Origin of the sequence: Butyrivibrio sp. LC3010 (assembly GCF_000424385.1) — a bacterium.
Classification (GTDB): Bacteria; Bacillota; Clostridia; order Lachnospirales; family Lachnospiraceae; genus Butyrivibrio.
Genome location: NZ_AUJU01000002.1, coordinates 173,014 through 230,684, shown reverse-complemented (window position 1 = coordinate 230,684; position 57,671 = coordinate 173,014). Strand labels below are relative to the sequence as shown.

The 57,671-nt window shown below is 37.8% G+C and carries 45 protein-coding genes, 1 other RNA gene and 2 pseudogenes (2 of these 48 only partly in view); 46 read left to right on the top strand and 2 right to left on the bottom strand.

The window, feature by feature from the left end; all coding sequences use genetic code 11:
- The 25 genes and pseudogenes from G622_RS0102850 to G622_RS26975 form a co-directional block, all read left to right on the top strand.
- Positions 1-448: the 3' portion of an HlyD family efflux transporter periplasmic adaptor subunit gene (locus tag G622_RS0102850; protein WP_026509414.1), read on the top strand. 1,406 nt of this gene lie to the left of the window's left edge; the window shows 448 of its 1,854 coding nt (coding positions 1,407-1,854); its start codon lies beyond the left edge, outside the window; its stop codon occupies positions 446-448.
- On the top strand, positions 445-1,662 hold the full coding sequence (locus G622_RS0102845) for an ABC transporter permease (protein WP_026509413.1): 1,218 nt from the start codon (positions 445-447) through the stop codon (positions 1,660-1,662). The genes G622_RS0102850 and G622_RS0102845 overlap by 4 nt, the downstream gene beginning before the upstream one ends.
- 32 nt (positions 1,663-1,694) lie before the next feature.
- A complete protein-coding gene (locus G622_RS0102840; protein WP_026509412.1) occupies positions 1,695-4,352 on the top strand; it encodes an extracellular solute-binding protein in 2,658 nt (885 codons plus the stop codon).
- 45 nt (positions 4,353-4,397) lie between these two features.
- Entirely contained in the window at positions 4,398-4,847 is a 450-nt protein-coding gene (locus tag G622_RS0102835; RefSeq protein ID WP_026509411.1) for an NfeD family protein, read from the top strand.
- A gap of 12 nt (positions 4,848-4,859) precedes the next feature.
- Positions 4,860-5,771 carry an SPFH domain-containing protein gene (locus G622_RS0102830; protein WP_026509410.1) on the top strand — a complete coding sequence of 304 codons (912 nt, stop codon included), beginning with the start codon at positions 4,860-4,862 and terminating at the stop codon, positions 5,769-5,771.
- A gap of 332 nt (positions 5,772-6,103) precedes the next feature.
- The gene (rho, locus tag G622_RS0102825) at positions 6,104-7,729 is read left to right on the top strand and encodes a transcription termination factor Rho (RefSeq protein WP_026509409.1); all 1,626 of its coding nucleotides are present in this window, start codon (positions 6,104-6,106) and stop codon (positions 7,727-7,729) included.
- A 417-nt stretch (positions 7,730-8,146) separates the two neighbouring features.
- Entirely contained in the window at positions 8,147-9,241 is a 1,095-nt protein-coding gene (gene trpS / locus G622_RS0102820; protein WP_026509408.1) for a tryptophan--tRNA ligase, read from the top strand.
- 14 nt (positions 9,242-9,255) lie between these two features.
- Entirely contained in the window at positions 9,256-10,701 is a 1,446-nt protein-coding gene (glgA, locus tag G622_RS0102815; RefSeq protein WP_026509407.1) for a glycogen synthase GlgA, read from the top strand.
- A gap of 4 nt (positions 10,702-10,705) precedes the next feature.
- Positions 10,706-12,355 carry a putative polysaccharide biosynthesis protein gene (locus tag G622_RS0102810; protein ID WP_026509406.1) on the top strand — a complete coding sequence of 550 codons (1,650 nt, stop codon included), beginning with the start codon at positions 10,706-10,708 and terminating at the stop codon, positions 12,353-12,355.
- 87 nt (positions 12,356-12,442) lie between these two features.
- The gene (locus G622_RS0102805; protein WP_026509405.1) at positions 12,443-12,655 is read left to right on the top strand and encodes a hypothetical protein; all 213 of its coding nucleotides are present in this window, start codon (positions 12,443-12,445) and stop codon (positions 12,653-12,655) included.
- Positions 12,656-12,699: 44 nt separating this feature from the next.
- On the top strand, positions 12,700-12,981 hold the full coding sequence (locus G622_RS0102800) for a class IIb bacteriocin, lactobin A/cerein 7B family (RefSeq protein ID WP_026509404.1): 282 nt from the start codon (positions 12,700-12,702) through the stop codon (positions 12,979-12,981).
- A 13-nt stretch (positions 12,982-12,994) separates the two neighbouring features.
- A complete protein-coding gene (locus G622_RS0102795) occupies positions 12,995-13,411 on the top strand; it encodes a hypothetical protein (protein ID WP_026509403.1) in 417 nt (138 codons plus the stop codon).
- Positions 13,412-13,413: 2 nt separating this feature from the next.
- A complete protein-coding gene (locus tag G622_RS0102790) occupies positions 13,414-15,597 on the top strand; it encodes an NHLP family bacteriocin export ABC transporter peptidase/permease/ATPase subunit (RefSeq protein WP_044956969.1) in 2,184 nt (727 codons plus the stop codon).
- 6 nt (positions 15,598-15,603) lie between these two features.
- On the top strand, positions 15,604-17,778 hold the full coding sequence (locus tag G622_RS0102785) for an ATP-binding cassette domain-containing protein (RefSeq protein WP_026509401.1): 2,175 nt from the start codon (positions 15,604-15,606) through the stop codon (positions 17,776-17,778).
- 103 nt (positions 17,779-17,881) lie between these two features.
- Positions 17,882-19,654 (top strand): SpoIIE family protein phosphatase, encoded by a 1,773-nt coding sequence (locus tag G622_RS24245; protein ID WP_049945653.1) that lies wholly within the window; start codon positions 17,882-17,884, stop codon positions 19,652-19,654.
- Between the two features lie 123 nt (positions 19,655-19,777).
- Complete coding sequence (locus G622_RS0102775; protein ID WP_026509400.1) at positions 19,778-20,146, top strand: hypothetical protein; 369 nt, start codon at positions 19,778-19,780, stop codon at positions 20,144-20,146.
- A gap of 30 nt (positions 20,147-20,176) precedes the next feature.
- On the top strand, positions 20,177-21,415 hold the full coding sequence (locus G622_RS0102770) for a sensor histidine kinase (protein ID WP_026509399.1): 1,239 nt from the start codon (positions 20,177-20,179) through the stop codon (positions 21,413-21,415).
- A 4-nt stretch (positions 21,416-21,419) separates the two neighbouring features.
- Entirely contained in the window at positions 21,420-22,214 is a 795-nt protein-coding gene (locus tag G622_RS21450; RefSeq protein WP_044956967.1) for a response regulator, read from the top strand.
- A 103-nt stretch (positions 22,215-22,317) separates the two neighbouring features.
- On the top strand, positions 22,318-23,004 hold the full coding sequence (locus G622_RS0102760; RefSeq protein WP_026509398.1) for a hypothetical protein: 687 nt from the start codon (positions 22,318-22,320) through the stop codon (positions 23,002-23,004).
- A gap of 166 nt (positions 23,005-23,170) precedes the next feature.
- Positions 23,171-23,776 carry an Hpt domain-containing protein gene (locus G622_RS0102755; protein WP_026509397.1) on the top strand — a complete coding sequence of 202 codons (606 nt, stop codon included), beginning with the start codon at positions 23,171-23,173 and terminating at the stop codon, positions 23,774-23,776.
- 321 nt (positions 23,777-24,097) lie between these two features.
- Complete coding sequence (locus tag G622_RS25665) at positions 24,098-24,271, top strand: hypothetical protein (protein ID WP_155831404.1); 174 nt, start codon at positions 24,098-24,100, stop codon at positions 24,269-24,271.
- A 212-nt stretch (positions 24,272-24,483) separates the two neighbouring features.
- Positions 24,484-25,431 (top strand): hypothetical protein, encoded by a 948-nt coding sequence (locus G622_RS0102745; protein ID WP_026509396.1) that lies wholly within the window; start codon positions 24,484-24,486, stop codon positions 25,429-25,431.
- A gap of 693 nt (positions 25,432-26,124) precedes the next feature.
- Positions 26,125-26,799 carry a hypothetical protein gene (locus G622_RS0102740; RefSeq protein ID WP_026509395.1) on the top strand — a complete coding sequence of 225 codons (675 nt, stop codon included), beginning with the start codon at positions 26,125-26,127 and terminating at the stop codon, positions 26,797-26,799.
- 229 nt (positions 26,800-27,028) lie between these two features.
- The gene (locus G622_RS0102735) at positions 27,029-29,155 is read left to right on the top strand and encodes a hypothetical protein (RefSeq protein ID WP_026509394.1); all 2,127 of its coding nucleotides are present in this window, start codon (positions 27,029-27,031) and stop codon (positions 29,153-29,155) included.
- 390 nt (positions 29,156-29,545) lie between these two features.
- Positions 29,546-29,732 (top strand): annotated as a pseudogene (locus G622_RS26975) (hypothetical protein); the annotation flags it as partial.
- A gap of 139 nt (positions 29,733-29,871) precedes the next feature.
- Here the strand turns inward: G622_RS26975 and G622_RS0102730 are convergent.
- A complete protein-coding gene (locus G622_RS0102730; protein WP_026509393.1) occupies positions 29,872-30,789 on the bottom strand; it encodes a glycerophosphodiester phosphodiesterase family protein in 918 nt (305 codons plus the stop codon).
- Positions 30,790-30,884: 95 nt separating this feature from the next.
- Here G622_RS0102730 and G622_RS21445 point away from each other — a divergent pair, with 95 nt between their 5' ends.
- From G622_RS21445 to G622_RS0102645, 17 genes and pseudogenes are all read left to right on the top strand, one after another.
- Positions 30,885-33,119 carry a sulfatase-like hydrolase/transferase gene (locus G622_RS21445; protein WP_049945652.1) on the top strand — a complete coding sequence of 745 codons (2,235 nt, stop codon included), beginning with the start codon at positions 30,885-30,887 and terminating at the stop codon, positions 33,117-33,119.
- 21 nt (positions 33,120-33,140) lie between these two features.
- Positions 33,141-34,934 carry an Rqc2 family fibronectin-binding protein gene (locus tag G622_RS0102720; RefSeq protein WP_026509392.1) on the top strand — a complete coding sequence of 598 codons (1,794 nt, stop codon included), beginning with the start codon at positions 33,141-33,143 and terminating at the stop codon, positions 34,932-34,934.
- 138 nt (positions 34,935-35,072) lie between these two features.
- Positions 35,073-35,960 (top strand): YicC/YloC family endoribonuclease, encoded by an 888-nt coding sequence (locus G622_RS0102715; RefSeq protein WP_026509391.1) that lies wholly within the window; start codon positions 35,073-35,075, stop codon positions 35,958-35,960.
- Between the two features lie 17 nt (positions 35,961-35,977).
- On the top strand, positions 35,978-36,601 hold the full coding sequence (gene gmk / locus G622_RS0102710; protein ID WP_026509390.1) for a guanylate kinase: 624 nt from the start codon (positions 35,978-35,980) through the stop codon (positions 36,599-36,601).
- A 25-nt stretch (positions 36,602-36,626) separates the two neighbouring features.
- Positions 36,627-36,908, top strand: coding sequence for a DNA-directed RNA polymerase subunit omega (gene rpoZ / locus G622_RS21440; protein WP_044912704.1), 282 nt, complete (start codon positions 36,627-36,629; stop codon positions 36,906-36,908).
- A gap of 17 nt (positions 36,909-36,925) precedes the next feature.
- A complete protein-coding gene (gene rimO, locus G622_RS0102700; protein ID WP_026509389.1) occupies positions 36,926-38,338 on the top strand; it encodes a 30S ribosomal protein S12 methylthiotransferase RimO in 1,413 nt (470 codons plus the stop codon).
- Complete coding sequence (gene pgsA, locus G622_RS0102695; protein ID WP_026509388.1) at positions 38,322-38,858, top strand: CDP-diacylglycerol--glycerol-3-phosphate 3-phosphatidyltransferase; 537 nt, start codon at positions 38,322-38,324, stop codon at positions 38,856-38,858. The genes rimO and pgsA overlap by 17 nt, the downstream gene beginning before the upstream one ends.
- A gap of 309 nt (positions 38,859-39,167) precedes the next feature.
- Complete coding sequence (locus G622_RS21435) at positions 39,168-40,889, top strand: DEAD/DEAH box helicase (protein WP_081675151.1); 1,722 nt, start codon at positions 39,168-39,170, stop codon at positions 40,887-40,889.
- A gap of 245 nt (positions 40,890-41,134) precedes the next feature.
- Positions 41,135-42,097, top strand: coding sequence for a hypothetical protein (locus G622_RS0102680; RefSeq protein WP_026509387.1), 963 nt, complete (start codon positions 41,135-41,137; stop codon positions 42,095-42,097).
- Between the two features lie 140 nt (positions 42,098-42,237).
- On the top strand, positions 42,238-43,785 hold the full coding sequence (gene gpmI / locus G622_RS0102675; protein WP_026509386.1) for a 2,3-bisphosphoglycerate-independent phosphoglycerate mutase: 1,548 nt from the start codon (positions 42,238-42,240) through the stop codon (positions 43,783-43,785).
- 259 nt (positions 43,786-44,044) lie between these two features.
- Positions 44,045-44,287, top strand: a complete 243-nt coding sequence (secG, locus tag G622_RS0102670) for a preprotein translocase subunit SecG (RefSeq protein WP_026509385.1) — start codon at positions 44,045-44,047, stop codon at positions 44,285-44,287.
- Between the two features lie 60 nt (positions 44,288-44,347).
- A pseudogene (gene rnr, locus G622_RS21430) lies at positions 44,348-46,870 on the top strand (ribonuclease R); the annotation flags it as partial.
- 74 nt (positions 46,871-46,944) lie between these two features.
- The gene (smpB, locus tag G622_RS0102660) at positions 46,945-47,409 is read left to right on the top strand and encodes an SsrA-binding protein SmpB (protein ID WP_026509383.1); all 465 of its coding nucleotides are present in this window, start codon (positions 46,945-46,947) and stop codon (positions 47,407-47,409) included.
- A gap of 107 nt (positions 47,410-47,516) precedes the next feature.
- Positions 47,517-47,865, top strand: a transfer-messenger RNA (tmRNA) gene (gene ssrA, locus G622_RS25135).
- Between the two features lie 115 nt (positions 47,866-47,980).
- Positions 47,981-48,802 (top strand): hypothetical protein, encoded by an 822-nt coding sequence (locus G622_RS0102655; RefSeq protein WP_026509382.1) that lies wholly within the window; start codon positions 47,981-47,983, stop codon positions 48,800-48,802.
- Between the two features lie 18 nt (positions 48,803-48,820).
- Positions 48,821-49,633 carry a glutamate 5-kinase gene (proB, locus tag G622_RS0102650; RefSeq protein ID WP_026509381.1) on the top strand — a complete coding sequence of 271 codons (813 nt, stop codon included), beginning with the start codon at positions 48,821-48,823 and terminating at the stop codon, positions 49,631-49,633.
- Positions 49,634-49,635: 2 nt separating this feature from the next.
- A complete protein-coding gene (locus G622_RS0102645) occupies positions 49,636-50,199 on the top strand; it encodes a GNAT family N-acetyltransferase (RefSeq protein WP_044956963.1) in 564 nt (187 codons plus the stop codon).
- A gap of 129 nt (positions 50,200-50,328) precedes the next feature.
- Here G622_RS0102645 and G622_RS0102640 read toward each other — a convergent pair whose 3' ends face one another.
- The gene (locus G622_RS0102640) at positions 50,329-50,907 is read right to left on the bottom strand and encodes a hypothetical protein (RefSeq protein WP_026509379.1); all 579 of its coding nucleotides are present in this window, start codon (positions 50,905-50,907) and stop codon (positions 50,329-50,331) included.
- A 150-nt stretch (positions 50,908-51,057) separates the two neighbouring features.
- On the opposite strand from G622_RS0102640, the gene G622_RS0102635 reads away from it, so the two are divergent.
- The 4 genes in view from G622_RS0102635 to G622_RS0102620 are tightly spaced (at most 17 nt apart) and all read left to right on the top strand, a layout consistent with a single transcriptional unit that may run on beyond the window.
- Entirely contained in the window at positions 51,058-53,940 is a 2,883-nt protein-coding gene (locus G622_RS0102635) for an FtsK/SpoIIIE family DNA translocase (protein ID WP_026509378.1), read from the top strand.
- Positions 53,941-53,954: 14 nt separating this feature from the next.
- Complete coding sequence (locus G622_RS0102630; RefSeq protein ID WP_026509377.1) at positions 53,955-55,631, top strand: formate--tetrahydrofolate ligase; 1,677 nt, start codon at positions 53,955-53,957, stop codon at positions 55,629-55,631.
- A gap of 17 nt (positions 55,632-55,648) precedes the next feature.
- A complete protein-coding gene (gene folD, locus G622_RS0102625) occupies positions 55,649-56,494 on the top strand; it encodes a bifunctional methylenetetrahydrofolate dehydrogenase/methenyltetrahydrofolate cyclohydrolase FolD (protein ID WP_026509376.1) in 846 nt (281 codons plus the stop codon).
- A 4-nt stretch (positions 56,495-56,498) separates the two neighbouring features.
- Positions 56,499-57,671 carry the 5' portion of a chitobiase/beta-hexosaminidase C-terminal domain-containing protein gene (locus G622_RS0102620; RefSeq protein WP_026509375.1) on the top strand. The gene runs 282 nt beyond the window's last position, so 1,173 of the gene's 1,455 nt are visible here — the first part of the coding sequence; it begins with the start codon at positions 56,499-56,501; the stop codon falls past the right edge of the window.

Genomic DNA, 57,671 nt, shown 5'->3' with positions numbered 1-57,671 from the left:
GGCTAAGAGACTTAAGGTTGGTGATATCGCTGAGCCTCAGAACGCATGGTACTATACAGACTTTAAGGCAACACTTAAATCAATTACCGCTGACCAGCAGAATCCTAATACCAAGAAAGTACTTACATTCTCAATTGAGAGTCCTGAAGTACAGAACGGACAGTCTGTAAGTCTGCAGATCGGTCAGAAATCTGATACATATGATCTGACTTTGCCTGCAGGTGCAATAAGACAGGATAATAACGGAAAATATATTTTGATAGTAAAGTCTAAGTCAAGTCCTCTTGGTAACAGATATATTGCATCAAAAGTTGATGTAGAGGTTCTGGGATCTGACGATACGACTGCTGCAGTAAGTGGAAGTCTTGAGGGAGATGAATATGTGATCACTACGAGTACAACTCTTATTAATCCGGGTGATCAGGTAAGATTGGCTAACGATCAATGAGAAAAATAGGCACGAATATTCTTAACTTTATAAAAAATCTGAAATTGAGACAGATCATATATCTCCTGGTTATGGTCGTTTTGGGACTGATTATATTTGGTATAGATGTCTACCATGATCGTACTGTTGACAAACAGTATGATCAGCTGGAAGGCAGAAGATGGTCTGATGATACGAGATGCGGACAGGTAAGCATGTTCTTTTCTGAGAACGAAGGTGTTAACGTAGATAAGATCAATGAATATGTTTACAATATCAACAAAGGTCTTATAGCAGATGGTCTGCAGGAAGCTGATGCAAGTACTCAGGCAGGTAATGCGGTCTGGGATTACTGCTTTAGTTCAGTAGGCAGTGTTGATACCGTAAAGGATCTTAAGACAGTCACAGCTGTAGCTATAGGAGTAGGTGGGAATTATTTCCAGTTTCACCCTATGAGACTTGTAAGCGGAAACTATTTCCCTGCTGATACTGTCATGAAAGACTATGTAATATTGGATGAGGATCTTGCATGGCAGCTGTTTGGTTCCGATAATATTGTCGGAATGGATATACTTATTGGTGGCGTTCCGCATTATATTGCCGGTGTTGTAAAAAGAGACAGCGGGAAGTATGTGAAGGCTGCCGGCATGGTTTACCCCACTATATTCATGTCATTTGAATCACTTGCTACATATGGGAAGATCGATGCATCAGTTCTCTCAACTAATGGAACATTGGGTGTATCTTCAGTAGCAAAGAAGAGTGATGATGAAAATGGTAATGGTACATCGGATGTAGATACAAATGCTAAGGGTGTTATCTGTATGGAAGTTGTAATGCCCAACATGGTAAACAATTATGCCAAAAATTTTGTTATCGACAAATTGAGTTTAAATACTACACAGGTTGATGTAGTTGATAATTCTGCAAGATTTGATAATAGAAATCTATTTAATTTAATTGGTAAATTCAATACAAGAGGGATGCAGATTAAGCCGGTTATATATCCATACTGGGAGAATAATGCAAGAGCGTATGAAAATATTTTTGCGGTTCTCCTTTTGATCCAGATAGTCTGTGCTGTCATAATCTTTATTATGATAGCGATAATAGTTGTTCAGGCTTACAGACACAGAAAGTGGACGGTAGGGCAGCTTGTTCAGAAGCTGGCTGATTGGAAATATGATCTTGAATCTAACATGAAATATCATAACCAGAAATGGAAATATTTTTGATTATGTTTGCTATATAATAAGGAGGGTAATTAATGAAAAAATTCTATCTTAAGAGGATTCTCAGCATTTCGCTAGCGACTGTTATGACTTTAAATCTTGCAGCTTGCGGATGCGGTAAGAAAAATACTGATAATGCTGTGTCCGATGAAGAAGCTAAGCACGACGCAACTGCGTATGTTTTTAAGGAGTCACCCATTGACCTTGGAGAAGGTGTTGACCTTTCCAGTATCAATTCCATGGGCAGCTTTGGCGACAAAGTTTATGCTGTTGCCAATAATGTTGGTGATGACGGTAACAATGTTACTACCATGTATACCTTTGATAAGGATGGCAGTAATGTGGCAACTGTAAATATAGATACTACCGCTGATTGTTCTGTAACAAATTCTGCGGTTGCATCAGACGGCTCTATTTATACTATTGAAACAAAGTATGCCGGAATGATTGATGGCGGCATTAGTGATGTTAGTATTGAGGATCTGCTTGGTGGAGGTGAAGACAGCTTTGAGGTAATAGAAGAGCCTGCTTCTGAGGATAATGTTACAGATGATATTGATCAGTATTCTGCAGAAGAAAGTGAAGATGCTGCAGAAGCAGATAGTGTGGAAGCAACTGACAATTCAGATGAAGATAACAGCGCTGATGCTGAAAGCAGCGAAGCTGATGAGGATACTGAAAAAGATACTTTTGAAGATAATTTAAATCAGATATCTGAAGCACAGTCTGATTCACTTAGTGGGACTTCTGAAGCAGCAGAAACTACTGAGACAGTTGATGGTATTTCATCTGATACTGAGAATATGATAATTTCAGATGATCCTGCTCAGGCTAATGCAGATACAGATGTTTATTATCTTGTTAAGCACGATGCTTCCGGTGCAGAGATTTGGAAACAGGAGCTTGAGACTAAGACTGATTCTTACTATTATGTCAGTGGCTTTTTACTTGTTGATGACAGTACAATTCTTATTTCTGACACATTAGGAGTTCATAAATACAATACAGCTGACGGAACCAAGACATCAGATTTTGATCTTGCTGATTATGCCGACAGCGATTATGGCATTTCAGTAATGATATATAAAACCGGTAAAGGCGAAGTAGTGGGAATGATTCCCGGAAACGAGCAGTCTTTTTACAGACTTAATCTCGATGAAGGAACACTTTCACCTGTAGAGGGGGCAGATAATCCTTTCTATGAGTTAGTGTTTTATCCCGGAGCAGGAGATTATGATCTTTTTGGAGTAAGTACAGAAGGTGTTTACACATATAATCTTGGGGATCAGAATGCTACAATGATTCTTAATTTCGTGGATTCTGACATTAACACCTATGGTCTTTCACAGATGGTAGCTTTGTCAGATACACAGATTGCTGCACTTATTCCTTCAGATGATGCAGGATACACGCTTTCAATTCTTACAAAAGTAGATCCTAAGTCTGTAAGCGAAAGACAGCAGATTACTCTTGGCTGTAACTATATTGATTATGATGTTCGTTCTCAGATAATCAAATTCAATAAAACAAATGATAATTATCGTATTGTCATAAGTGATTATTCAAAATTTGATTCTGAAAGCGATTATTCCGGCGGAGCAAACAGATTAAATACGGATATTGTTTCAGGTAATACACCGGATATTCTTGTTCTTGATTCAGATATGCCTGTTGACAGTTACATCTCTAAGGGATTATTTGAAGATCTTTCTGATTATTTTAACAATGATGAAGAGCTTAGTAAGCTTAAGTTCATGGATCATGTAATGGAGACCTTCAAGACTGATGGTAAGATGTACAAGTTGATCCCAAGTTACTCAATTGAAACAGTTGCAGCTTATACAAAGGATGTAGGAGATAAAAATACCTGGACAATTGATGAGCTTGAAAAGATTATTAAGGACAAAAATATACAGTACAAGAACGTATTTGGTAATCTTTCAAGAGAAGATGTTTTTGAGATGGCACTTAGCCTTTCAGGTTCTCAGTATATAGACTGGTCAACTCTTACCTGCAACTATGATTCCGATGCATTTATACATCTTCTTGAATTTGTAAATGAATTCCCTGAGGAACTTGAAGAGGAAGACATTTACAATGATGTATCAGCATATTGGAGAGAAGGAAATTCAATAGCTGAAAGATTATATCTGTATGGATTGTCTGACTATAACTATGAAGCTAAGGGAACATTCGGAGACAAGATTTCACTGGTTGGCTTCCCTTCAGATAATGGAAGCGGTTCAGCTCTTTATCCTAACCTTCAGCTGACAATGAGTTCATCTTCCAAGGTTAAGGATGGCTGTTGGGAATTTATGAGATATTTCCTTACAGATGAATATCAGAAAACCATTGATGGTGCTCTTCCTGTAAGCATGACAAAGATGGATGAAATGATTGCTGCAGCTAAGAAGAAGCCTACTTATATTGATGAGAACGGTAAAGAAGTAGAGTACGAGGATACTACATATATCGGCGAGACTGAGATAATCATTTCACCTATGACAGATGAAGAAGTTAATGGAGTTTTAGATTTTATTAACAGTGTAGATCAGGTTGGTGTTGCTAACGAAGAAGTAGTTAATATCATCTACGAAGAAGCTGCTGCATTCTTTAGCGGACAGAAGACTGCTGCAGAGGTTGCCGATATCATCCAGAGCCGTGTGCAGATTTATGTTAATGAAATAAGCTGATTCAGGTAACCGTTATTTGCCGGATTCAAAATGGAGGTGACTGGTATGTATGATTTGCTATTAGTTTCGCCTATGATGTTTTGGTTGATACTGACAATAGTTTTGGCTGTGTTTGAGCTCTTTACTATGGGTCTATCCACAATATGGTTTGCGCTGGGTGCTCTTGCCGCTTTTTTAGCGGCAATAATAGGAGCAAGCCTGCCTTTGCAGATTGTAATTTTTATATTGGTTTCAGTACTTATGCTCTTATTGGTGAGGCCTCTGTCTGTCAAGCTCTTAAAGGGTAAAATAGTAAAAACCAATATAGATGCTCTTATTGGTAGAAAAGTAACTGTTAGTAAAGAAGTAGATAATATTAAAGAGACAGGCGGTGCAGTTCTGGATGGCACAACCTGGAATGTGAGAAGTAGCGATGATGACAGTATTATTCCTGTGGGAGAAACTGTTGTTATAGTAAAAGTTGAGGGGAATAAGCTTATAGTAGAAAAAGCTTAAAGGAGGGACGCTATGCCATTTTTTGTTATTATCGTTTTGATTCTGGTTCTGATTGCTGCAAACATTAAGATTGTGCCGCAGGCTCACTCATTTATTGTTGAGAGACTTGGTGCATACAAGGAAACATGGGATGTAGGGCTTCATTTTATGATTCCGTTTCTTGACAGAGTTGCAAGGAAAGTTGACTTAAAGGAGCAGTATTGCGATTTTCCGCCTCAGCCTGTTATTACGCAGGATAACGTAACCATGCAGATTGATTCCATTGTGTTCTTTAGAATTTCAGATCCTAAGGCTTATACATATGGAGTTCGCAATCCTATTGGTGCTATTGAGAATCTGACTGCCACAACACTTCGTAATGTCATTGGTTCTATGACACTTGATGAAACACTTACAAGTCGTGACCAGATAAATGCACAGATGCAGGATGCGCTTGATATTGCTACAGATCCATGGGGTATAAAGATTACCAGAGTTGAACTTAAAAATATCAATCCTCCTGAACAGATACGTGATGCCATGGAAAAGCAGATGAAGGCAGAGCGTGAAAAGAGAGAAAAAATTCTTTTCGCAGAAGGTGAGAAGCAGTCAGCAATCACTGTTGCAGAAGGTGAAAAGCAGAGTAAGATATTACAGGCTGAAGCTGATAAGCAGGCTACAATTCTTAAGGCTGAGGCTGAAAAAGAGCGCCGTATCCGTGAGGCAGAAGGTCAGGCTGAGGCTATCAGAAGCGTTCAGAAGGCTAATGCAGATGGTATTACAATGCTTAAGGAAGCCGGAGCTGATGAGTCAGTTCTTACAATCAAGAGTCTTGAAGCTTTCGAAAAAGCCGCAAACGGGCAGGCTACAAAAATCATTGTTCCCAGCAGTATAGCAGGGGTTGCCGGTCTGGCAGAGTCTATTAAAGAAGTCGTAAGTAAATAATTTAAATCAGATATATTTACTTGCTCTGAATCATCATTATTAAATCAGAAATATTTTAAAGGTATGGGAAACTGAGTGTTTCCCATACTTTTACATAAAAAAAGTTTTCATACTATAAAAACTTCCCTCATTATTATTTAATAAAATCTTAAAAATATTACTATTGATATTTTTTATTCATTGATGTAATGTGTACATTGTCGAAGATATTTTCATCTTTGAGCAATAGCTTATCGACAATCAGGCTTAATATTTAAGTTATCGATTACATTTTTTCCAAATGATTAATTATTATTTTGATTATATGTGAAATTTTAGAAAGGAATTTTATTTTGAGAGAAAAACTTGAAACACTTACACTGGCTTCACTTCGTGACCTCGCAAAGCAGAATGGCATTAAGAGCGTTACTACAATGAAAAAGTCAGAGCTTATTGATGCACTTTTGGAATTGGATGAGAAACAAAAGGCGCAGCAAGAAGTTGTAAAAGCTGAAGAACCTAAGAAAGAAGTACAAAAGCAGGATAATCCTAATGCAGAGGAGCATAGAAAAGATTCTGCAAAGCGTGAAAATGGTGCAAAGAGAGAGCAGAAGAGATCTGCAGACGATAAAGAAAAATCAGCACCAAAGAAGACTTCAAAGAAAAAAATAATTGTAGCAGATAATACTCAGAATTCACAGAATACGCATGCTAATCAGGCTTCTGCAAATAATCAGAATACTAATAGCAATCAGAATGCCCAGCCACAGGCTGAAGCAAAACCTGCACAGGAAGCAGCGCCTGAGCCATACGCCAAGAAAGAAATACCTGCGGAAGATTCTGAAATTGCAAACGGAATTGATGCTCACGGTATACTTGAAGTAATGCAGGATGGTTTTGGCTTTATCAGATGTGAAAATTATCTTCCCGGTGAGAATGACGTATATGTAGCTCCGGGTATGATCAGAAAATATAACCTTAAGACAGGTGACATCCTTAGTGGTGTTGCAAGACAGAAAAAAGAAAATGATAAGTTCGGAGCATTGCTTCAGCTTAATTCCATAAATGGATATAAGCCGGAAGTTGCTATGGGAAGATGGAACTTCGAGAACATGACACCTATTTTCCCTAAAGAGCAGATAGTACTTGAGCATCCCGGCTGCACAATAGCAATGAGAATTATGGATATGATTTCACCTATTGGTAAGGGACAGCGTGGTATGATAGTATCACCTCCTAAGGCTGGTAAGACTACACTTCTTAAAGATGTAGCACTTTCTGTTAAGAAGAATAATCCTGATATTCATCTTATTGTTCTTCTGATTGATGAAAGACCTGAAGAAGTTACCGATATAAAGGAAAGCATCGAAGGTCCTAATGCGGAAGTTATTTATTCTACATTTGATGAACTTCCTGAACATCACAAGAGAGTTTCTGAGATGGTAATCGAGAGAGCCAAGCGTCTCGTTGAGCACAACAAAGATGTAATGATTCTCCTTGATTCAATCACACGACTCACAAGAGCATATAATATTGTTGTTCCTCCTTCAGGAAGAACGCTTTCAGGTGGTCTTGATCCTGCAGCGCTTCATATGCCAAAGAGATTCTTTGGTGCAGCCAGAAAAATGAGACAGGGTGGAAGTCTTACAATTCTCGCTACAGCACTTGTTGAGACAGGATCCAAGATGGATGATGTTATATATGAGGAATTCAAGGGAACCGGTAACATGGAAATGGTTCTCGACAGAAAGATGCAGGAGAAACGTATATTCCCTGCCATCAATATTCCTAAGTCAAGTACCAGAAGAGAGGATCTTCTCCTTAAGCCTGATGAGCTTGCTGCAGTTAATGCACTTCGCAAAGGCTTTAACGGAATGAAAGCTGACGAAGCTGTAGATCAGTGTATCAACATGTTTGCTAAAACCAGAAACAATGCTGAATTTGTTCGAATGGTGGAAAAACAGGTTGCAAGATATTAAAAAGTTAAGGACATAGCCGAAATGGTTATGTCCTTTTTATCATTTATACAAGAAAATTTGAAAATATTTTTTTACAATATAAAATAGAAATTTCGCTATGAAATAAAAAAACACGCTTTTGCGTGTATATTTTGGGAGGAGGGGTTGTCAGGTGGGGAACCCGACAACCCGGTATGAAAAAAGTTTTGTTGGGGGAGTCAGAAGTTCTAACTCCTGTTAGATTTATAATATAGATTAAATTTGTACAGAATATGGACAATTCATAAACTAAATATAAAATAATTCGAAATTAAATATAAGCACAAACGAGATTTTGTACATTACTTGATTTGTTCTTCTTATTATCTGTTAAAAAATAATGGAATTTGATATAATAAGCTAGAATAATTTTGATGTATTAAGGAGATGGAAAAAGTTATGCGAAAGGTAATACTGACCGGCGACAGACCAACTGGTAAACTTCACGTTGGACATTATGTCGGTTCACTTAGAAGGCGAGTTGAACTACAGAACTCAGGTGAGTTTGACGATATTTTTATCATGATAGCAGATGCTCAGGCTCTTACTGATAATGCTGAGAATCCTGACAAAGTACGTGAAAACGTAATCGAGGTTGCTCTTGACTATCTTGCAGTAGGTCTTGATCCTGCAAAGAGCACATTGTTTGTTCAATCACAAATCCCGGAGCTCACAGAGCTTTCATTTTATTATATGAATCTTGTTACTGTGTCAAGACTTCAGAGAAATCCTACTGTTAAGTCTGAGATTCAGATGAGGAACTTTGAGACCAGTATACCTGTTGGATTTTTCACATATCCTATAAGCCAGGCTGCTGATATCACTGCGTTTAAGGCTACTACCGTTCCTGTTGGTGAGGATCAGGAGCCTATGATTGAGCAGTGCAGAGAGATTGTACGTAAATTTAATTCTGTATACGGTGAGGCACTTGTGGAGCCCAATATTCTTCTTCCGGATAATGCAGCATGCTTAAGATTACCCGGAACGGATGGAACTGCGAAGATGAGTAAGTCATTAGGGAACTGTATTTATCTTTCAGAGTCACCGGATATGATAAAGAAAAAGGTTATGGGTATGTTTACTGATCCCAATCATTTAAGGGTTGAGGATCCCGGAGAAGTTGAGAACAATCCCGTATTTATTTATCTTGACGCATTTGCAAGAGATGAACATTTTGCTGAATTTGCACCGGATTATGCTAATCTTGATGAGATGAAGGCTCACTATAAGAGAGGCGGCCTTGGTGATGTTAAGGTTAAGAAGTTCCTTAACAATGTACTTCAGGCTGAACTTGAGCCGATAAGAAAGCGCAGAGAGGAATTCCAGAAGGATATTCCGTATGTATATGATGTTATTAAAAAGGGTTCAGAGGTAGCTGAGCAGGTTGCAGCCAAGACCCTTAGTGATGTCAAGAAGGCTATGAGAATTGACTATTTCTCTGATGAAGAGCTTATAGCTATGCAGTCTGCAAAATATAAGGTTACAGAAGATTAAACTGGAGGCACTACATGAAGAACATTCTATTTGTAGCATCAGAAGGAGTACCATTTATTAAAACAGGTGGATTGGCAGATGTTGTCGGATCACTGCCAAAGGATATCGATAAGAGATATTTTGATGTAAGGGTAATCCTTCCTAAATATACCTGCATGGCTCAGGAGATGAAGGATAAATTGGAGTATGTATCCAATTTTTATATGGATTTCCACTGGAAAAGTGAATATGTTGGAATATTCCATTCTGAGATAGACGGTGTACATTATTATTTTATCGACAATGAATACTTTTTTGGTGGTATGGCACCATATGGCGGAGATGTTATCTGGGAGATTGAGAAGTTTACATTCTTTAGTAAGGCAGCTCTTTCAATTCTTCCTGTAATTGGATTCAGACCGGATATTATTCATTGTCATGACTGGCAGACTGGTCTTATTCCTGTTTACTTAAAAGAGAGATTCCAGGGGAATGAGTTCTTCCGCGGCATCAAGTCAATAATGACTATTCATAACCTTAAGTTCCAGGGTAAGTGGGATGCTAAGGATGTACAGGATATTACAGGACTTCCTGATTATTACTTTACACCTGACAAGCTTGGATATTATAAAGATGCAAATCTTTTAAAGGGCGGCATTGTATATGCTGATGCCATAACTACTGTCAGCAGCACATATGCCGATGAGATCAAGACAGAATTTTACGGAGAAGGACTTGATGGACTTCTCAGAGCAAGGGCTCATGATTTGAGAGGTATAGTTAACGGTATTGACTATACAGATTTTAATCCTGAAACTGATAAATTCCTGGATTATCCATTTAATGCAATCAATTTCCGCAAGGAAAAATCCAAGAATAAGCGAGCACTGCAGAGAGAGTTAGGACTACCAGAAGATGATAAGACAATGATGATCGGTATCATTTCAAGACTTACAGATCAGAAGGGATTTGACCTTATTGCATATGTGCTTGACGAACTGTGTCAGGATGCCATACAGGTTGTTGTGCTTGGTACAGGTGAAGAACAGTACGAGAACATGTTCAGGCATTTTGCATGGAAATATCCTGATAAGGTTTCAGCAAACATTTATTATTCAAATCCTTTGTCACATAAGATTTATGCAGCATCTGATGCATTCCTTATGCCTTCTCTCTTTGAGCCCTGTGGTCTTTCACAGCTGATGGCTCTTAGATATGGCTCAATTCCGATCGTCAGACAGACCGGAGGACTTAAGGATACTGTTGAGCCTTATAATCAGTATGAGAGTACAGGCACCGGCTTCGGATTTTTGAATTATAATGCACATGAGATGATGAATACCGTTCGTGAAGCTGAAAGAGTTTATTATGATAATAAGCGCGAATGGAACAAGATGATAGATCGTGCAATGGCAGCTAATTTCTCATGGGAAGTTTCAGCAGCTAAATATCAGGAGATGTACGATTGGCTTAGACCATAAGGAAATGAGTAAAAAGAAAAGTATTTTAGTTCAGGGCGGTATTTTAGCTACCGCCGGTATCATATCAAAAATCATAGGCCTTTTATATCAGGCTCCCTTCACCGGAATTGTCGGTGATGAGGGAAACGGATATTACAGTACGGCTTATTATATTTATTCAATAGTACTTCTTATTTCTTCATACAGCATACCTTCTGCGATGAGTAAAATAATCTCGCAGAGACTTGCTGTACATGAATATAGAAACGCACAGCGAATTTTTCACTGTGCGCTTATTTATGTTTGTGTTGTAGGAGCTATAGGAAGTCTTGTTGCATTTTTTGGAGCACCTTTGTTTGTGGATGGATATTCCATCCCGGTACTAAAGGTTTTCTCACCATTCATATTTATTTTTGGACCGTTAGGAGTACTCAGAGGATATTTTCAGGCACAGAGGACCATGATACCAACGAGTATTTCCCAGCTGGTAGAGCAATTTTTGAATGCTTTCGTATCTGTTGGAGGGGCATTCTTTCTGGTTAACCTGGCAATCTCTAAAGGCGGAGATGCATCCACAAGGGCGATGTATGGAGCAATCGGAGGTGCCCTGGGCACAGGCTCAGGAGTGGTTATTGCTCTGATTTTTATGCTTTTTGTCTATAGGATGAACAGAGATGCCGTAAGAAGAAAGGTTATTCACGATCATCATGAAGATATGGGATATAGAGAAATATTTATTCTTATCCTTATGATTGTGACACCTTTTATTTTAAGTACATTTATTTATAATTTATCGACTACACTTAATTCGACTTTATTCTCAAAGATAATGACTTACAACAGAGGAATACCTCATAACGAAGTTGTTACAAGGTTTGGTGTATTCTCAAGAAAGGCTATGAATATCACTAATTTCCCTATAGCGATATCATCAGCAGCTGCTGCCACGATTATGCCAAGTATTTCTACATACTTTGCGCAGAAAAACTATGACAGAACTTCACAAATGATAGAGAGAGTATACAGATTGATCAATATGATTGCTATTCCTTCTGCTGTGGGATTGTTTGCTTTATCAGAGCCGATCATCATGCTTCTGTTTCCTCAAAAAGCCACTTTGCATGAGGCAGGAGTTTTAATGCAGATACTGGCAATTACGGTGGTATTTTATTCTCTTTCCACTGTAAGTAATGCTATCCTGCAGGGAATTGGAAAGGTCAATGCTCCTGTAATTAATGCAGCTATTGCATTGGTTGTTCAGACGGTGGTACTGGTAATTCTTTTGTTTTTCACGAATCTTGGCAACAAAGCTCTGGCAATCGTGACAATTCTGTACTCACTTCTTATGTGCGTACTCAATGAATATTCAATATCCAAAACTATCGAAATCAGACAGGATATTAAGAAGCTTTATATTATACCTTTTTCAGTTTCGGCAGTTATGGGAATCGTTTCTTTTGGCGTATACAGACTTATGAAGCTATTGATAGGTAGAACGTTGGAGAATGATTATTTTGTTAATCTCATTTCAGTTGCCGTAGCAATTTTCGTGGCAGTAATTGTATATGCTGTCGGAATGGTAAGGACAAAAGGAGTTACTGAAAGAGAATTACTTCAATTCCCAAAGGGCTCCAAATTGGTAAATATTTTAAAAAAGGTTCGTATTATAAAATAAATATAAATTTATCTCAATGTTGGACATTTGTTGGACAGTTTTTGATATTATCGTCTTGTAAGGAGTGATTACAAGGAGGAGATAGTGATGATTGAAGTTACTGGAGGAACACCTCTGGATGATGACAGTCTGGAGGATGTTGTTGGCGGAGCAAAGCAATTCAGATCTTTCTACAAGCAAAAGAGAGTACAGCTAATGGAAGTCAGCTGCCAGAAATGTCAAAAGATAATTAGGATAAATATTCAGGAATCAAAATGTGAATGTCCTATTTGCGGCGGTATGAATTACTTTGCAGGCTAAGTTGCTTATTTAGTTGAAGCGATTGCTTTGGAAAGGAGTATTCTATGAGTGATAAAGATTTGATGAAAGAACTCAATGATGAGGAGCTTGAGGAAATCAATGGCGGTGCAGGTATTTTTGCCAATGCCGGAGTTGGTGTCGGAGGGATCAGACTTTCAAATACAATAATGACTTCTGATACTAAAGTGGATTCTAATGATCTATTGATGAGTGGAGATACAAACCGCATTGCCGGACCTCTTAAAAACGCAGTAAAAGTTAACAATGTAAAGGTTAAAAATACGACTGGTAGCAACAATACATCCGGTGGTGGAATGTGGGTATAACCAGGGAGCGTCAATGGATGAGAATATTTTCAGGAAAAAGAGTTTGGAAAGGATATCTTCTCCTGAAGCTTTAAATGATTATCTGCATGTAACAACACCCGCCATATGGCTGATACTTATGGCGGTCGTTGTTATGCTTGCAGGTTTTTTTATTTGGGCTTCTGTAGGAAATGTAAGTACAACTGTAAAAGGTGAAGCTTATGTTACTAACGGGAAAGTAACCATGGTAATCAATAATATGCCACAGGATAATCTAAAGGCAGGTCTCAAGCTGACTATTGGCGATTTGAGTGCAACTATAGATTATGTGGACAAGGATTCCTATGGAAGAACAACAGTCGAATGTGATATGAATATTCCCGATGGGGTTTACGAAGCAGGCATAATTGTTGAACAAATTAAACCAATCTCTTTTCTTTTGAGCGACTGAAGATGAAGAAGAAAATACGAAAACCAATAAAAAACGGAGTAGCCAGGGTACCGGTAATCATGCAAATGGAAGCACTTGAATGTGGTGCAGCATGCCTTTGTATGGTTATGGCTTACTACAATATGTGGATCCCTCTTGAACAGATGAGGGTTGATTGTGGTGTTTCGAGGGATGGATCAAATGCAAAATATATCCTGACTGCTGCGCGGAAATATGGTTTTGAAGCAAAAGGATTCAGATATGAAATAGACGAAATAAAAGAAGCTGGACTATTCCCGTGTATCATCCATTGGAATTTTGATCATTTTGTTGTACTTAACGGATTCAGGAATGGTTTTGCTTACATTAATGATCCTGCAAGAGGCGAAGTGAAGATTACCATGGATGAGTTTGATAACTCATTCACCGGTGTCTGTCTAAGAATCATTCCCGGTGAGAACTTCGTTCCGGGAGGAAATAAAAAGAGCATTATTGCCTATGCTGCCAAAAGGCTTAAGGGGGCTAAAAAGGCCATTTTACTTGTTGCTTTAACAGGAATTATTTCCTACATGATAGAGGTGATTAATCCTGTGATGACAAGAGTGTTTATGGACAGACTCTTAACCGGAATAAACAGATCCTGGCTTAATCCATTTATAGCAATCATGGTAGTGCTTGCAGTTCTGCAGATTATAAGTGAATTTATATCAAAGATTTATTTTCTCAAGATTAATGGCAAACTGGCATCGATAGGCGCGACTACATATATGTGGAAGGTTTTGAGACTTCCTATAGAATTCTTCTCTCAGAGAATGGCAGGAGATATCATCATGAGAGAAGAAGTTAACGAATATATAGCAGCGACCCTGGTAGATACTGTGGCACCTCTTTTTCTAAATACAATAATGATGCTGGTGTATCTGGTTGTGATGCTAAGATTTAGTGTTGGACTTACTTTCATAGGTATTTTGACCATTGTTATTAATCTTCTGGTTGCAAGTTATATATCTCAAAAGCGAATCAATCTGACAAGAGTTCAGATGAGAGATGAAGGGAAGCTCCTGTCTGCCACTATATCCGGTATTGAAATGGCAGAGACTATAAAATCATCCGGAGCCGAGAATGGATTCTTCCAGAAATGGGCAGGATATCAGGCTTCAGTTCAGGCTCAGAATGTTAAATACAGTACTTTAGATGCATATCTCGGAGTGATTCCGCCACTTCTGGCTGACATTGCTAATTACCTGGTTCTGACCTTAGGTGTTTTCCTGACTATGAGAGGCGATTTTACAGTCGGAATGATCATTGCATTTCAAGGCTTTTTATCATTGTTTATGCAACCGGCTAATATGCTGATCACATCGGGGCAGTCAATTCTGGAAATGCGGACTGATATGGAAAGAGTCAGCGATGTTATGGAGTATCCTGAGGATGATGTTTTTAAAGAGGAAACTATAGAAGATATTGAGGATGGTACTTTTTCAAAACTAACAGGAGCTATTGAGATAAAAAATTTATCCTTTGGCTATTCGAGGCTAAAAGAGCCTTTGATAAAAGATTTTTCATTAAGTGTAAAACCCGGGCAGAGAATTGCTCTGGTTGGAAAAAGCGGCTGCGGTAAGTCTACAATAGCAGGCCTTATTTCCGGTCTGTATAAGCCTTGGAGTGGAGATATACGTTTTGATGGTAAAAGCATAAACGAAATACAGACTAGTGTTTTTAAGGGATCTGTGGCTGTAGCTGCTCAGGATATTGGGCTTTTTGAAGATACAATAGAGAACAATATAAAAATGTGGGATGAATCAATTGAAGATTTTGAGATGATACTGGCAGCAAGGGATGCCGGAATTCATGAGAAAATTATTTCCCGTCCTTCCAGTTACAGATCAAGACTTTTAGAGGGGGGTAAGGATATGTCCGGCGGTGAGAAGCAAAGGCTTGAAATAGCCAGAGTCTTAGCCAGAGATCCTTCGATAATAATTCTGGATGAAGCCACCAGTGCGCTTGATGCAAAGACCGAGTATGAAGTAGTCAAAGCTATAAAAAACAGAGGATTAACATGCATTGTTGTTGCACATAGATTGTCAACCATAAGGGATTGTGATGACATTCTGGTTATGGACAACGGAGTCGTTGTTGAACGTGGAACGCATGAAGAACTGATGAAGCTAAATGGCTTTTATAAAGATTTGGTAACTGTAGAATGAGGGCTTATGAGCTGGTTTGAAGATCAGATAAGAGAGAGAAGTAAAAGAGATCAGGAAGCTTTCGAATACTCTATGGAACGTCTTGCCGAAGCCGTTCTTGGACAAAGAGGGAGTATCGCTGATAATGAACGATATCATACATCGGAAGTTATCAGGGACATTTTGTCCTATTTTGGCTGCAAAAATACTGATGTTCCGATCAATATCGATAGTCTTGAGGAAAAGCTGGAATATGCTCTTTGGCCCAATGGCATAATGCGCAGGAATGTGGACCTTGATGAGGGATGGAGCTTTGACGGAACAGGACTTATGCTTGGCTTTTTTGAGGACGACAATTCTGCGGTTTTGCTGATTCCAAGAAATACAACGGGCTATTACTATAAGGACAGGACTACAGGGAAAAAGGTCAGAATAACCAGAAAAAATGAAAAGCTGTTTTCCAGGAAAGCTGTGGTATTTTATAAACCGCTTCCGCTTCGAAAGCTTGAACTATCTGACCTTGTGTCTTATATGAGAAAATGTGTCACCTCAGGTGATCTTATTTGTGCTGTTATGGCTTCATTTCTTGTGGTATTCCTGGGAATGCTTTTGCCTCTTTTTACAAGACTTTTGACAGGCGTTGTACTTGCATCAAATGATATGAGATTTTTGATGAGTACGGCTCTGGTTATCGGTACAACAGCCATTACAACGCATCTTATAGATGCAGTAAAAATACTCTATCTTACAAGGATAGAGTCTAAAATGTCTACGCAGGTTGAAGCTGCGGTAATGATGCGAATAATGTCTCTTCCTGCATCTTTTTTCAGAAATTTTAGTTCAGGTGAACTTGCCAAGAGAGAACAGAGTATAAACATCGTTTGTTCTCTGCTTATAAGCAATGTTTTTTCCACCATGCTGGCTGCATTTATGTCGCTTTTGTACATTTATCAGGTAAATACAATTACTCCTGTATTATTCTGGCCGGCTATAACCATTATTCTTTTAGTATTCCTGGTAATCCTTTTGGCATCCTTCTGGCAGTCAAGAATAAATAAGAAGCTTATGAAGCTTTCTGCAGAAGGAATGGGATTATCTTATGGTCTTATCACCGGAATACAGAAGATTAAGCTTGCAGGCGCCGAAAAGAGAGCATTTGCAAAATGGACAGAGCATTTTTCAAAGGAGGCTGAGTGCCGATATAATCCGCCTGTGTTTTTAAAGATCAATTCGGCTATTGTAACAGGACTCCTTCTGCTTGGAAATGCATTTTTATATGATCTTGCAGTCAGGAACAGACTTACTCAGTCTGATTTCTATGCATTTAATGTTGCATTTGGACAGGTTCTTGCAGCATTTGTTGCTCTTGCAAATATAGCAACTTCAATTGCCCAGATTGCACCTGCATTGGAGTTGGCTGAGCCAATTCTTAAGACCGAGCCTGAGGTTTATAACAATAATGAAGTTGTTGAGAGAATTTCCGGAAGTATCGAACTAAATAATGTAAGCTTCAGGTACGACTCTTCAATGCCATATATAATAAATAATCTCTCACTTAAGATCAGGGCAGGAGAATACGTGGCTATAGTTGGAGAAACAGGTTGTGGTAAAAGTACTTTAATAAGGCTTCTGCTGGGGTTTGAGAAGCCTGATAAGGGTGCTATTTACTATGATAAAAAGGCAATGAACAGCGTGGATTTAAAATCACTACGTAAAAAGATAGGTGTTGTTCTCCAAAACAGTTCTCTTATACAGGGAGATATTTACTCAAATATCACAATTTCTGCGCCCTGGCTAAGTGTAGCTGAAGCCTGGGAAGCTGCTGAAATTGCGGGAATGGCTGATACCATAAGAGAGATGCCTATGGGAATGCATACAATAATAAGTGAAGGACAGGGCGGAATATCAGGCGGACAAAAGCAGAGAATCATGATAGCAAGAGCTATAGCGCCAAAGCCCAAGATTCTGATTTTTGATGAAGCTACAAGTGCGCTTGATAATATTACACAGAAGAAGATATCAGACGCACTGGATGGACTTAATTGTACAAGAATCGTAATCGCGCACAGACTAAGTACAATAAGGAACTGTGACAGAATTCTGGTGCTCAAAGAAGGTAATATAGCCGAAGAGGGAACCTATGAGGAGCTTGTAGAAAAGAATGGGTTCTTCACTGAGCTTGTAAAGAGACAGATGGCTTAAATAATAAATTTAAATGCCGGGAATTTTTATTAAAATATTTCTGGCGTTATACGGCTTATTTGTAGCTTGCCGGTTACAAAACGAAGTATGTTGGGGGATTTCTATGACAGAACATAAATCATATAATGACAGACTGAAAATAAGTGTATTTACTGAAATTCTAATATATTTCATCTTTGGTACATTGATAATCGGTGCCGTTTCATATGTTACGATAACCAATTCATCTGCAAGGACTATTCTTGATCAGAAGGAAAAGCATGCGAGCAGCATTTTTAAAGATTTAAATGCTTATTTGGATCAGTTTGAAGGAATAGCCTATATTCTTGAGTACTGGATCGAAAACGGCGACAATATGGATGTTGAATATGAGGCTGATGATGAGACCCGTAAAAAGATGCATGAACTTTTGGCAAGAAAAAAGAATCTGTCGGTAATGGATTCGACAGAAGCTGATATTAAAGCACTAAGTCCGGAAGATCAGAAATTGTTTGCTGAGATAGTTTTCAACAGAGTTCTTATGCATACGAATCATATTAAGACTGCGTATGATATTGACTATGTGTATGTTATGGCTACGGATGACAAATTCAACAGTGGTATTTTTCTCGCCAGCGGTAATGATGGCTCAAAACCAAGGAGCAGTAAGTTTGGAGATGCATATACTCTGGGTACTACTGTTACGCTTACGGATGAACAGGTTACTTCATTAAAAGAAACATTAAAGAAAACACGTAAAGTTGCAGAATCAGAGGGCTATGCAGATTCATATGAGACTTATATAGACATACCCGGATATCATGTTTTTTTGGGAATTGCATATCAGACATCAGATGTAAAGGAAGAGATAAGGGTAGAGACAATAAGGAGTACTTTGAGATTTGTTCTTTTGCAAATGATATTTGCAGCAATCTGCCTTTTTCTCATCAGGAAAAATGTCCTAAAGCCTCTTAAAAAGGTGCAAAAAAGTGTTGAATCCTATGACAAAAATAAGGATAGCAATTACGTAGTAAATAAGCTTTCTGAAATAAGCCTTGGAAACGAAATCGGGCATCTGGCTGACAGCTTCTCAAAGATGGTACTCACAGTAGATCAGTATATTGATGAAGTACAAAAAATTACAGCCGAGAAGGAAAGGATCAGTGTAGAGCTTGGGGTAGCAACCAAAATTCAAAAGGATATGCTTCCCAGGGAATTTCCTCCATTCCCGGATAGAAATGAGTTTGATATTTTCGCAACCATGAATCCTGCAAAGGAGGTAGGAGGCGATTTTTACGATTTCTTTTTGGTGGATGATGACCATCTTGCCCTTGTGATGGCAGATGTTTCAGGCAAGGGAGTTCCTGCGGCATTGTTTATGGTCATCGCAAAAACACTTATAAAAACAAGAACACTGGCAGGTGGAACGCCTTCAGAAATTCTTTATGATGTCAATAATCAGCTCTGTGAGGGAAATGATGAGGAATTCTTTGTAACTGTGTGGCTCTCTATCATAGAGATTTCCACCGGTAAGGGTGTCGCTGCCAATGCAGGCCATGAACATCCTATACTTCGTCGTAAAAATTGTGAGTTTGAGCCTGTAATATATAAGCACTCAAGTCCTCTGGGAATGATCGAAGGTATCAAATACATTGAGCATGAGTTTAAACTCGATGCGGGAGATGCTTTGTTTGAATACACTGACGGAGTAACTGAAGCAGAGAATAAGAGGCACGAACTTTTTGGAATGGATAATACCGTTAAAGCTCTTAATAAATGCAAGGAAGATGATCCGCAGAAGCAGATAAGTACTGTACGAGAAGAGATAAATAATTTTGTAGGGGATGCAGATCAGTTTGATGATATTACTATGATGGCATTCTACTACAAAGGGTAATTTCATGGTTTTGTATGTTGGACATTTGTTGGACAGAATCAGATATAATGTGCCTATCTAAGTAATACACGTGGAAACGATTTATTTTTTTATCGTGTTGCATTAAGGAGGTACAGAATTATTGTGAAGGGGGTTATAAGTAAAATCAAACGCCTTTTTGATGATGAGATAGATGACAATGTACAGGATAATTGTTCTTTCGATGAGGGACCCATTGAAGAAATGATAAGTAGCGAAGAAGTTACAGATGATAATTTGTTTGAACAGATTGAAATTACCAATAATAATATCGAACTTCTAAGTAAACAGATAATGAAAAATTCGTATGTAAAATCTATTGAGAATAAAATTATTGAAATTGAGGAAGAAATAAAAAAGCAGGATGATGCGGATAGTATTTATCCAAAATTTGATGAAGTGAAGAAAAGCTTTATCCTGGGAAAGGAAAACCAGAAAAAGCTACGAAATAAAGTGGTGAGTTCACAGGTCTGATGATCTGTACTCATCCTGGGGATTATTGTTATGACTATTGAATCACAGAGTCTTATAGCACTGAATGTTTCTTTGGTGCTTCAACTGCTGGGACTTTTAGCGGTTGTTCTTGCAGATAGATATATAAAAAAGAAGAATAGAATGATATTGATTCAAAATGTCATTCTTATTTTTTCTGTCATAGTAGTTAGTCAGGTTGAGAGTTTTTCTCAGCATCATAATTCACTGGTGTTTTTAAGGCTTATCACCAGTATTTACTGCTATATTGCAAGACCTGTAATCATTGTATTGTTTATTCGGCTTTTGAGTGATGAAAAGAAGCCATGGATACTGATTGCAGTAAATACTGCGGTATATCTTTCAGCATTTTTCACTGATATAACATTTACAATTACAAAGGATAATGGTTTTGTAAGAGGTCCACTAGGTTACTCAAGCCATATAATTTGTGGTATATTACTTTTATGGCACATTATTTTGGCACTTTATAAATTGCGGAGTGAGAAAAAAAGAGTTAATTTCATTCCGATTGCTATTACTGCAATAATAGTTCTTGGGGTTATCGCTGATAGTAGTTTTTATATTGATGCCAGGATATCATTTCTTACAGTTGCCGTTGTTACAGGTGCGTTGTTCTATTACATCTGGCTGCATCTGCGCTTTGTCAGAGAGCATGACAGGGCAATAGAAAATGAGAAGAGAATTGAGATCATGATGTCTCAGATTCAGCCTCATTTTATGTATAATACGCTATCAACAATTCAGGCTTTATGCCTGACTGATCCAAAGAAAGCCTTCACTACTGCCGAGAAATTCGGTACTTATCTAAGGAATAACATAGGCTCTTTGGATAAAACGGATCTTGTACCTTTTGACAAGGAATTTGAGCATACAAGGGTTTATACAGAAATCGAGACCATAAGATTCCCGAATATCAAGGTTGACTATGATATCGATGATGAAGATTTCCTTCTGCCTGCTTTAACTCTTCAGCCGATTGTTGAGAATGCGATAAGACATGGTGTCAGAATCAGGAAAAACGGAAGTATCTGGATAACAACCAAGCTCGAGGATAATTATCATGTTATCAATGTGCGGGATAACGGTAAGGGATTTGACCTGGAAGACTATGAGAAGAAGGACGAAACTCATTACGGTCTTAAAACTATCCGGGAAAGACTTGAAAGTCTTTGCAATGGAAAGCTTATTATCGAAAGTGAGATAGATAAAGGAACAACAGTAATAATTAAAGTGCCCGCAGGGGGGTAAAATTGTGAAAGCTATTTGTGTTGATGATGAAAATCTGATTTTAGATCTTACAGTATCACTGCTGGATGATTTTGGGTTGTTTGAGGAAGTGAAAGGATTTTCCTCGGGGCAGGAAGCCCTTTCATATATGGAAGAGAATAATGTGGGACTGGCGCTTTTGGACATAGACATGCCTGAAATGGATGGGATGACTCTTGCCGGTATTATCAAGGAGAAAAGTCCGGGAACATCAATTATTTTTCTTACCGGATATTCTGATTATGCAGTAGAGGCTTTTTCTATCCACGCTGATGGATATCTTTTAAAGCCTATTGCAAGAGACAAACTTTTCCAGGAAGTTCAGTATGTAATAGATAATAAGGAAGAGGAATCCGCATATCTTGCCAATGCTAAGACTTTTGGTAATTTTGATTTATTTGTAAAGGGCGAAAGCGTTGTTTTCAAACGTTCAAAGTCAAAAGAGCTATTGGCATATCTTATTGATAACAGAGGCGGAACCGTCACAAGAGCTGAAGCTTTTGCGGCACTCTGGGAAGACGGAATGTATGACAGGGCTATGCAGAAGCAGATGGATGTTATAGTAAGAAGCCTTAAAGACACTCTTAAAGACTACAATATCAGCGAAATATTAGAGGTTAAGAGTGGAGGCATGCGTATTTGTCCGGAACTTATCGACTGTGATCTGTATCATTATCTTGACGGTGATGAAGCGGCCATTAAATCCTTCCGTGGAGTCTACATGAACTCTTACTATTGGGCAAGCCTTACTGAAGCATCTCTTTTAGATGAAGATTTTTAATCTTACTGTAATTCATAAGTGAAAGTTTATAAATGTAAATAGTTGGCAATTCTTGGAAACTACATGATTTTGTAGTTCCTGAGATCTATTTGAGGGGATAGTTATGAATAATAAATTGTCAATATTTGTCATGTGTACAATAGTGCTATGCTTTTTAGGTTGTGGACAACAGAAGGATACTGTGATCACACCTAATGTTGAGTCTATAACTCAAAATGAGAATGAAGATTCAAAAAGTAATCCTCAGGTAAAAGTAATATCTGACGATGAAGTTGCAAAAGCAGCAAAAATCATTGAAGAAAACAGGCATGAGCCCATTGATATTACCGGCTGTTATGATTTTGATGATATCATTGCAAAGCTTGATAAGGGCATGGCTTATGCAAAGACAAGAATAGATCACACTGATGTACTGCTTGTTTCAAGTGGTGCATATGACTGCGATGGTAATGGAACAATGGCCTCTATCGACGCTGAGGTATATAAAAAAGATAATGATGATGTTGTTTATATCGGATATGTGGAAGCAGGCGGTACTGCTTATCCGCTCACGATATATGATGGCGATATATATGTTTGCGGCAATCATTTTACAAGCTCCTATGATATAGACGGCAATGCGCTGGATTTAGAGGATGAGAATTACGTTGAATATGATACCGCTGGTAATGCCACATATTATGAGATTGATGACGGTGAGAAAAAAGTCCTTGTTGATGATTCAGAAATGATGGAAATGTATGAAGAATTTAGTCAGGGACAGGTTATCGAGTTTACAGTAGTTGAGTGATTGTTTACATATGATTTAGAAGAGAACGGCCTGTATTCCGGCTGTTCTTTTTATCTTATAAGTGAAATTATTAACTTTTGTTGTTTTACAATTATCGTTGTGCTAGGATTTACATGTTGTATGTTGAAACAAAAAATATGATTATATTTTAGATATTTGACAGGATATGTGCGAGACAGAATTTGATTATTTAAAAAAAATAGATGGAATTTCGCTGACTGATGGATTGAATTTTTGCGGAACCAAAAAGGCATTTTTGAAATTTTTAAATACCTTTTACAGCAATATAGATTCAAAATCAGATGAAATAGAAAAAGCATATAAAAGCGGGGATTTTAGCTTTTATACTACAAAGGTACATGCCCTTAAAAGTACGGCCAGGATAATTGGGGCTTTTGAGCTGTCGGAACTGGCTCTTATGCTTGAGGAAGCAGGACGAAATGGCGATGAAAAATGCATCGACGATAATACCTGTAAATTATTAGAGCTTTTCAGAAGTTATAAGAACAAACTCTCAGTTCTTGATAGTAAAAGGAAAGGCGATAACGAGATAAAAAAAGAAATATCTCCAGAAAAACTTGAAGATGCGTACAGTGCTTTGCGGGAGGTTATTCCTACGATGGATTATGACTCAGTTGAAATGATTTTAGATGAACTTAAGGTATACAAGCTTTCAACTGAGGACTTTAATATAATTACTCAGCTTGAGAAATTACTTAGAAATTTTAAATGGGATGAAATGGATGTACTGATTGGACAATCAGGCAGGTGATTTTTTCTCATTATTAGTATTTGGGGACACTACCTACGGCGAGGATTTTTGATTTGTGCTCCGGTACAGAAACCCCTATTGTGCAGAAGAATATCCATAAACATTAGGACAAATAGGGATGATTTTATAAGTGCTTTGAAATAAGGTTTTATTGTATTGTAGTTTTGAATGTTATATGATAATATAACTTGCAGACAAGGGGACATAGGGTCTCTTTGTTTTTTTTTGCGTAAAAATAGTTTTTATGAAAGAAAAGGATTAATAATTGAATAAAATTAGAGCATTTGTAATCATGATATTATCTAGAATGCTTGCAATTGGATGTGGAAAAGTGAAATTGTTAAAACAACAGAGAATGCTATTAGTGTAATTGAAGAATTTTCAGTTGATTCGAAAGAAGCCATAGAAACAGCCGAAGGATACTATAATGCTCTTAAATATAATAAAGAGCAGGGAAGTAATGCTTCAAAGATGGTTGAATCAAGAAATGAATGACGTTTAACATCTTGCGATGGGATGGAAGATAAAGTGAAAAGAAAGGTATCGTATATAGAGGAGTGGAAGCGCATTTAACGTATACGATTCTTTTGATTGAATGGAATGAATATTATGACCAAATTAAATAGGTGTTTAGCAATGAAAAAATTTATTTATGTATATTATTCTTAACATTATTTATTTGTGCATGCGGAACAAAAGAAAAAACTATGCGAACAGGGAAAGGTGAAATAGCCCCAGAGCGTACATATAATGCCAATATGACGGAGGAAGAGGTTGGAAAATTTACAAATGATATGGCAGGTTATTCCTATGAATTTGCAAGTTTGTCTGCGCAGATGGCGGAATTGACTCAAAAATATGCATCCATTTTAAATGAATCGGAGAAATTTGATTGGTCACAGTATGATGATTTTCGTGAAATAGCTGCAAAAATGGAATCTCTATGTGACGAAGTTATTACTTATGATGATAGTTATTGTTCTAAAGAATATCAATTAGTTATAGATGAGTATAAAGGTATTTTCCATAGAATAAAGGATTATTATAAGACTATATCCTGTGAAATCGAAACACAACGATTAGTTGTCCTTGCACAGCAAATTGATAATGACGTTAGTGTGGGGACTAATAACGCTACTGTCTACCTTTTGATGGCTACTGCAGCATACATGGAGTCCAATGGTGCGTCTCAGGATAAAATTGACGCTGTGCTTGAATCAGTAAAAGATACAAATATATACAAAGAAGCAAAAGGAATTAGCACAACTGGAACATCATCACAAAAATCTGCATATAATACGGTGTTTACAAATTCGTATGGCACACCTGATACAAAATGTGAACATGCAGGATGTAATAATACGATTGCATCATCGGGAAATACTAATTGCTGTGTAATACATTCAAATAAATGTTTGAACTGCGGGAAGTATATAGATGAGGATGCTATGTTCTGCATGGATTGCCTTTCAGGCAAGACTACTAGCATTGAAAATACTGGGAAATACACAGCGGGAAATGTACCATCGGGAGGATGCCAGTACAAATATTTTGATGGATCACTATGTGGAGTGCCAACAAATAATTATGCAACACTTTGCGATGAACATTTTAAACAGTTGAACGATACGTATAATGCTTATGTTGGGAAATAAATTCTCGATGAAAAAAGGTGGATATAATTCACTAACATCTGTTCAATTGATATGTATTCAACATAATTATATGCAGTGTAGGTATGAATATGTTGCAGAAAAGAATGAAAAAAGTTTTAGCTGATGCCAGGAAATATCATTGGGCTATTACAATAGATTAGTTCGAGTGCTAAATGAAACCGAATTGGAAATAGAAGTTACGGATGTAATAAAATCTGTAGAGGATCAACTGGGGTTAGTTAAGGTACGCATTTTTTTGGACAAAATGAGTGGCAGAGAAGTTTAAAAGATTCGAATCGATAAATATAAAACTAAGTATAAAAGAATAGTAGATAAAATAAAAGAGAATAGCAGTGATAGATGAATTGTTTGATGGCAAATCTTAATTATTTACTAGAAAATATGAGATTTCATGACTATACATTATAATGAGGTGGCAAATCATATGCAAAGCAATGCATTAGCATCAATTAAATCTGGTAAGAACCCAAATGTTCTTCTATTAGGAAATGGTATAAACCGTTTATATGGAAAGTCCTCTTGGGACAATATTATTGAATGCCTTTCTACAGGCGAGTACGACTCAAATCCAATCAATTACGAGTTGATTAGAAATCTTCCATATGCTTTACAAACAATTGTTATTAGTAGTGATTCTGTATCTGATGGGTGGATCAAATATCAGATAAGCTTATGCCGTATACTCTTGAAGAAGAGCAGAAAACACTTCTTATCAGATATTTAAGTATTCCCTTTGATGCGGTTCTGACGGTTAATTATTCTTATGAAGTAGAATGTGCTTTGGATACAACGTTTAATCTTAAAAAAGAATCTCCATCAAAATATAGAAAATCTACACAAAAGGGATCTAAGCCTCAAGAACAACTAGGATTATTTAAATATTTTACTGTTAATAATCAAAATATTTGGCATATTCATGGAGAAGCAGCAAGGCCTTCATCAATGGTTATGGGACATTATTATTATGGAAAATTGTTGTCAGAAATCCAAAAAAGAATACCTTATGTCATTAAAGCTTATAAAAGTAGCATGAAACAGGGTACACCGTTTATTCCAAAGAGCTGGATTGATTATTTTCTTCTTGGAAATGTTTATATAGTTGGATTTGGTATGGATCCATCAGAAATGGATATTTGGTGGTTAGTAAACTGTAAGAAGAGGCATTTTAAAGGGTGTGGAAATATTTATTTTTACGAACCCAATCTTGATGAACCAAAAAACTATGCTGTACGGGCATTAGTAGATACCTTGGGAATTTCTACTTTTACCCAAAAGGTAAATAATGGACAAAAGTTTAGAGAATACTATGAATTATTACCATCAGAAATACAGAAAAAAATGTTTTAGGTATAAGAAAGAGTTATGTAAAAGTAGAGGAATATGAAGAAAATTATAGAATCTGTAATAAAGAGGCAATAGTGCTACTAGAAGAAAAGAGAGTATGGATGAATATAATATAGCTGGGCAGGGCTTATTATAAATCATTTAGGAGTGTGTTAGTATTTTGGCATGATTTAAAGACAGTAAGTGCTATGCAGTTATGATCTAATGAAATGGTATTTAGGTGGTATAACAGATGCGTTGTGGATTATGTGGAAGTAAGAGAGTTAATTTTGTAACAAAAAATTCATATAGTATGAAAAAGGGCATAGTAGGAGCAGCAATGCTTGGTCCAGTTGGAGCTGTAGCAGGTATTAATGGGAATCATTCATCAGTTTATCATTGTATGTCTTGTGGACAGGACATTCTAAGTATATTAGATGAGAAAACGGAACGAGAAATAGATGAACTTCTTGCTAACGGTGATATAAAGGCTTTAGAAAAGTACAGGAACCGCTGGAAAAATATTGAGTTTCCTACTGGAAGTGCTGTACTTAAGCATTATGATGAAACACATGCTTCAACAAGTACTGTGAATATAGATAAAACGTCGGTTGATGTTACTACCAATGATAGTGCATCCTCTTCTATTGCAGCACTAACAGAAGATGAATTGATGAATTCTATTAAGGATGATATTTCAAAAAGGGATCTTCCATATACTGAACAGGAACTTACAAGTAAATACCAGATAAATAAATGGTTTAAAGATGTATATGCAAGCATATTGAAAGAAGGAAGTGCTCATGCTTTTTGGATAAACGGTAATAAATATGTTAAGGTTGCAAAAAGCTTAGAGGATATTGCCCAATTTGTACAAATGACTAATGCTGAAATTCAGAATAGAACGGATATTTCTAATATTAATGCACTAATTGAAGATACTAAGCAAATAATAAAAGAGAATAATAGCATTAGAATAGAGGACTTGATCTCAGAGTTCAAGATAGAGCATCCAGAATATGATATACCTGGAAACCAATATGCATTTTCATCTTTGGTTGAAAGTGTTTTAGATAAGATGCTTCAAAACAAAGTTGTAAAGTATGATGGTAACTGTATTAGTTTGACCGGTGAAGTAGAGCACATTGAATATTTGTATAAAAGGGCATATGAATATGCTGCAGATAAGAATGAAAAGGCTTTAGCTGACGCCAGGAAATATCATTGGGCTTATTATAATAAAATTGTTCAAGCATTTAAAAATCGATACGAGATAGAAGTTGATGATGTTGAGCTGTCATATGGTGACCAGCTTGGACGTTCTAAAGTATATCATTTTTTAGAAGATATGTCTCGTATTGGAGAAGTAGAAAAGATTCCAGTTGAAGGGAACAGATATAGGAGCAAATATAAAAAAATAGTTGAATTAAGGGAAAGATATTTTCCGGTTGATGAGAATGATGTTACCTTACTGCATAAAGGTATCATGGGCGAGAAATTGCTAAATTCATTTAAGGACCATGACAATTTAGATTTTTCTTTTGAGGAAATTCTTACACTTGTAAATAATAATTCAAACAATAAAATTATTAAAAATAGTGAAGAAGAAATATTGTTGTTCATAGAACTACTATATTACCAACAGCAACAACTGTTTGAGCACAAAATAAGAAATGGAGAAAACTATTGGCGATTTATAGATAAAGAAAAGGAAAAGTACAATTGTTTAACTGAAGAAAAACAGCGATATGAGTTGAATCTTAAAAATCTAAAAATTCAGCTTGAGACTGCTAAAGAGGTACATTCTAGGAATTTAGAGCATGTTGAAGGGCTAAAATATGTCACGGATCCTAGTATAGATAAAGAAATATTCGAAAATGAAGAAAAACTAAATGAATTAAGAACGCAGTATGTGACCCTCCAAGGGATGTTTAAAAAGAAACGCCGAGAAGAAGTGGATAAGAAAATTGCTGATTTTCTTGCATATAACGATAAAATTAAAACTGAAATTGAAGAAAAAAGAAAATCTGCAGAACAAATAGTTGCAAATGAGCTTAAACAAACACAAGAACCAATTAGAAAAATAGAAATAGAAATAAAATGTTGTGAAGAAAAGCTTCTTCAAATAGAGTCAGCATTAAGCAAACTGAACTATTTACCTCCGGATTCAATAGAAAATCCTCTAAAGAGGTTGCCTAAAGATGATTCTATTGAAAAGATAGTACCTCCAGTGGATGATATAATTTATAAACACATTATGTCAGAGTTTTACCCTGATGATATAGTTTCAGCAATTAAGTATTACTTTGCTCAAACTAATACCAGTTTAAATGAAGCGAAAAAAGTAGTAGATGCAATATTTGCCAACCCGAATATATAATCCTGTAATGATAAGGTGACTATATGGAAAGAGAAGATTACTTTTTTGGTGAGAAAGTTACAGATAATAGAAAGGTAATAATATAAGTAAGCCAAAGATTGTTTATTACACAACAAATAAAAATGAAATAACGTTTAGGTGGGCGAAGGTTAGACATTCTTCTGGATATGAAATATATATGAAGCGTGGTTCAAAATACATTAACGTGATGGAGGTAGAAGATTCTGCAAGGCAAATGCAACTATCGGAGAAACAGACGGATATCATCTGATTGGAAAACCTGCTGAACGAAAACAGCAGATAGAGAAGGTTATAAAGGCTGTGAAATTTTTAAATAGGGACATATAAAATTCAAGTGATAATATGTTCCCTTTAACTTTAATTTAAGGCTTTTTCAGCAAAATGACAACAGATGCTAAGAGGAATCCGTGTAGAATCAAAGGAGGAATTGGTAACTCGTATTTATAAATATTTTGATGAAATCAATGAAACACCTGTTGCTTACCATTGGACAGGGCATTCACAAAAAATGCGGTCAATTAAAAAGTGTTGTACTAGTGCTACTGTCACCAAATAAGTCGACTTTATTATTTGTCTAAATTGTCTTCTGCTGCGTTGGCGTCAATCGCCGTATCGCCTGGTACGACTCATTCCTCCGCCTTGCAAAAGAACAATTAATACTTCGTAAAAAGTCGAGGTATTTAATGACAGCAGCACTAGTTAACAAGATCAACTCTGTCTGTATAAATCGCTGAAATTCCATTTTTCAGGTATTTTTCTATATTTGCATCTTCATTTACTGTGTGAACGAAGAGCGGAGTATCTGTTTCCTTTATTATGTCCATAAATTCCGGGGTGTCAGCAAGCTCTGTATGAAATGTAAAACCGATAAGGGGCTTTTTTGAGGCTTTAAGGAGCTCAGATTTCGTTCTCTCCTGGTCCTCAGTTTCATAGAGCGTATAAATTATGTAGGGGAACCCCACTTTATTAATATCGTCATACTCATTTGCATGATATATCTGAATAACAAATCTGTTTATAAGATTGGGATATTTTGATGCTATCATTTTATAGGTCTCAATATCTGTTTCTTTTGTATCTGTGACAACTATCATATCTTCATGCTGCGTCATGAATGCAGCAACATCATCAAAGGTCATGACAGTGAACTTATCCTGTACCTTGCATTTTAAGAAATCAGAAAAGGAAGGAGCTTCTCCGGGAGTCATCTGTTTTCCATCAAGATAAAGATCACCCCATGCGTGACCGCATACGAGGACATTGTCGTTAGTGTAATGGAAATCTATTTCAATAATGCGATTACCTTTATTATAACTGTTTTCCAATGCCTCTTTTGAATTCGTATAATCGTACTGAATCCCGTCGGAATCTGAGATCATACCGCAGGCATGGATTATGTATTTATTTTGTGCAAAAAGTTCACGCATGGCAATAACATCTGTAGATGGCTCTTTCCGGGAGCAACCGGTAAGCACTGTTACTGATAATACTAAAATACAAAAAAATGAAAAACATAAACGGATAAATGTAGATTTTTTTACTATTTTAAATTGGTATTTTCTGTAGCCTTTGTCAGTTAATATGTCTGCTTTATTGGTCTTTGAATATTTCATGTAATTCCGGTCCTCAAAATTTTGCTATTTAAACTTCTTATATGCTAAAATAATTTGGTTTGAAACAAAAATATTATATCATTTATGGAGTTTTCGTGAAAAAGAGAAATATATTAAAAAATATCATAGCTACTATAATAATTGCAGTTCCGTTTTTGCTGTTCTTTACTTCCTGGTGGTTTTTCCATACCTGGAATACGATGACGGTAAATGAGCTTGTTTTTAATGTGAAAATGTCATTATCAGGTGCATCTCACGCCATGATAAAGCTGTTTGTCATGAAGGCATTTTTACCTGCCTGCATAGCGGCACTGCTGGTCTTTCTTTTCCTGACAGTTTTTAAGAAGGAAGCTTTTAAAGGAAAGAGAAATCTCATAGCAGCTATGTCGGGAATACTGGCATTAGTCGCAGCAATTGGCTATACATGGATACAGCTTGATATGACAACTTATATCAATCAGCAGATACATGCATCTACCTTTATCAAGGATAATTATGTGGATCCTAATACTGTAGATATACAGTTTCCTACCAGGAAGAGAAATCTTGTGTATATTTATCTTGAATCCATGGAAGTTACGGATGCTGACAAGGAGCATGGGGGCGGCTTTGACAAAAACAGAATACCGGAGCTTACGGATCTTGCTCTTGAAAATGAATTTTTTGGTGATAATTCCGGTGAGTTAAATGGCGGTTTCTCAATGCCCGGTACAGACTGGACTATGGGAGCAATTTTCGCCCAGTCCACCGGCCTTCCGCTTCAGATAAGTATTGATGCTAACAGTATGTCTGACCAGGAAACCTTTTTCCCTACAGTTAAAGCGCTTGGAGATATTTTAAAAGATGAGGGATATCATCAGGAGTATCTTTGCGGCTCTAATGCGACCTTTGGCGGAAGAGAACTTTTCTTTAGGACTCATGGGGATTTTGACATAATCGATTATCCCTATGCCAAGGAACAGGGATGGATTCCTAAGGATTATGGTGTCTGGTGGGGCTTTGAAGACCAGAAGCTTTTTGATTATGCAAAGGAGCGACTGCTGGAGCTCTCTAAAATCGATGAGCCTTTTAATATGACACTTCTTACCGTGGATACGCATTTTGAAGATGGCTATGTATGTAAGCTCTGTGAGAATGAATTTGATGATCAGTACTCCAATGTTTTTGCTTGTTCAAGCAGACAGGCTACAAGCTTTGTCAAGTGGATACAGCAGCAGGATTTTTACGAAAATACAACTATAGTGCTTGTCGGCGATCATCCAACTATGGATGCAGATTATTGTCTGGAGATTCCAGGTGATTACACAAGAACTGTCTATACCTGTTTTATAAACGCTGACTGCGGTGTGCATGACAGATTAAAAAGAAAATATACTACTTTCGATATGTTTCCTACTACAATAGCTGCTCTTGGAGCAACTATTGACGGTAACAGACTTGGGCTTGGAGCAAATCTGTTTTCGACTAAAGAAACACTTCTTGAAACATATGGAATGGATTATGAAAAAAGCGAGCTCGACAAGAAATCAAAATTTATGAATGAGCTTGCAGGTATCAGTGATGAGTCAATTGCAAGTCAGAATTATGCAGAACCTACTGCAGATGTGACAATAGATAAGAGTGACAAAGAGAATATTAAGATCATAGTAAACAGCATATCCAATAATATTGAACAGGTTGAAAAGATGGAACTGGAAGTTCAGCCTGAAGGGGATCAGGAGCGTAACTTTACAGTTATAATGGATAAAAATGCTGATGGCAGTTACAGCGCAGATATTCCTGCTGATAAAATTGATGAAACTGATACTGATTTCAGAATATATATGGATGGTTCTCTTGGATCAAGAATATGCCTCTTCTCTCAGAGGGGAGATATGAATCTAAAACAGACTGACATAGGGGATTATCTTAAGGCTCTTAAGAAGTATGCAGAATCTGAGGATTATACCGTATTTATAACTACAAGAAAAAGTGCAGCTATGAGACTAACAGATGAAAACATAGCTGATCTGCATGCACTTGGTATTGAGGATGAGATCAGTAAAGGTGAAGATATTACAATAACAGCGGCAATAAACAACAATCTTAAGGATATTATTGTGTCCAAGCAGAGTGCCGATATAGAAGGAACGGTTTCTGATAATCTTTCCTATCACCTTAAAGGAAGCTGGGACAGCTTTGATGACAGAGATTTTGCTCTTGAAATCAATGGTAATAATGTAATGATGGAACGTAAGGGATTGCATTTTGCTGTTGTGAAAAATTCAAATGGCAGAGTTGTTGACTATGCTGATTTTGATCTTCTTGATAAGGAATGCCGAAGATATTGATGAAGTAAAGGAAGGTACAAAATGGCTTTCGATGGAATTACTGTAGCAAATATAGTTAGAGATTTAAAAAAAGAATTATTAGGTGGGCGAATATATAAAATAGCCCAGACAGAAAAGGACGAGCTTCTTATAACCGTAAGACGGGCAGTGGAAAATGGCGGTGGTCAGAGGAGACTTTTTATGTCCTCTGACGCATCTCTTCCGCTTGTATATATGACGGATGAGAATAAGCAAAGTCCTATGGTTGCACCAAATTTTTGCATGCTTTTAAGGAAGCATATCCAGAATGGTAAGATTATCAATGTTGAACAGCCCGGACTTGAGCGTATTATCCGAATTGAAGTTGAACATCTCGATGAGATGGGAGATTTAAGGCATAAGATACTGCTTATGGAACTGATGGGCAAATACAGTAACATAATTTTTGTGGATGAGGACAACAGGATAATAGATGCCATAAAGCATATTCCGTCTTCTGTAAGTTCAGTAAGAGAGGTGCTTCCCGGAAGAGATTATTTTGTTCCCATGACTCAGGATAAGCTTGATCCGCTAGAGGCTTCAAGGGATGATTTCTTAAGTGTTGTGCCGACAAAGGGACAGGCAGTATTCAAGGCACTTTATGGAAGCTTTACCGGATTATCGCCGATTATTTCTCAGGAAATATGTTACAGGGCTGATATTGATGCAGATAAGTCCGCAATTGCTCTTGATGCTGACGAGTTGAACAGACTTTGGAATGCTTTTGGTGGAATGGTGAATAGTATTAAAGCAGGGGATTTTTCTCCTGAACTTGTTTATGTCAATGACAAGCCCAAGGAATATGCCTCACTTCCTCTCACCATGTATCATGGCAGTGAGGCTGCGTCATACAGGGAGTATGAGGAAATATCAGCACTTCTTCTGGATTTTTATTCTGAAAAGAATACGATAACCAGAATAAGGCAGAAATCCTCAGATCTGAGAAAACTTGTTGCCACAGCTCTTGAAAGAAATATCAGAACACTTGACCTTCAGACAAATCAGCTAAAAGACACTGAGAAAAAGGATAAGTATCGCGTTTACGGAGAGCTTCTGACTGTCTATGGATATAGTGCAGAGGCAGATGCAAAATCAATTACGGTCAATGATTATAATACAGGTAAAGATGTTACAATTCCACTTGATAACACCCTTACAATTGCGCAGAATGCCAAGAAATATTTTGACAGATATACTAAGCTGAAAAGAACGGCTGAGGCATTGAATTCACAAATGCAGGAGGTATCACAGACTGTCTCTCATCTTGAGTCAATTGCCGCTTCCCTTGACATAGCAAGGCAGGAAGAGGACCTTACGGATATCAGACGGGAGCTTGTTGAAGGCGGTTACATAAAAGGCAGTGCAGCTGACAGGATAAACGGAAAAGGAAAGGGACAAAAGAGTAACAGAAATCAGAAAACAAAGAGTAAACCTTTTCATTATATAAGTAGTGATGGTTTTCATATTTATGTGGGGAAGAATAACTATCAGAACGATGAGCTTACCTTCAAAATGGCTAACGGCGGAGACTGGTGGTTCCATGCAAAAGGAATTCCCGGTTCACATGTGGTCCTCATAACAGAAGGGAAAGAGGTTCCGGACAGAACCTTTGAAGAAGCCGCATCTCTGGCTGCATATTACTCTAAAGGTAAGGATCAGGACAAGGTTGAGATTGATTATCTAAAGAGAAAAGATGTCAAAAAGCCCGGAGGTGCAAAGCCCGGCTTTGTGGTCTATTACACGAATTATTCAATGGTGATAAGCACGGATATATCAGGTCTTAAGGAAGTTGAATAATTAAAATACTATTAAAATAGTGCTAAAATGCTTTGATAATCGAAATTCTGATACAGGATTTGTTTTTTTGTGTTAGAATAATTAATTAGGAAACTGAGAAAACAAAATGCTGCATTTGCAGCTAGAATGTGAGGAAGTATGGTCTGCAGTATGACGGGTTATGGCAGATGCGAAACTGCCGATGAGAAACATAAGTTTACGGTTGAAATGAAATCCGTTAATAACCGTTATCTTGATATAAATATCAAGATGCCTAAAAAGTTCAATGCGTTAGAGTCAAAGATAAGAAATGAACTTAAGAACTTTGTAAAAAGAGGAAAGGTTGATGTTTTTATTACCTATGAAGACTTTTCCGAAACTGATACCAGAGTGAGGTATAATAAGGAGATTGCCGCTGAGTATCTGGAATATTTAAAGCAGATGTCTGCAGATTTCGGAATCGATAATGATATCCGTGTTTCTTCACTTTCAAAATATCCTGATGTTTTCAGCATGGAAGATGCTGAAATCGATGAGGAGGAGTTGTGGGGATCTCTTAAGAAGGCTATCGATGGAGCAGGCGAGGAGTTTTCAGCTGCAAGACAAAAAGAAGGCGAGTTCCTTCACAGGGATCTTGATGATAAACTTGCTGGTATGCTTGAAAGTGTGGAGTTTATTACAGAGCGTTCACCTGTAATTATAGATGAATACAGAAATAAACTGAGGGATAAGGTGAAGGAGCTTCTTGAAGATAAGGCTGTCGATGAAAACAGACTTATCATGGAGGTCACGCTTTATGCCGATAAGGTAAGTGTTGACGAAGAGCTTGTAAGGCTTAGGAGTCACATAACAGCTATGAGGGATATCCTGAATAAGGGTGATGATAAGGAAGGAATTGGCAGAAAGCTTGACTTCCTTGCACAGGAGATGAACAGAGAATCTAATACTATCTTGTCAAAGTCCACAGACCTTGAAATATCCGATAAGGGTATAAGTCTTAAAACTGACGTTGAAAAGGTTCGTGAACAAATTCAGAATATAGAATAAAGATAGGATGATGTTTTATGAACAAAAAAGGAATTATTGTTGTTGTTTCAGGTTTTTCCGGAGCCGGTAAAGGTACACTGATGAAGGAGCTTTTAAGAACATATGATAATTATGCTCTTTCAATATCAGCTACAACAAGAAATCCAAGGCCGGGTGAAGAAAATGGAAGAGAATATTTCTTTATAAGTAAAGAAGAATTTGAAAAGCTTATAGAGGAAGATGGCCTTATTGAGCATGCAAATTATGTGGGCAATTACTATGGAACGCCTAAAAGATTTGTACAGGAAAAGCTTGATAGTGGTAAGGATGTAATCCTTGAGATAGAAATCCAGGGTGCTCTTCAGATAAAAAAGAAATTCCCCCAGGCACTATTATTGTTTGTGATGCCTCCATCTGTTGAAGAACTTGAAAAAAGACTTCGCGGAAGAGGAACAGAAACTGAAGATGTCATACACGGAAGACTTCTTCGTGCAAAAGAAGAGGGACAGGGTATTGACGAGTATGATAATATAGTAATCAATGACAATCTTGATGCATGTGTTAAAGAGATGCATGAGATAATTCAAGCTGCACATTATACACCTGACAGGAATAAAGAATTCATTGAGGATATTAAGAAGCAGCTGTCAGAGCTTAAATAATTTATTTATAAAATGGAGGACTAACATGATACATCCGTCATATGTTGATCTTATGAAGGTAGTTAATAAGGACGTAGAGGAAGGAAATGAGCCTATTATCAGCTCAAGATATTCCATCGTTATGGCAACAGCAAAGAGAGCAAGACAGCTTATTGCCGGTGATGAGCCTATGGTAAGAGTAAAGGATAAGGAGAAATTCTTATCAATAGCAGTAGATGAGCTTAATGAAGATAAGCTTAGAATTCTTTCTGACGAAGAAAAGCAGGCTCTTATTGAAACAAACGAAGAAAAGTCTTCTGAAGAATAATTAATTGGGAATAATTTATGAAGATTTTATTTGTATCTCTCGGCTGTGACAAAAATCGCGTTGACTCAGAGGTTATGCTTGGCATGCTGTCACAGCGGGGGCATGAATTTACAGACGATGAAGAAATAGCAGAAGCAGCTGTGGTTAACACATGCTGCTTTATTGGTGATGCTAAAGAAGAGAGTATAAACACAATTATAGAACTCGGCAAGTACAGAAAGAGCGGCAAGTATAAAGCCCTTATTGTAACCGGTTGTCTTGCTGAAAGGTACAGAGAAGAGGTATTAAAAGAAATCCCTGAAGTTGACAGAATACTGGGAACAGCATCTGTTGAGCATATTGTGGAAGCACTTGATTCTGTTCTTGGTGAAACATCTGAAATAGTTAATTCAGATGTCAGCAGTATTAAAAGAATATATATTGACAGCCTTGATAAGAAACCGGTTGGTAACAGGGCTCGTATACAGACAACCGGCGGACAGTTTAATTATCTGAAGATTGCTGAAGGTTGTAATAAAAATTGTACATATTGTGTTATTCCAAAGGTAAGAGGAAAATATCGAAGTGTACCTATGGAGGAGCTTGTAGCTGAGGCTAAGGAGCTTGCGGCAAAGGGAGTAACAGAACTTATTCTTGTTGCGCAGGAGACAACTCTTTATGGAACAGATCTTTATGGGGAAAAGAAGCTTCCGGAGCTCTTACATAAACTTGCTGAAATTGAGGATATCAAATGGATAAGAATAATGTATTGTTATCCGGAAGAAATAACCGACGAGCTGATTGATGCAATCAAGAATGAGCCGAAGGTTTGCAATTACCTTGATATTCCTATTCAAAGCGGATCCAATCACATCTTAAAACAGATGGGACGCCGCACTAACAGAGCAGAAATAACCGAGAGAGTTAAAAATATCAGGGCAAAGATACCTGATATTTGTATCAGAACCACATTGATCGCAGGCTTCCCTGGGGAAACTGAGGAAGATCATCAGGAGACCATGTCTTTTGTTAAAGAGATGCGTTTTGACAGACTTGGTTGCTTTACTTACTCACAGGAAGAAAATACAGTCGCTGGTGAGATGGCTGATCAGATTCCTGAAGAAGTAAAAGAAAAGCGAAGAGATGAGATCATGTCACTTCAGCAGACTATTGCTTTTGATGCAGCAAGAGGCAGAATTGGTCAGGTTGTCAGCGCTGTAATAGAAGGCAGAATAACTGATGACGATGATGATGAATATGACGGAAGCACGTACGTAGCCAGAACTTATATGGATGCACCGGATGTGGATGGATATTTATTTATAATGAATGTCCCTTATGATTTGATGAGCGGACAATTCGTTGACGTACTTATCACCGGTTCTAATGATTATGACCTGATTGGGGAGTTAATGGAGGGGAATGAAGATGAAAATGAATTTACCGAATAAGCTTACTGTATTTAGAGTTATTTTGATTCCGTTCTTTGTTGTATTTTTACTGGCGAATATTTTTGGAGAAGCTGATAAGTGGATTGCTGTAGGCATATTTATCGTGGCATCCCTCACAGATCTGGCCGACGGTAAAATTGCCAGAAAATATAACCTTGTAACTGATTTTGGTAAATTTATGGATCCTCTTGCTGATAAACTTCTTGTTTGCAGTGCGATGATTTGTCTTATAGAACTTGGCAGAATTCCATCCTGGATAGTTGTGATCATTATTGCAAGAGAGTTTATCATCAGTGGATTCAGACTGATTGCTGTTGAGAATGGACGAGTTATAGCTGCCAGCTATTGGGGCAAATTCAAGACAACATTTCAGATGATAATGGTTATACTTATGATTGTTAACATACCTCAGCTTCAGCTTGTTACCAATATCATAATGTATATAGCACTTGCACTAACCATAATTTCTCTTTGCGATTATATTATCAAGAATAAAGATGTTATGAGTGGTGATATGTAATGTATCATCGTATTTTCAACCAGATTATATTTGGGAGATGATTCGTTAAAAGTTTTATCAAAAAATTGTTGTATAATATTGAAAACAATGATATAGTTTTCAATTGTGTAATTTAAATGTTTTATTTGGGGACGACATTTGATGTGCGTCCTCATTTTTTTTGAGCAGAACGCCGGGCAAAGTTTCTTCGAGCCTGGGATTAACCATTGGGAGCCAAGTGGCATAGTATTAAGCCTGATGGAGCTAAATATTCTGCTCCATGAAACTTATCAGATAAAATGAAGAATCTGATATCAAGAAAGAGGTAATATGGCAAACATACTAGAAGAAATTAAGAAAAACATCGAAGGAATCTCAGAAGCTGTTTCCGGAAATAAAGACAAAGAAACTAAGAAGAATCATAAAGACAAAGAAAATGAAAAGTCTGCATCAAAAGAAGAAGTAAGAGTTCGTTATGATGAGGCTGAAGGAATTGATGAGAAGATTCTCAGGGCCATCACAGAGATGGGGTTTGAGTATATGTCTCCTATCCAGAAGGCTGCTATTCCCGTTATGATGAAGGGTGTTGATATTATCGGACAGGCTCAGACAGGAACAGGAAAAACGGCTGCTTTTGGAATTCCGCTTCTTCAGAAGGTTGATCCCTCCAACAAGCATCTTCAGGCAGTTGTTTTGTGCCCTACAAGAGAGCTTGCCATGCAGGCTGCTGATGATTTAAGAAGCTTTGGAAAATATATGCACGGAATAAAAGTGCTTCCTGTATATGGTGGTCAGGATATATCAAGACAGATACGAGCACTTTCATCAGGTGTTCAGATTGTTGTCGGAACTCCCGGAAGAGTTATGGACCATATGAGACGTCATACTATGAAGATGAGTGATGTCAGAGTGCTGGTTCTCGACGAAGCAGATGAAATGCTGGATATGGGATTCAGAGATGATATTGAGACTATCCTTGAAGGCATGCCTAAGGAGAGACAGACTGCATTGTTTTCTGCTACAATGCCTGAGCCTATTTTGCAGATTACAAGAAAATATCAGCAGGATGCAGAATATATAAAGATGACTCCCAAAGAAATCACTGTAAAAGCAATAGAACAGTATTACTATGTGATTCCATCAAACTTTAAAGAAGAGGTTCTTACAAGACTCATTGAGTATCATCAGCCAAAGAGAAGTCTTATTTTCTGTAATACAAAAAGAAAAGTTGATGAACTCACTTCTAATTTGAAGAGCAAGGGATACAAAGCAGAGGGTCTTCACGGTGATTTGTCCCAGTATCAGCGTGATACTGTTATGAATCTCTTCCGCTTTGGACAGGCTGACTTTTTGATAGCTACAGACGTTGCTGCAAGAGGAATAGATGTAAGTGGTGTTACTGCTGTATTTAACTATGATATTCCTGAGGATATAGAATACTATGTACATAGAATAGGACGTACAGGAAGAGCAGGAAAAAGCGGTCAGTCATTCTCACTTGTTTCTCCCAGAGAAATGTATAAACTCAGAGACATTGAGAGAATCTGTCATACAAAAATCGAAGAGGGCGAAGTTCCTTCTGCCAAGCAAATAACAAGAGCAAAGGCAAGAAAGCTTTTCTCAGAGGTAATAGATCTTATTGAGTCAGGTGAAATAACTGATTACATAGAGTTCCTCAATGATAAGGTTGCTGAGGATGAGTATTCAATTGAACAGCTTGCTGCAGGCCTTATGAGACTTAATATGGGTAAAGCTCCTGAAGAACTTGATATTAAACCCAGAAAGCGTGATCTATACAGGGGCGAGCGAAGCCGTGAAAGAAGATATGGAAGAGACGGCAGAGGAAGATCTGACGCACACGGATCACATGATTCCAAAGGAAGAAGAGACGGTAAGGGATCAGGTTATGGTCGTGGCCGCGATGGCAAGTTTGGTAAGGACAGCAGGAATATGCGCGATTCAGCAGGAATGCATAAGAAGGCATCCGCGGATAAATTCAGAAGAAATGCAAGACCAAGAACTGAGAAACTTGGTGTGAGAAAAGATAAATAAATAGTATATAATAGAAGGAATCGTTACTGTTCAGACAGCTCTGCGCACTTGCTGCGCTGAGCGTGAGAATGTTCTACGTCTTGAATATAGGATTTGCCCCTTTGCCGAAGGCAACTGGAATGGGCAAATCCAGTTGCTGTGAGCACCGTAAGGTGTGAACAGTAACAAGGAATCACATGCTATGAATTCTTGAGCTTCAAGAACCATAATAAATGTGATTTCTTTTATATAGGGGAGAGGGATAAATGATGGATTATAAATTGATTGAAAGTGTATTCTGTGATGCACAGGAGAAAATTAAAGATTCCGATATGAAGTTATGTACCATCGTTAAAATGTATGAGCATGAGCTTTTGAAGGAATATGGGGCGGTAATATTTGATGAGAATTATTTTCGTAAATTGGTCGAAAACACCAGCCCTGTCATAGAAAAACAGTATGAAGAACAAAATGAAGATGGCAGTATTGATGGAGATATTTATAAAACTTCCATATTTATTGCGATGATGTGTGTAACATCACGGGTATATGATGATCTTGATGCGATTTTTGCTAGAGATTGTATGCACGCTGGATTGGATGCTGCCCATTATCTTCTTGTAAATAAGCCTGATCTGAATCAGCTTGACACAAATGAGAAGCTTGCCATGTTATGGGCTTTTTCAGAGCTGTCAAAGACAGATAAAGAAATAAAAAATGCTTATGACCACTCAATGATGGCCGGAATGCCTCAGAAAATGAGCAGACAGAAGCGCTATAAGGTTATTGTCAATGACCTGATTCATAAAGCCAGGGAACTGAGTTCTGATAATGGTACTGCTTACGATGTTTACGGATCCGGACTGGAAATTCTGGTGTTTTCATGCATGACGATTCTTGTGGATGAAGGTGATGCTTTTTTTGATGAAGCTAAGGATGTGGCAGAAAAGCTGATTTTTGAACTGGCAGATGAGGCTTTGGAGAAAAGCTATGATGAATTAATTTACAGTCAGAAAATTCTGCTGCTGATTGCATCAATAATAGCAAATTACATTCTTGATAAGGATAAGGCTCTTTCAGATGGAGAGGATTCCCAGCTGATAAAGGTTATAGAATATAAAATTATCAATAAAAAGAAAAATCAGCTTAGTGATGATGAAAAAGAAGTATTTAATAAAAGAATAATTAAATATATTAAAAAAATAGATAATCAGCATATAACAGAGTAGCTGAACTTGAAAAGCAAACAATTTATGGGTATACTACTCTGTGGACAATGATAAATAATGCAGGTATATGGCGAATTGGCGATGCCGGGCCTTAAGATATCTGCATGGCATAAATAATTTTTATATATGGAGGCATAAATATGCAGGGTTCTAAACCAACAGTTTTACTTATCATGGACGGATTCGGTCTTAATGAGAATCCCAAGGGAAATGCTATTGCAATGGCAAATACACCTGTTCTTGACGGACTTATGAAGGATTATCCTTTTGTAAAAGGAAATGCAAGCGGACTTGCAGTAGGACTTCCTGATGGTCAGATGGGTAACTCAGAGGTAGGACATATGAACATGGGTGCCGGACGCATCGTGTATCAGGAGCTTACAAGAATTACAAAATCAATAGAGGACGGCGACTTCTTCACAAATGAAGGACTTATGGCAGCAATCGACAACTGCAAGAAGAATGATTCAGCTCTTCATATGTACGGTCTTGTAAGTGATGGTGGTGTACATAGCCATATTACTCATATTTATGGACTTCTTGAGCTTGCTAAGAGAAACGGTCTTAATAAGGTATATGTTCACTGCTTCCTTGACGGACGTGATACTCCTCCGGAATCAGGTATTGATTTCGTACAGCAGCTTGAGGACAAGATGAAGGAACTCGGAATCGGTGAAGTAGCTACTATTTCCGGAAGATATTATGCTATGGACAGAGATAATAACTACGACCGAGTTAAGATTGCTTACGATGCTATGACCAAGGGCGAGGGTAATAAAGCAGACAGCGCTCATGAGTGCATGGTTCAGACATATAAGGATGGCAAGACAGATGAATTCGTAATTCCTACAGTTATCATGAAGGATGGTGCACCTGTTGCTACAATTAAGGATAATGATTCCATTATTTTCTTTAACTTCCGTCCTGACAGAGCAAGAGAAATCACACATTGCTTCTGCGATAATGAATTTGATAAATTTGACAGAGGCGATAGGATCAAGACAACTTATGTATGCTTCACAGATTATGATCCGCTTATTCCTAACAAGGAAATCGCTTTTAAGAAGGTACTTCTTAACAACACATTCGGTGAGTGGCTTGCAAACAAGGGCATGAAGCAGGCTCGTATTGCTGAGACTGAGAAATATGCTCACGTTACTTTCTTCTTCAATGGTGGTGTTGAAGAGCCCAATGAAGGTGAAGACAGAATCCTTGTAAATTCACCTAAGGATGTACCTACTTATGATCTTAAGCCTCAGATGAGTGCGCCTGAAGTTTGTGACAGAGTTCTTGAAGCTATTAACTCTGATAAATATGATGTTGTAGTTACAAACTTTGCTAATCCTGATATGGTAGGTCATACAGGAGTTATCGAGGCTGCTGTTAAGGCAGTTGAGACAGTTGATACATGTGTTGGTAAGATTGTTGAAGCTGTTAAAGCTAAGAACGGTACATTATTCATCTGTGCTGATCACGGTAATGCAGACATGATGATCGATTATGAGACAGGTGAGCCTTTTACAGCTCATACAACAAATCCTGTTCCGTTCATCCTTGTAAATTATGATCCTGCATATACACTTCGTGAGAACGGATGTCTTGCAGATATCATTCCTACACTTATTGAGTGCATGGGATATGAGCAGCCTGCTGAAATGACAGGAAAATCACTTCTTATTAAGAAGTAATCATACGGTTACTGTTCAGACAGCTCTGCGCACTTGCTGCGCTGAGCGTGAGAATGTTCTACGTCTTGAATATAGGATTTGCCCCTTTGCCGAAGGCAACTGGAATGGGCAAATCCAGTTGCTGTGAGCACCGTAAGGTGTGAACAGTAACATCATACGAGATTAGCTTAGCTGTATTCAGAGCAATACTTATTGATTTTATAGATAAAGTATGTTATCTTAAATAAGTATTTCTGTATAATTTTAGGAGGGTGTTTTTGTGGCAGCTTTGAAAATTGTTTTGGCAATTATTTTTGTTATCGATTGTGTTGCACTTGTTACACTTGTACTTGCTCAGGAGGGTAAGACACAGGGACTTGGTGCTATTCAGGGATTTGCAGAGACTACTTACTGGGGGAAGATTAAAGGTCGTTCCAGAGAGGGAGTTCTTAAAAAGATTACAATCGTATTGTCAGTACTGTTTATCGTTTTGAGCGTTGTACTGAATATGACTGTATTTTAATTGTAAATTGCAGCTTGAAGGGCACTCTTAATGAGTGCCCTTTTATTATCTTATTTCACCATTATAAATACTCTGGAGATTGAAGGGACCTTATATATGAGTAAGAAAAAAATAATGAAGAAAAAACAGAATATAACAGGAACCTTTATTTCTAACCAAAGAGGCTTTGGATTTGTAGAGGTTGAAGGAAGAGAAGAGGATATTTTTATTCCCGAAGAATATACAGGCGGAGCTTTTCAAGGAGATACCGTTGAAGTAATGATTACTTCTGATAAAGATCAGAACGGTGGAATGCGCGATGAAGGCAGAGTAGTCAATATTTTGGTGAGAGCTGTCGACAGAATAGTAGGCACTTATCAGGATGGTAATACCTTCGGATTTGTTATACCTGATAATCTAAAGTTCACCCAGGATATTTTTGTGCTAAAGGAACACTCTAAGGGTGCGGTATCCGGTGATAAGGTTGTAGTATCTATTACCTACTATGGAGATCCGAATAAAAGCAGAAAACCGGAAGGGAAAGTTACTGACATCATTGGTAACATAAATGATCCCGGGGTTGATATCCTGTCTATAGTTGAAGGCTTTGATCTTCCTAATGCATTTCCTGAGAAGGTTATGAATCAGGCTGAAAAATGCAAAGATCATCTGATAGAAGGTGATTATCAGGGAAGGTTTGATCTTAGAAACGTGGATATGGTTACGATAGATGGTGAGGATGCGAAGGATCTTGATGATGCGGTATCACTGACTGTAGAGAATGGTATTTATCATCTTGGAGTGCATATAGCTGATGTAACCAATTATGTACAGGAAGGTTCTGCGCTTGACAGAGAAGCGTTAAAAAGGGGTACAAGTGTGTATCTTGTCGACAGAGTTATTCCTATGCTCCCTCATAAATTGAGTAATGGAATCTGCTCTCTTAATCACGGAGAGGACAGGCTTGCCCTTAGCTGCCTGATGGATATTGATTCTAATGGTAGCGTTATCTCTCATAAGATAGCTGAGACAGTTATTAATGTTAATGAGAGAATGAGCTATACTTCAGTTGCTGCTATTTTGGAAGATGAAGATGAGACAGAAATTGAAAAATACCATGAACTTGTTCCTATGTTCAGGAATATGGCAAGACTTTCAGAGATTTTAATAAAAAAGAGACAAAGTCGGGGAGCGATAGATTTTGATTTCCCTGAGGCAAAGATAATTCTTGATAGAGAGGGGAATCCCTTAGATATTCAGTTGCGACAGGCTAATACGGCAACAAAGATGATTGAGAGCTTTATGCTTGCTGCAAACGAAACAGTTGCGGAGCATTTCTATTGGATGGAATCTCCTTTTGTTTATAGAGTACATGAACAGCCTGATTTGGAGAAAATTGCAAATCTCAATGCGTTCATATCAAGACTTGGACTGCATTTGAATATTCGCGACGATGAGGTAAGACCTTCTGAAATACAGGGCCTTCTTGATAAAATAGAAGGAACGGATGAAGAGGCTGTAATTAGTAGAATCGCTTTGCGTAGTATGATGCAGGCTAAGTATAGTACAGAATGTCTGGGACATTATGGACTTGCATGCAAATATTATTGCCATTTCACTTCACCCATAAGGCGTTATCCTGACCTTCAGATACATAGAATTATTAAAGATTATCTGCGTGGAAGGATGGATGATGACAAGATAAAGCATTATAATGAAATCCTTGAAGAAGTTGCAAAGCACTCATCTGATACGGAGAGGCGCGCAGAAGAGGCTGAGAGGGAAACCGATAAACTGAAGAAGGCACAATATATGGAATCTCATATCGGTGAGGTTTTTGAAGGCGTGGTTTCCGGAGTTACCGGATGGGGAATGTTTGTCGAGCTTCCAAATACATGTGAGGGTTTGGTTCCCGCTTCTACTATTGAAGATGACTTTTATGTTTTTGACGAGGATAATTACAGGCTTGTTGGTGAGCGCACCGGTAAAATGTACTGTCTTGGACAGACAGTGAAGGTTAAGGTTCATGATACTGACAGACTTAGTAAGACCATTGATTTTCGTGTGGTTACAGATGATTCTCGAAGTGGAGATTATGATGATCTCTATGAAGAGGATTATTATGAAGAAGAGTATTATGAAGAGGATGAAAACGGACATCTTAAGCTTGTTTCGGGCAAAAAGGATGGTAAACATAAATCAGATAAGCATCTGAGAAAGTCTGAAAAGAGCAAGAAAACTTCCAGAACGGAAAAGAAGACCCCGGCTAAGCTAAGAGCTGCTAAAATTTCAAAGTTATCTCTTGATAGTTCCTTTGAGGAGGCACCTGTTAAGGCTAAGAAAAAGGGCGCCGGTGATATTAAAAAGCAGTCTGGAAATAAGTACGATGATTTAGGTAGGATAAGCAAGAAAAAAGAAAAAGAAATACTTAAAGAAATTGCTGAACTGAAGAAGAAAAGCAAATTAAAAGGGAAAAAATCAGAGAAAAAGGCAGACAGTAAAGACAGTGTGAGCAGTAGAAAGGTCTATAAGGTTCACAAATATAAAAAATCAGCTACATCAAAAGCTGCCAGAAGTTCTCAGAAAAAAGGAAGAAAAAAATAAATTACTAAACCTGTGGTTTATTGTTTTTTATCCAAAACAAGATATCATATTACTAGAATAGAGGTGAGTTCATCATGGCTGATGACAAGATTAAACTGATAGCAAATAATAAAAAAGCTTTCCATGACTATTTTATTGAAGAAAAATATGAGGCAGGAATCAGTCTTGCTGGAACTGAGGTAAAGTCTCTCAGGCAGGGAAAATGCAGTATTAAGGAAGCCTGGGTAAGTATTGATAAGGGTGAAGCATTTATCTGTGGCATGAATATAAGCCCTTATGAAAAGGGAAATATTTTTAATAAAGATCCGCTTCGTGTGAGAAAACTTCTTTTGCATAAACTTGAAATAAGAAAGCTGGATCAGGCGTCTCAGGCACAGGGATATACTCTTGTTCCGCTTGAGGTATATTTTAAGCATGGAAGGGTTAAAGTTCAGATTGGTCTTGCAAAGGGTAAAAAGCTCTATGACAAGAGAGAATCAACTGCTAAGAGAGATCAGCAGAGAGAAGCTATGAGAGATTATAAGGTAAGCCTTAGATAATCGTCAAAAATGTTATATAGCAGGTTGATTTTATTTGAAATTGCCGATATACTTATTAAGCATTCGTGGTTTGTTATTCAAATGCTGAATGCCTGAAAATTTAATAAGGGTTAGTAAAGGTTTCGACAGGGATTCTGAAGCTGGAGAAGCTGTCCGCAGGATGGTGCGTTAAACCTCAAACTTAAATATAAACGCTGAAGATAATTTAGCACTCGCTGCCTAAGTGCGGCGCGTAGACCTAAGTGCACCTGCACATTTAGCAATCTACGTCAACTTTGCAGGAAACGACGTGATGATTGCTCCGTAATCATGGGCGTATCAGGGGCTACTTCTTATATTAGGGCGCGGGCTTCCGGTTATAAGAGGGAATTGGCTTTGCCACAATAGCCAGCTATGACAGTAGAAGGACAGGGGATGGGTTTTTGGACGCGGGTTCGACTCCCGCCTAATCCACTAAAAAAGCGCCGATTGGCGCTTTTTTTATGCCGTAACTTATTCTTGCAATTATGTCTACTTGTGGTTAGAATGGTCTTTAGGCATAAAATATAAACATAATATTAGGAGGTAATATATGAAAAAAGTGGGGAATACAATTAGGGGGATAATAGCATCAATTCTTGCAGCAGCTTTCATCGTAAGCGGTGTTCCTGCAAATTCAATTAATGTTAAGGCAGCTACAAAAGTAGATGTCAGTGAGACAACACAGGTAATAAATAAAAAGGGCAATCTTGTATATAAAGAGACTGGTAATAATACAGTAACCATTACTCCAGGTTCTTTTGCAAAAAATGTTCTTTCTGTCACAATCAATGATGAAGATGCAAAGATTAAGAACATTAAGTGCAACAAGAAGCTTAAGTATAAGAGAACCTATGTAAGCTTTGATGAGCAAAATGACAGAGTCACATACAGATTTTCTTTTTATACCACAGCTGCCAGACGTTATAAATTCAAGTTTTCTGTAGATAATCAGGAATATTTTGCAATTATAAATGCAGCAACTCCTGTTGCTAAGGCTACATTTAAAGGACAGGAACTTTCAACAAAGCCCGGTTTTCTTGGTAATTCAAACTATGTGACAGAACTTGCAAAAGGCAAATTTAATGTTACAATGTCAAATAATTACGTACTGACTTCTATTCAGGTTGGTAAGTATAAGAATGTTACTACCGGAGATATCACAGAGCCTACTCTGTACTGGACAACAATCCAGAACAATAAAAAGGTTGTTTTGAGTAATGAACGTCAGGTAGTTGTACATGATAATAAGAATACCAGTGAAAGCAGCATGTTTGCCACGACGATTATCAGAGTTAATTATAAGTATGTAAAGAGTAACACAACCGGTTGTGTGGACTATTACTTTAACAGAATTGTGGATACTGACAACTGAGGAATATAGGGAAAAAATATGAGCCGAAAGAAAATTAGAAAAGAGCGAATTGTTGTAAAAGTCGGAACATCGACTATAACCAACGAGAATGGCGGATTAAATATCCACCAGATTGACCTTCTTTGCAGAGCACTGGCAGGAATAGAGAATCTTGGCTATGATGTGGTGCTTGTAAGTTCTGGTGCGATCGCAGTTGGGGCAAATAAAATGAGACTTTCTCAAAAACCAAAGGATTTGAGATTGAAACAGGCTGCTGCATCAGTAGGACAATGTGAACTTATGCATCTTTACGATAAATTATTTGGTGAATACGGTAGACTTGTAGGGCAGATTCTTCTCGATAATGATGATATTGAGAATCCTATAAGAAAAGAAAACCTTACCAATACATTTGATGCACTTTTAGAAAATCATATTATTCCTATTGTTAATGAAAATGACTCAGTAAGCCATGTTGAGATTGAATCAGATCAGAAGCTCTTTTCTGATAATGATATGCTTTCAGCTATAGTAGCTGTATTTTGCGGAGCATGTAAACTTATTATCCTGTCGGATATAGATGGCTTTTATGATAAGAATCCTTCTAAATATCCTGATGCGAAGCTTATCAGCAGAGTTGAGAATATTGATGATACAATATATGAGCTTGCTGAGGGAAGCGGTTCTAACAGAGGAACCGGCGGAATGGTAACAAAGCTTCAGGCAGCTGAACTTGCAACTTCAAGGGGTGTTGATGTGCTTATTACAAATGGTAATAACACAGACAATTTATATGATATTATTAATAAAAAGCATGTAGGTACTTTGTTCGTTGCAAAGGAGAACAACTGATCTTGGTTGGAATAATAAAAACAGAGCGTCTGCTTCTTCGGAAATGGAAGGAGCAAGACGCTGAAATTTTATATAGAATGGCAAGTGATCCCCTTATCGGGAAGGGCGCCGGATGGCTTCCACACAAAGATGCGAATTATTCCAAGGCTATAATAAGAACGATTCTTGTGGATGATGGAGAATTTGCCATAACATTAAGGGACAATCCTGATATTCCCATTGGAAGCATAGGGCTTAGAATCGGGGCTGATCAAAAGCGTGGGATATTCAGAGAGGATGAGGCTGAAATCGGTTATTGGATAGGCCATGATTATTGGGGGAATGGCTATGCGGTCGAAGCTTTGTCTGAACTTGTAAAATACAGCTTTGTTGACATAGGACTCAGTGCTGTATGGTGCAGTTTTTTTGACGGCAATGATAAATCACGAAAAGTTACGGAAAAATGTGGGATGATGTACCATCACAGAAATGAGAATCTTTTCAATTCAATGTTAAAAGAATATTATAATGAAACTTTGGTGAGAATCTCGGCAGAAGAGTACTTTATGAATTTTAAAAAGTCATAAGTAAGAAAAATCGATCAGGTTTGCAGAGACATCATCAAGTGTTTTTACTGACAAAAAAGCTCCACCGGTTCATATGAATTGTACCTGGTGGAGCTTTTATGTGTTGTTTTTAGGATAACTTACTGATTATCAGTCTATTATAGGACTGTCATTAAACTTATCGTAAATCTCTGAAAGATAGGTCTTAACCATTTCAATGTTAGCCATCTTCTTAAGTTCAACATTACCCATTGCAATAGCAATCTCATCAGCAAGAAGAAGCATGTCGTAAATAGCGAGCTTGAATTCGGCTCTGGTCATGTTCTTTAAGCAGATTTCCATGAGGGGAGTACCTAACTTCATGGTTACGTTTTCGTCAGCAATACCTGTCATGAGAACCATTGTGTCGGGATCAAAGTTTACATATAAAATAAGCTTTTCTTTCTCATGCTTTTTTAATGTAAGAGGTGTCTGATGACTTGTCTCCATCCATTCATATAAATCAGCATCATCCGGGTGAAGAAGATAATTTGTAAGCTCTTCACGATGTTTCTCAACGTACTGAAGATATTTGCTGGCGTTAGGACCTGTATAGGAAAGGTCAACTTTAAGTCCGTTTTCTGTTTTTAATAAGCGACATTTGGAAGCTACTTCTTTTATCTTAAGAGTGCTTTCAGTGTTACCAATCTGTCTGAGCAGACCGGTTTCAAGTTCCTGTCTGAATTCCATATGTAAATTCCTCCAAAAAATAGAATTACGTTATCACTGAGCGTGTTAAGTATAGCACAAAGACTTTAAAAATGATATACTATTTCAAGGTATGTGCCTTTTTGCAAGATATATACCGGGGAAAAGTTTTGAAAAAAGTTAAGGGTAAATATGGCTACAAGTAATTCAAGAAAACGCTCTACAACGGGCAGAAAGACAAACACAAGAAAAAGATCTACGGCAGCAAGAAGGAATTCCAGAGTAAGACAGAATTATGAACCACTGGATTATGCAGTTAAGAGCGAGATAGCTCTAATTGTTTTTGCAGCGCTAACGATCTTTTTATTTTTATGTAATTTTGGTATATGCGGTGTTTTGGGAAATGCGGTAAGCAGTATTTTGTTCGGCTTGTTTGGCATAATTGCATATATTATGCCGATAATCCTTTTTGCTACCGGAGCATTACTGCTGTCAAACGGACCAAGTCCTGCGGCACTTAGGAAAATATTCTCCGGATACCTGGTATTACTGGTGTTCTCAATGTTTTTTGAATTGTTCACCGGCAGGGTACAGGGGATGACCGGATACAATGCAGGTGAGATATATAACAGTGCGGCTTCAGCGCATAATGGTGGTGGATTTATAGGTGGAAGCTTTACATACCTCACCTATCATAACCTGTCTCTTGCAGGAACTCTTATTTTAATGATTGTAGCAGGATTTATAGGAATTTCACTATTCACGCAGAAGTCTATGCTTAACGGTGTAAAGCGCGGCGGAAGGCATGTGCTTGAGAGAACAAAGCAGGGAGCTTTGGATTATAGAGAGCGAATGGATCTGCGCATGAAACTCCGTGAAGAAGAACGCATGAGACTTGAGGAAGAGGAACAGCTCCTTCTTGAACAAAAAGAGGATGCTAAGATCCTCAGAATGGATAAGAAAGTCTCTGGTGTCAGCATGAATACTCTTCTTGACGCAGATGATCAGGAAGAATATGAAGAGACGGATATTTATCGGGAAAATGACACTCCGGAGCATGACGAAGAGCAGCAATTCAGAATTCATGGAATCAATCAGATCGATGAAGAGGAAGATAATAGTCAGTTCTATATTCCGGAAGAAGAAATTCATGATGACATACATGAAATAAGATTCAGACCGGGAATGACAACCGAAGCAGAACCTGACGGTCAGTTTGTAATGAAGACCGAGATTAAACATGAAAATGAATCGTCACATCATATTATAGACATTAGTGACCGGTATATCGAAGATGATAGCGAAACTGAAGAAGTTTCTTATGATGAGAATGATCAGGATCAGGTTGATGATGAAGATGATTCAGCAGCACTTGAGGCTTTGCATGCTGTGAAGAATTACAAACCTGTCGCAAGGCTTCGGGAAGAAAAAAGTACTGACACTATGGATGATATACCTATTCATTCGGAGAATCTTGCTCCTGATTATAACGGAGAGTATGCTGTTCACAGCACAGATTATATAACAACAACCAAAAATAAAGAGGCTGAGATAAAGAGACAGGAAAAAGAGAAAGAAATTATGAAGAAGCCTGCCGCAGAATACAAATTCCCGCCTGTCAATCTTTTGAAAAAAGGTTCAAAAGGCAAGGGGGATTCAGCAAAGCATCTTAAAGAAACAGCGATGATTTTACAGGATACCCTGTCGACGTTTCATGTTAATGCAACAGTTACCGATATCAGCCAGGGACCTTCTGTTACAAGATATGAGCTTCAGCCTGAGGCCGGTGTTAAAGTAAGAAAAATTGTTGATCTTGCAGATGATATTAAGATGCATCTGGCGGCAACAGATATCAGAATTGAAGCGCCTATACCAGGTAAATCTGCGGTAGGAATAGAAGTTCCGAATAAAGAGAACACGATGGTGGCTTTAAGGGATCTTATAGAAAGTGAAGATTTCCGGAAGTCAAAATCAAATCTCTCAGTTGCTATAGGTAAGGATATTGCCGGAAAACTTGTAATTACTGATATTGCTAAAATGCCTCACCTTTTGATAGCAGGTGCGACAGGTTCAGGTAAATCAGTATGTATCAACACTATCATTATGAGTATTATTTACAAAGCTTCACCTGAGGACGTAAGGCTCATTATGATAGACCCTAAGATAGTTGAGTTATCTGTTTACAACGGAATTCCGCATCTTCTTATTCCTGTTGTCACAGATCCTAAGCAGGCTGCAGCTGCACTTAACTGGGCTGTTTCTGAGATGACTACAAGATATAAAAAGTTTGCGAATGCAAAGGTACGTGATCTGAAGGGCTATAATGCTGCATGTGCAAATGCAGATGATCCTGAAATGCAGAAAATGCCTGAAATAGTTGTTATTGTTGATGAGCTTGCGGATTTGATGATGCAGTTTAAAAATGAAGTCGAGGATTCAATAGTAAGACTTACACAGCTGGCCCGTGCCGCAGGTATTTATCTGATAATTGCAACTCAGAGACCTTCTGTTGATGTTATAACAGGACTAATTAAAGCCAACATCCCCAGCAGAATTGCTTTTGCTGTTTCAAGCGGCGTTGATTCAAGAACGATTCTTGACAGTAATGGTGCTGAGAAGCTCATTGGTAAGGGTGATATGCTATTCTTCCCGAGAGGATATAATAAACCTGCCAGAGTACAGGGATGCTTTGTTTCTGATGATGAAGTATCGGATGTTACTGATTTTGTTAAGAATCAGGGTGTTGAGACAAATTATGGAGGAAATGTCTCGGATGAGATTTCCAATATAGAGGTTTCTTCTAAATCATCACAATCCTCCGCAGGAAATGACCCGGTGGACACTTCTTCTGATCTGGACCCGTTGTTTGCACAGGCGGGAGCAGCTATTATAGAAAAGGACAAGGCATCAATAGGCATGCTTCAGAGACTTTATAAGATTGGCTTTAACAGAGCTGCTCGAATAATGGATCAATTAAGTGATGCCGGTGTTGTGGGACCTGAAGAGGGCACAAAGCCCAGAAAAATTCTTATGAATAAAGAACAATTTGACCAGATGATAGATAATGCATCATAAGAGAGGAGATTATTATGGCATTTAAATCAGATATTGAAATAGCAAGAGAAGCAGAAATATGGCCAATAAAAAAGATTGCGCAGGATATCGGAATCGACGAGGATGATCTTGAATTATACGGAAAATATAAAGCAAAGTTATCCGAGGAGTATCTTGAGAAAATCAAAAATAATAAGCAGGGCAAACTTGTACTTGTGACTGCTATTAATCCGACTCCTGCTGGTGAAGGTAAGACTACAACAAGCGTTGGACTTGGAGATGCTCTTTCAAGACTTGGTAAGAAGACTGTAATCGCACTTCGTGAGCCTTCACTTGGACCTTGCTTTGGAATCAAAGGAGGTGCTACTGGTGGTGGATATGCGCAGGTAGTACCAATGGATGACATGAACCTTCATTTTACAGGAGACTTTCATGCCATTACATCTGCCAATAATCTTCTTGCGGCTTTACTTGATAACCATATTCAGCAGGGAAATGAACTTCAGATTGATACCAGACAGATCATCTTTAAGAGATGTGAGGATATGAACGACAGAGTTCTTAGAAACATTGTCGTTGGACTTGGTAATAAAATGGATGGCGTTGTCAGGGAAGATCATTTTGTAATTACGGTTGCTACAGAAGTTATGGCTATTCTTTGCCTTGCAAAGGACATGAATGATCTTAAGGAACGTCTCTCAAGGATTGTTGTCGCGTATAACTATGCAGGCGAACCGGTAACAGCAGGCGATCTCAAGGCTGTTGGTGCTATGGCAGCACTGCTTAAGGATGCAATGAAGCCTAATCTTGTACAGACTCTTGAGCATACTCCTGTTATTGTGCATGGTGGTCCGTTTGCCAATATTGCACATGGATGTAATTCAATAAGAGCAACCAATGCGGCTCTGCACATGTCAGAAATAACCATAACCGAGGCAGGCTTCGGCGCTGATCTGGGGGCTGAAAAATTCCTTGATATCAAGTGCAGAATGCATGGCTTAAAGCCTGATGCGGTTGTTCTTGTGGCTACCATAAGAGCTCTCAAATATAATGGAGGTATCCCTAAGAGTAACCTTTCTGAAGAGAACCTTGATGCCTTGAAAAAAGGTATTGTTAACCTTGAGAAGCATATTGAGAATTTGCAGCAGTATAAGGTGCCTGTTGTTGTTACTCTTAACAGTTTCCTTACTGACACAGAGGCTGAAATATCTTATGTTAAGGAATTCTGTGAATCAAGAAATTGTGATTTCGCTATTTCTGAAGTATGGGAACATGGCGGTGCCGGTGGTGAAGCACTTGCAAAGGCAGTACTTAATACATTAGAGAATAAGAGCTCAGCTTACGAACCTATATACAGTGATGATTTATCACCTGAAGAGAAGATCGAAGCTGTAGCTAAGAAGATTTATGGAGCAGATGGTGTAATTTATGCGCCTGCTGCCAAAAAGCAACTGCAGAAAATCGTGGATATGGGATATGGAAAACTGCCTGTATGTATGGCAAAAACACAGTATTCTTTATCTGATGATCCTGCATTATTGGGCAGACCTTCAGGCTTTGAGATAAACGTAAGAGATGCTTATGTTTCTGCAGGTGCAGGCTTTATAGTTGCTCTTACGGGAAATATCATGACTATGCCGGGACTTCCGAAAAAACCGGCTGCATTTGACATTGACGTTGATGATAAAGGCAATATTGTAGGATTATTCTGATTAAAGGATGATATAGAATGAATATTATTGATGGAAAACTGATTTCTCAGCAGGTAAAGGATGAAGTAAAAGAAAAAGCAGCAAAACTAAAAGAAAGTAAAGGCATTGAAGTATGCCTTGCAGTTATATTAGTTGGTTCTGATCCGGCTTCACAGGTATATGTAAGAAATAAGAAAAAAGCCTGTGAGTATGTTGGCTTTAAGTCCTTATCCTATGAACTTCCTGAAGAGACTACTCAGGAGGAACTTTTACAGCTTATCGATAAGCTTAACAATGATGAAACTGTTCATGGAATACTGGTACAAATGCCTGTACCTGAACATATTGATGAGAAAGCTGTAATTGATGCTATATCTCCGAGAAAGGATGTAGATGGTTTTCATCCTATGAACGTCGGTGCATTATGTATTGGCGAACCTGGATTTGTATCATGTACCCCTGCAGGAATAATACAGTTATTAAAGAGATCCAATATCGATATAAGTGGCAAGGAATGTGTTATTGTCGGAAGGAGTAATATTGTCGGTAAACCCTTGGCACTTCTTATGCTTAGGGAAAATGCAACTGTTACCATCGCACATTCTAAAACAAAGAATCTTAAAGAAGTTTGTAAAAGAGCAGATATTCTGATTGCCGCTGTTGGTAAAGCAAAAATGATCACTGAAGATTACGTAAAAGAAGGTGCTGTTGTCATTGATGTAGGAATTAACAGAAATCAGGATACAGGAAAACTATGCGGTGATGTGGATTTTGAAGGAGTTTCAGAGAAGTGTAGCTATATAACTCCAGTTCCGGGTGGCGTTGGACCGATGACTATAGCAATGCTTATGAACAACTGTCTCGAATCAGCAACAGGAGAATAGTTTTATGAAATGTCCTAATTGTGGGAAGGAAATTCCGGAAGGACATCTTTACTGTGAAGCTTGTGGAAAAGAGATTAACTTTGTCCCGGAATTTGACCCGGAAGTTGAAAACAGAATAAATGAGTCTTTGTCCGGCGTAGCCGATGCCCTTAAGAACGAAAGCATCTTCTATACAAAGAAGCTAAGTGGAATGAAGGCAAACAAAAGTGAATTAAGGCCTTATGTTATTCCTGCAATTACGGTCATTGGAATAATCATAGCTTTACTGGTTGTGGTTATATTTATGTTTGGAGGAATCAGAGAGTCAGCAAGCTTTGAGGAACAGGCTGAGAACTATTATGTTGAAGGTGACTTTGATAATGCTATTACTCTAATTGATAAGGCTATTGAGAATTCAGCAGACGAGGATCCTGAGACCAGAGCGAATCTTTTATACACAAAGTATGAGTATCAAAGGGAAGCAGGAAAGACGGATGATGCGCTTTTGACAATTCTGACTCTTACAGATGAGACTGTATTTGGTGAAGATATAGCGAGCAATGCTATCGATCAGGTAGTAGGTATTTATAAAGACAGAGAAGATTACGAGGCTATTTATGAGCTTATAAATAATTCTTCCGTTACTGAAATCAGGGAGAAGTATTCGGATTTTCTCCCCGAAGAACCTTTGATTTCTCCAAATGGCGGTGACTTTGATGAAGTTGTTTATGTGAGAATAACCGATGATTCCAAAGGGGATATTTACTATACGGTAAATGGTAATGATCCTGATGAAAACAGCATTAAATATGGTGATGAGCTTATATTGGAGGAAGAGGGCGATTATAATATCCGTGCTGTATTAATTAATAAATACGGAATAAAAAGTGGTGTTTCGAAGGCTCTGTTTCATCTTGAAAATCTTGGACCTTCAGAACCGGTTATAATGGAGGACAGCGGAGAATACTCCCAGGCGACCATGATTGTAGCCGTATGTGATCCGGATTGCAAAATTTATTACACTAATGATGGAAGTGACCCCACCGAGGCATCGACTGAGTACATTTCACCTATTTCCATGCCAATTGGTAATTCAACTTATAAATTTATAACAGTAGATTCTGAAGGCAATGTCAGTGATGTTGTTGAGAGAAATTATCATCTGACATATACAACACTTATTTCAGTTGAACAGGCC

Coding starts and splice junctions, on each gene's coding strand:
- rpoZ (WP_044912704.1), top strand. CDS start 36,627: ATGATACATCCGTCATATGTTGATCTTATGAAGGTAGTTAATAAGGAC.
- G622_RS0102715 (WP_026509391.1), top strand. CDS start 35,073: ATGGTCTGCAGTATGACGGGTTATGGCAGATGCGAAACTGCCGATGAG.
- G622_RS0102795 (WP_026509403.1), top strand. CDS start 12,995: ATGGATGAGAATATTTTCAGGAAAAAGAGTTTGGAAAGGATATCTTCT.
- G622_RS0102680 (WP_026509387.1), top strand. CDS start 41,135: ATGATGGATTATAAATTGATTGAAAGTGTATTCTGTGATGCACAGGAG.
- G622_RS0102640 (WP_026509379.1), bottom strand. CDS start 50,907: ATGGAATTCAGACAGGAACTTGAAACCGGTCTGCTCAGACAGATTGGT.
- G622_RS0102805 (WP_026509405.1), top strand. CDS start 12,443: ATGATTGAAGTTACTGGAGGAACACCTCTGGATGATGACAGTCTGGAG.
- G622_RS0102755 (WP_026509397.1), top strand. CDS start 23,171: ATGTGCGAGACAGAATTTGATTATTTAAAAAAAATAGATGGAATTTCG.
- G622_RS0102785 (WP_026509401.1), top strand. CDS start 15,604: ATGAGCTGGTTTGAAGATCAGATAAGAGAGAGAAGTAAAAGAGATCAG.
- G622_RS0102840 (WP_026509412.1), top strand. CDS start 1,695: ATGAAAAAATTCTATCTTAAGAGGATTCTCAGCATTTCGCTAGCGACT.
- G622_RS0102730 (WP_026509393.1), bottom strand. CDS start 30,789: ATGAAATATTCAAAGACCAATAAAGCAGACATATTAACTGACAAAGGC.
- G622_RS0102745 (WP_026509396.1), top strand. CDS start 24,484: ATGCGAACAGGGAAAGGTGAAATAGCCCCAGAGCGTACATATAATGCC.
- smpB (WP_026509383.1), top strand. CDS start 46,945: ATGGCTGATGACAAGATTAAACTGATAGCAAATAATAAAAAAGCTTTC.
- G622_RS0102735 (WP_026509394.1), top strand. CDS start 27,029: ATGCGTTGTGGATTATGTGGAAGTAAGAGAGTTAATTTTGTAACAAAA.
- G622_RS0102835 (WP_026509411.1), top strand. CDS start 4,398: ATGTATGATTTGCTATTAGTTTCGCCTATGATGTTTTGGTTGATACTG.
- G622_RS25665 (WP_155831404.1), top strand. CDS start 24,098: ATGTGGAAAAGTGAAATTGTTAAAACAACAGAGAATGCTATTAGTGTA.
- G622_RS0102740 (WP_026509395.1), top strand. CDS start 26,125: ATGCCGTATACTCTTGAAGAAGAGCAGAAAACACTTCTTATCAGATAT.
- pgsA (WP_026509388.1), top strand. CDS start 38,322: ATGAATTTACCGAATAAGCTTACTGTATTTAGAGTTATTTTGATTCCG.
- G622_RS0102790 (WP_044956969.1), top strand. CDS start 13,414: ATGAAGAAGAAAATACGAAAACCAATAAAAAACGGAGTAGCCAGGGTA.
- glgA (WP_026509407.1), top strand. CDS start 9,256: ATGAAGAACATTCTATTTGTAGCATCAGAAGGAGTACCATTTATTAAA.
- gmk (WP_026509390.1), top strand. CDS start 35,978: ATGAACAAAAAAGGAATTATTGTTGTTGTTTCAGGTTTTTCCGGAGCC.
- proB (WP_026509381.1), top strand. CDS start 48,821: ATGAGCCGAAAGAAAATTAGAAAAGAGCGAATTGTTGTAAAAGTCGGA.
- G622_RS0102720 (WP_026509392.1), top strand. CDS start 33,141: ATGGCTTTCGATGGAATTACTGTAGCAAATATAGTTAGAGATTTAAAA.
- G622_RS0102845 (WP_026509413.1), top strand. CDS start 445: ATGAGAAAAATAGGCACGAATATTCTTAACTTTATAAAAAATCTGAAA.
- G622_RS0102635 (WP_026509378.1), top strand. CDS start 51,058: ATGGCTACAAGTAATTCAAGAAAACGCTCTACAACGGGCAGAAAGACA.
- G622_RS0102800 (WP_026509404.1), top strand. CDS start 12,700: ATGAGTGATAAAGATTTGATGAAAGAACTCAATGATGAGGAGCTTGAG.
- trpS (WP_026509408.1), top strand. CDS start 8,147: ATGCGAAAGGTAATACTGACCGGCGACAGACCAACTGGTAAACTTCAC.
- G622_RS0102770 (WP_026509399.1), top strand. CDS start 20,177: ATGACTATTGAATCACAGAGTCTTATAGCACTGAATGTTTCTTTGGTG.
- gpmI (WP_026509386.1), top strand. CDS start 42,238: ATGCAGGGTTCTAAACCAACAGTTTTACTTATCATGGACGGATTCGGT.
- G622_RS0102630 (WP_026509377.1), top strand. CDS start 53,955: ATGGCATTTAAATCAGATATTGAAATAGCAAGAGAAGCAGAAATATGG.
- rimO (WP_026509389.1), top strand. CDS start 36,926: ATGAAGATTTTATTTGTATCTCTCGGCTGTGACAAAAATCGCGTTGAC.
- G622_RS0102655 (WP_026509382.1), top strand. CDS start 47,981: ATGAAAAAAGTGGGGAATACAATTAGGGGGATAATAGCATCAATTCTT.
- G622_RS0102810 (WP_026509406.1), top strand. CDS start 10,706: ATGAGTAAAAAGAAAAGTATTTTAGTTCAGGGCGGTATTTTAGCTACC.
- folD (WP_026509376.1), top strand. CDS start 55,649: ATGAATATTATTGATGGAAAACTGATTTCTCAGCAGGTAAAGGATGAA.
- G622_RS21435 (WP_081675151.1), top strand. CDS start 39,168: ATGGCAAACATACTAGAAGAAATTAAGAAAAACATCGAAGGAATCTCA.
- G622_RS0102830 (WP_026509410.1), top strand. CDS start 4,860: ATGCCATTTTTTGTTATTATCGTTTTGATTCTGGTTCTGATTGCTGCA.
- G622_RS0102760 (WP_026509398.1), top strand. CDS start 22,318: ATGAATAATAAATTGTCAATATTTGTCATGTGTACAATAGTGCTATGC.
- G622_RS24245 (WP_049945653.1), top strand. CDS start 17,882: ATGACAGAACATAAATCATATAATGACAGACTGAAAATAAGTGTATTT.